Here is a 56,984-nt window from a genome sequence, read left to right as displayed (position 1 = left end):
GAAACCGCGCTGTGCGTGGTGGTCGCCGCCAAGGGGTATCCGGGCGCTTATGAAAAGGGCACCGAGATCCGCGATCTGGACAAGGCCTCTGCCGATCCTGCGGTGGAGGTGTTTCATGCGGGCACCAAGGCCGACGGCGGCCATATTCTCGCCAATGGCGGTCGCGTCCTGGGGGTCACCGCGCTGGGCGGCACGGTGGCTGAGGCGCAGGCCAAAGCCTATGAGGCGGTGGACAGGATCGACTGGCCGGATGGCTTTTGCCGACGCGATATCGGCTGGCGGGCGGTTGCGCGCGAGCAAGGTGAGGGCTGAGCCGCCCTTTTGACCTCTCAATTCTCTTTGCAAAGGCCGGGGCTTGCTCCGGCCTTTGTCTGTTCGGGTCCTGCTATCGCCGTTAGGTGAATTGTCGGGGACTATCAAATCCCTCATCCTTGCGCAAAAATCGCCAGAGGATGATGGCCGTGCCGAACCTTCCCGAGCTTTTTCCCGGATTCGAGACCCGCATGGTGGAGGGCGATGGCGCCACACTCCATGTTCGCATCGGTGGTGAGGGGCCACCCCTCGTGCTGCTGCACGGATATCCGCAATGCGGCGTCATGTGGCACAAGGTGGTGCCGGACCTGTCGAAACACTTCACCTGCATCATTCCGGATCTGCGCGGTTACGGTCAAAGCTCCATTCCCGCTTCGCAGGCCGGTCAGGGCTATTCCAAGCGCGCCATGGGGCAGGACATTGCCGCGATGATGACGCGGCTCGGCCACGAGAGCTTTGCGCTTGTCGGCCACGACCGGGGCGCGCGCGTCGCCTATCGCATGGGGCTCGATCATGGGGACCGGCTCACCCGTATCGCCGTGCTCGATATCCTGCCGACGCTGGAATACTGGCGGCAGATGGATTGGCGCTACGGGCTGAAGATCTACCACTGGCTGTTCCTTGCCCAGCCCTATCCGCTGCCGGAAAACCTCATTTCGGGCGCGAGCACCTACTATCTGCAGCACACATTGGCGAGCTGGACGGCGGCGCGCAATCTCTCCGTCTTCGATGCACGGGCGCTGGAACATTACCGGACCTTCTTTGCCGACCCCGCACGCATCCACGCGCTTTGCGAGGATTATCGCGCGGGCGCGGGGCTCGATATGGATCAGGACGCGGCCGACCGGGAAGCCGGGCGCACTATCGACGTGCCCTTGCTCGCCCTTTGGGGCGGGCACGGCCTCGCGCCGGGCAGTTCGCCGCTTGATGTGTGGCGCGAATGGGCCCCGGGTGCGCAGGGGCAGGCCATCAATGCCGGACACTTCGTGGCGGAGGAGAACCCTGAGGAGACCGCAGAGGCGTTGCTCGCCTTCCTGAGGCGCTGAAACAGCTGAGATTCCCGTATTTTGCGGCAGCAGACGCTTGCGCGCCCGTCCCGTCATATCCAAGTCAAAGGGATAGGGCATGGCAAAGGCCTTCGTCGCACAAGAACCCGCCCTCGTTTGGCGTTTCAGGGAGTTTCGGACATGGCTTCACCGCGGATCGGCTTGGCATTGGGCGGTGGCGGTGCGCGAGGGCTTGCGCATATCCCTGTTCTGGAAGCCCTTGATGAGATGGGAGTGAAGCCTGTTGCCGTGGCAGGGGCATCCATCGGGTCCATCATGGGCGGGGCCTATTGCAGCGGCTTGTCCGGCGCGGAAATCCGCGAGGTCGCCACATCCACCTTCCGAAAGCGAAGCGATGCGCTTGCCCGCGTATGGAAACTGCGTCCGGCGCGTTTCGTCGACTGGTTCGCCGGCGGCGGGTTCGCCCAGTTCAACGCCTTGCGGGTGCTTGAGGTTTTCGTCGGTTCCAAACTCCCGCGGGAGTTTGCCGACCTGAAGATCCCGCTGACCGTGGTTGCCGCCGATTTCTACGATTGCAAGGAAGTGGCGATCCGTTCCGGAGACCTGCACCAGGCGATTGCCGCCTCCATCGCGATCCCCGTTGTCTTCAAGCCGGTCGCCTTCGAGAACCGTGTCATGGTGGATGGGGGCGTGGTCAATCCGCTGCCCTTCGATCTTCTGCCCAATGATCTTGATGTTGTAATCGCGGTGGACGTGGTCGGAGCGCCAGTGCCGCGCAAGGGCCGCACGATACCCTCCGCCGCGGACAGCGTGTTCGGTGCGACCCAGATCCTGATGCACACCATTACGAGCCAGAAACTCAAAACCTCGCCTCCCGACATTCTGATCCGGCCCGATCTGGACTCCTTCCGTGTTCTCAATTTTCTGAAGGCCGAAGAGATCCTGCGCGCCTGCGAACCGGTGAAGGAGGAGTTGCGCTCCAAGCTGGAGCCGCTTCTGGCCGGGATCGGCTGACGACTATCTGACCCGGAGAAACGAAAAAGCCCGCTCGGAGCGCGAGCGGGCTTTTGTGTTCGATGTCGGAGAGCCGGACGGATCAGCGCCGTGCGATGATCTCGCTCTCGCATCCATGCACCGGCATCATGCCGGCAAAGCCCGGCTTGCGCCGAACAAGAAAACGGGGACGGCGATCACGCAGCACAGAAGATCGCCGCCGAGGACCCGGTCTGCCGACCGCGACCCGATTGGGAGCCCCGGCAACCTCGCTCACTGCGCCATCGGCGTCGATCATGAGAAGCGGCAGCCCCAGACGGCGGGCCCAGCCCTGCCAGTCGGCCACCACGTTCTCAAGTCCTGCGCCTTCGTGCAGCACCAGCGAGAACGACGGGTCGGGGTGGACAAGTTCCAGCGTCACTTCCATCGCGTCGTCGGTTTCCGCCGGGTGGCTGATCCGCGCTGCGACGCCGAGATAGTCCCGAAGCTTGAGATAAACCTGATTGCGCCGTCCGTTCAGGCGGCGGGTTACGATGACGGTGCCACGATCAAGGTGGACATCCGCGCCCGCCAGACCACCTTCGCTGCCGCAAAGTCCGACAGGGAAGGTGGTTGGCAGCGTCATGGGGTCCAGACGCGCACACGTCTCCTGTTGCACGGGTCGTACCCCGTGTTTTGCTGTTTGACGCCTCAATTTCGCTCTCCCGTGACCGGCAATGTTTTTTCTTGTCCGGTCGCCTTGTTTGACGTGAACCAACATACGGGCGGCGGGTTGGAAGCTGCTTAAGAAGCTTGGTTAAATTTTCCTGATTTCAAAGAGGGTTAGGGAATGGTGAGCGAGCCGGTAAGGCTTCGTTTACACGCTGCCGGACAAGCCTCCGCTTGCCCATGGGGATGAGGCGGCATAGACAGGACGCGGATAGGATTATGCGTTGCGGCGATGGGACGTCCTGTTGTGCTTCTGGTATGGGGGCACCATCTGGGAAACGCCGGCCGCTAGGACGCAAGGCGATGCACCCGGCATTGTGGACGGACCGTGCGCAGGCCCCGGGTGGGCGAAAGGACGAGAATGGCACTCACGATCGATCAACGGGACCTTGAGGAACGCGCCGCAAGGTTGGTGGATGCGGCCCGCAAGGCAGGCGCTGATGCCGCCGATGCGGTAGCGATGGCTGGTCAGTCGCTCTCTACGTCCGTGCGTGAAGGCAAGGTAGAAGAGACCGGGCGTTCGGAATCCGATGGCTTCACGCTGCGCGTCTTTGTGGGGCGGCGGGTCGCCAGTGTCTCCGCCAATGCGCTCGATGATATTGATGGCCTCTGCGAGCGGGCCGTCGCCATGGCGCGCGTCGCTCCGGAAGACCCTTTCGCGGGGCTTGCCGGGCAAAGCGAGCTCGCCCGCGATTTTCCCTCGCTCGACCTGCTCGATACGTATGACGTGAACGCCGATGAACTGCGCGACGCTGCGCTCGCCGCCGAGGCCGCCGGACTGGCTGTGGCGGGGGTCAGCAAGAGCGGAGGCGCATCGGCCTCGGGCGGCGTCGGCGGTATCGTGCTGGCGACGAGCAACGGCTTTTCCGGCTCCTACCTCGTGTCGCGTCATTCGCTCTCCATGACGGCGGTGGCCGGAGAGGGCACCGGCATGGAGCGCGACTATGATTTCGATTTCCGCACCCACAAGGCGGATCTCGATGATCCCGCCGATATCGGACGTCGCGCGGGCGAACGCGCTGTGCGCCGGCTCAAGCCGCAAAAGGTCGATACGTGTAAGACGGGGATCGTTTTTGAGCCGCGGGCGGCGCGCTCGCTGGTCGGGCATTTTGCAGGTGCGGTAAACGGCGCATCGGTGGCGCGAAAGACGAGCTTTTTGCGCGACCTGATGGGAAAGCCCGTTTTTGCTCCCGGCATTTCCATTGTTGATGATCCGTTGAAACCGCGTTCCGCCGGTTCGCGACCTTTCGATGGCGAGGGCCGTGCGGTGGCCCCTCTCACCATGGTGGAAGATGGCGTCCTGAAAGCCTGGTTCCTCGACGGTCCCACCGCGCGCGAACTTGGCCTTGAGAGCAACGCCCGCGCTGCACGGTCCGGCTCGGGAACGTCCCCGGCCTCCACCAACCTTGCGCTTTCACCCGGGGATATCTCGCCGGAAGACCTCATACGGGAAATCGGCACGGGCCTTTATGTGACCGATCTCATCGGTCACGGCGTGAACCCGGTGACCGGCGATTACAGCCGAGGCGTTTCCGGCTTCTGGATCGAGAATGGCGAGCTGACTTATCCCGTCAGCGAGGTCACGATCGCGGGCAACCTGAGGGACATGTTCGCAAGGTTGCGCCCCGCCGATGATCCGGATCTGCGTTTCTCGACCATCGCTCCGACGGTAGCCATCGAAGGATTGACCCTTGCTGGACGATGATGATGCCGGCGGTGGCGCGGACGATCTCAGGCTGATTGCGGAGGCCGCTCAGGAAGCCGGTCGCATCGCCATGGGCTTTTTTCGCCGCGATCCGAAGGTGTGGAACAAGGAAAACAACTCTCCGGTTACCGAAGCCGACATGGCGCTGGATACGTTTCTGGGAAACGAACTGCGCCAGGCGCGGCCAGATTATGGCTGGCTGTCGGAAGAAACGACCGATGACAAGGTGCGCCTGAACCGCGAGAGGCTGTTTATCGTTGATCCCATCGACGGCACCCGTGCGTTCATTCATGGCCAGGAAGACTGGTCGGTGAGCGTGGCGGTCGTGGAGGCCGGACGCCCGGTTGCTGCCGCGCTTTATGTTCCGGTGCCCGGTGAACTCTATCTGGCAACGGCAGGAGGTGGCGCTGAGCTCAATGGCAGTGCGATCTCGGTCAGCCAGCGCAGCGAGCTGGCGGGGGCTCATGTGGCGGGACCGCGCTCCTTGCGCGGTCAGAAGGCGCTTATGGCGGCCGGGCTGGAGCAGGATGTGCATATCCGTTCCCTGGCGCTCCGGATCGCGCTGGTTGCAGCGGGACGGCGCGATGGGGCCATCGCGACCCGCCATGCCAATGACTGGGACCTTGCGGCAGCCGATCTTTTGGTGCAGGAAGCGGGCGGCCAACTGACGGATCTCGACGGACGGAAGCTTCGTTACAATCGACCGGATGTCCGTCATCCGGTTCTTGTCGCGACATCCTCGACCTTGCGGGCTTCCCTCAGCGAGATCGTGCGCAGCGTTCTCGATTAGAGACCTGGCGCTGACGGCCTTGGGTCGGCAGCGCCAGGTGCGAGCTTGGCTTGCGCAAGATGCCATTTCGGCAGAACCGACCCCACGTGGAGCATGACATGAGCGAACAGGAAAAGCCCACTCAGCTGCTGCATCTCGTTTTCGGCGGCGAGCTTACGGAAATCGACAAGGTGGAATTCCGGGATCTCGACAAGCTCGATATTGTTGGCATCTATCCCAACTACGCCAAGGCATATGACGCCTGGAAGTCCAAGGCGCAGGCCAGCGTGGACAATGCCCATATGCGCTATTTCATTGTTCACATGCACAAGCTTCTGGAGCCCGAAGCCGGGAATTGATGCTCGCAACGGTTGTGATGCGGCGACGCGGCGCTTGCCCGCAAGGGCGGAGCACTGTATTGCCGCTGCCGCACCCTTTTTCCGGCAGGTCTTTGTGTGCGGCGTGCTGGTCACTCCCGCTTGCTTTGCCAATTTGTGTTTGGGCTTTTGGAGAGGTTTCGTCCCTTTGTCACGTCGTTTGTCTGCCCATTCGCATGATGCGCTTTGCGCCGCTTGCTGTTTTGTGACCGAGACGGTGGATCGCGCATGCTGAAAAAGCTCGGACGCAACCCGGCCATCCTGCGTTTTGTCGGACGGATGATGGCGCGCTACCTCACCCTCGTGAGCAAGACCTCGTCCCTCGTCGTGGAGCCGGCCGACATCTATGAGACGGTGAAGCCCGGCGAACCGCTCATCATCGCCATGTGGCATGGGCAGCATTTCATGGTGCCGTTTGCCCGTCCCGACGGCTGGGATACCCGCGTGATGATCTCGCGCTCCGCCGATGGAGAGGTGAATGCGGTCGCCGCCGCCAAACTCGGTATCGGTCTGATCCGTGCCTCCGGATCGCAAAAGAAGCGGCAGGTCAGAAAGCGCGGCGGCATGCGCGGTTTTTTCGAATCGCTGGCAGCCCTTGAAGAAGGCGCCATCGTTGCCCTGACGGCGGATGTGCCCAAAGGCCCGGCCCGCGTTGCCGGCATTGGCATTGTCCAGCTTGCCCGCCATTCCGGCGCACCCATCCGCCCCGTCGCCTTCGCTACCAGTCGTCACATCGATCTGGACAGCTGGGACAAGGCGAGCGTGAACCTGCCCTTTTCCCGCGCGTCCTTCGTCGTTGGCGATCCCATCGTCGTGCCGAAGGATGCCGATGATGAAACCCTTGAGGCCTTGCGTCTTGATGTGGAGAACGGGCTCAATCGGGTGACGGAGCGCGCTTACAAACTGACGGAAAAGGCCAATGGCTGAAGCCGGGAGCGATACGGGCGGTGGCATGCTGGCAGCCTACAGGCTGGTCGGCCGCCTTGCCTTGCCGGCCCTGAAGCTTCTTCATGCCCGCCGCGTCCGCCGGGGGAAGGAAGATCCGGCGCGTCGTGGCGAACGGTTCGGCCAGGCCGGTCTTGCGCCGGAACCGGGTCCCCGCGTCTGGGTGCATGCGGCCAGTGTGGGGGAAACGAACGCCGTCCTACCGCTTATTGAATGGATCGTGGCGCGCGGCTTCAAGGTGGTGCTGACCACCGGCACCGTCACCTCCTCGCGCATTGCCGCGGAGCGCCTGCCTGAAGGGGCCGTCCACCAGTTCGCGCCCTTTGACGTTGCGCCCCTGATCGCGCGTTTTCTCGACAGCTGGAAACCGGAATTCGCCATCATGGTGGAATCGGAAATCTGGCCAGCGACCTTTGCCGAACTTCACGCGCGCAACATTCCGGTCGTCATCGTCAACGGGCGCATGTCGGAAGGTTCCCATCGCGGCTGGTCGCGTTTCGGGCGCAGCGCACGCCGGGTGTTCGGGTGTGTCACCATGTGTCTGGCACAATCTCAGGCCGATGCGGAGCGCTATGCCGACCTGGGCATCGTCGATGTGCGCGCGACCGGCAACCTGAAATTCGACGTGCCGCCGCTGCCCTTTGATGCGCACGCGCTCGACACCCTTCGTGAGCAGATTGGCCCGCGTCGGGTCTGGATCGCAGCCAGCACCCATCCGGGTGAGGAGGAATTGCTGGCGCGCGTCCACAAGGGCTTGCGCGAAACGTTTCCCGACCTTCTGCTGATTTCCGTCCCGCGCCACCCCGAACGCGGGCCGGACGTGGTCGATATCTTTGCGACTGCCGGGCTCGATGCGAGCCTGCGGTCGCGCGGCGAGCCCATCCAGCGGCGTTGCGATGTCTATGTGGCGGATACGATTGGAGAGCTCGGGCTTTTCTATCGTCTTGCACCCATTGCCTTCATTGGAGGTTCATTGGTCCCTCATGGCGGGCAGAACCCGATCGAACCGGCGCAGATTGGCTGCGCGATCCTTTCAGGCGCGCGGGTCCGCAATTTTTCAGGCATATATCGATCGCTGACCGAGGCGGGCGCCGCGCGCGTGGTGAAAGATGCGGAAGCCTTGCAGGCTGAGATTTTGAGCCTGCTCGGCAACCACCAGGCGGTAACGAACCTGTCGAGTGCGGCGAAAGTCTGCGCGGATTCCGGGCAGGGCGCGCTGGATGCGGTAAAAGGGGTGCTCGAAGGAGCATTTGGCAAGTTGCTGGATTGAGCAGGCAGAGCGGAGGGGAACCTCCCGTTCGCTTTGGTTCGCCGCAGAGGTTTTGCCTGGTGGCGAGAGGATGAGGACTGGATGTGCGGCAGGCACCCGATTTCTGGTGGCAGCAAGGCAAGGGGCTGAAAGCGCTGGCGCTATCGCCCGTTTCCTTCATCTACGGACGCATTGCGGGCAGGCGGATGCGAAAGCCGTCGCAGGGGCGCGTCGATGTTCCGGTCATCGTCGTGGGAAATTTCGTGGCGGGAGGGGCTGGCAAGACACCCACCACCATCGCACTTGCCAGAATGTTGCAAGATGAGGATTTCAATCCCGTCATCCTGACCCGCGGCTATGGCGGCAGTCTTGAGGGGCCCGTCGAGGTCGATCCCGATACGCATCTGGCTTCGCAGGTCGGGGACGAGGCGCTCTTGCTGGCCGAGGCTGCAACAACCATCGTCTCAAGCGACCGCGTCAGCGGAGCAAGAGCGGCAGTGGAAGCGGGCGCGGATGTCATCCTGCTGGATGACGGCTTTCAAAACCCTTCTCTCCACCGCGATTTCTCGCTGGTAGTTGCGGAAGGCGCCGTGGGCGTCGGCAACGGTATGACCATCCCCTCGGGGCCGTTACGCGCACCATTGCGCGATCAGCTCATCAAGGCGAATGCGCTTCTCGTCATCGGCGAGGGGGAAGCGGGAAACAGGCTCGTGCGGCAGGCCGCGCGTCGCGGTCTGCCGGTTCTGCGCGCGGATCTCAAGCCACGCCCCAACCCGGATGTGAGCGGTGAACGCGTTCTTGCTTTTGCCGGGATCGGTCGCCCGCAGAAATTTTTCGACACGCTCGCTGCGATGGGAGCGGAGATCGAGGAACGCCGCGCCTTTCCGGACCATCACGTCATCACCGTTGCCGAGGCACAGGACATCCTCACCTGCGCGGAAGCGAAGGGGCTGGTTCCGGTCACCACCACCAAGGACATGCGGCGCATTGAGGGCAGCGAGCATGAACTCTTGCGCTGGCTGGCAGGTTCGGCACGGGTCGTGACCGTGGATCTCGTCTTCCGGGAAGAGCGGCGGATGCTGGATCTGTTGAACCGCACCATCCATAACCGCAGCTTCCGGTGAAATCTCCGCGCGTCGGGCCGTCCTATTCGGGGCGCATATGGCTCATGGCTGCAGCTGCGTCCACATAGGCTTCCTGACGCTCCGCGCTCCAGTACTTCAATTCGTCGAGCGGGATCTGCTGGCCAGTGACCGCGCAGCGCACATGATTGCCCGGCGCAAGGATCTGGAAATCGCCGTCGAGATAACGGATGCGGGCTTCGCCGCCGAGGCGCGGGGATTCGTAGCGGTTCATAGAGTTCTTGCCTGTTGCAGCGCGTCGTCCCGGCCGGGCCATGCGGGCGGGTGGGCGAGACGGGGGTCGCATTCGGTTCATGGGTGGAGCAGCCTCAGCCATCCTCACGCGTCATGATCGCGTCAGGCGCAGCTTGTACTCCTTTTCACCGCGAAGATAGTTGTCGAAACACGTCTTTTCCAGCGCAAAGGACGCCTTTTAAGACGTCTTGGCGAGATCCCCGGGGTCAAGCAGTCTCGCTCTGCTTCTTTTCGGTGCGCGGGGTGCGAGCATGAAGTATGTCCGTGCCGGCGAAAAGACCGCCCGTCAACTGCATCTGCATCCGCTCGAAGTCGCGTCTGCGGACATCCTCTTCGATATCCGCAATCCTCTCATACGGAATTGCAAGCGCCGCCAGTGCCGCCCGTCCGAAGACAATGCCCGATTCGAAGGTTTCGCGGATGTGGAAATCCACCCCCTCGCGGGTCAGGTCCAGAGCATGCGCACGGTCAGTCGCCCGGCAATAGATGCGGGCTGAGGGAAAGTTCTCCCTTATACAACCGATGGCCCGATGCATGACTTCGTCATTTTCCACGCAAAGCGCGATGACGGCCGCTTCCCCCGCGCCTGCCGAGCGCAGCACGTCGGCGCGCGTGATGTCCCCGTAATAGACCTTGTAGCCGAGCTTGCGCGCGTAGTTGATGCGCTTGGCGTCGCGGTCCATCGCGGTGATGGCGATACCTTCCGCCGCCAGCATCTGGGCGGCCACCATGCCGAAACGTCCGAAGCCGCAGATCAGCACGTTGGTGCTGGCTTCTCCGAAACTCTCCACGATCTCGGGCGCCACGCCATGGGCACGCAGGCTTGTGGCGATCCGGTCATAGATGGCACAGACGAAAGGTGTGAGCATCATCGACAGGATGACCACCGCGATCAGCGTGGATTTCTCATCCTCGTTCATCAGCCCGTGGGCGAAGGCTGCGGAGAACAGGACGAAGCCAAATTCTCCGCCTTGTGGCAGGGTTGTGGCAATGCGCAGGGCGTCCGTGTTGGAGGCGCCGAAAAGCCGGGAAAGCGCCCAAAGAAGCGCGCCCTTGATGCTCATCACCGAGAGGACGCCGAGGAGGATCAGCGGCCATGCGTCGATCACCACGTCGAGCGCGAACGTCATGCCGACGGCCATGAAGAACAGGCCCATCAGCAGCGAGCGGAAGGGTTCGATATCGGCTTCAAGCGTATGACGGAACGAAGAATCGGCCAGCATGACACCGGCGATAAAGGCGCCGAGAGCCATGGACAGACCCACCAGATGAAGCAGCATCGCGCTGCCCAGCGCCACCAGGAGCGCCGCGATAAGCATCACTTCGCGCGCGCCGGAGCGGGTCAGGAACGAAAACAGCGGATTGAGGGCGTAGCGGCCAACGAGCAGGACCACGATGATCGCGCTGACCGCGATGAAGGCCTCCACCCATAACGGCGAGACCGGCTCGCCCGAGACGGGCGCCAGCAACGTGACGCTCGCCAGAAGAGGCACGATGGCAATGTCCTGAAGCAGGAGAATGGCGAAGGCGCGCTGGCCGTAGCTTGTCTTGAGCTGACCGCGTTCCTGCAAGAGCTGAAGGGCGAAGGCTGTCGACGACAGGGCGATGCCGAAGCCGGCCACGAAGGCCATACGCCAGCTATCGCTCACCAGCAGGACAAGGGCTGTCAGGGCAAGGCCGGTAATCAGCACCTGCGCCGTGCCAAGTCCAAATATGTCCCGGCGCAATTGCCACAGACGGCCGGGATTGAGTTCCAGTCCGATCAGGAAGAGAAGCAGAACGACGCCCAGCTCCGCGACCCGCAGGATCGTTTCGGGATCCGAGATGAGCGCCACCCCGTGTGGGCCGATCAGCATTCCCGCGCCCAGATAGCCCAGCACCGCGCCCAGCCCCACACGCTTTGCCAGCGGTACGGCCACCACGGCCGTGCCCAGCAAGGCGACAGCTTCTATGAGAAAGGGGGGCGTGACATCGGAAGCCATGCTTTATCCTGGTTCATTCCAAGCGTAGGGGTGACGCTAGGTAGGATAGAGCATCGATGGTAAACGGATAGGGAAAAAAACGAGGTTCTTTCCCCCATCAAGTCGTCATGTGCGGCTTTTCGGTCGGCTCTGACGATCAGGCCGCTGTGCCACCGACGGTCAGCGCGTTGATGCGCAGCGTCGGTTGGCCGACCCCTACCGGGACACCCTGTCCCTGTTTGCCGCAGGTGCCGATGCCCGGATCGAGCTTCATGTCGTTGCCCACCATGGGGACACGGGTCAGAGCGTCCGGGCCGTTGCCGATCAGCATAGCTCCCTTGACGGGCGCACCGATCTTGCCGTTCTCGATCTTGTAGGCCTCGGTGCAGGAAAAGACGAATTTGCCGGAGGTGATGTCCACCTGTCCGCCGCCGAAGGAGACGGCATAGATACCGTCCTTGACCGAAGAGAGGATCTCTTCGGGATCAAAATCGCCCGCGCGCATGATGGTGTTGGTCATGCGCGGCATCGGGATATGGGCAAAGGACTGTCGGCGCCCGTTTCCGGTTGGCTTCATGCCCATGAGCCGGGCGTTCTGGCGGTCCTGCATGTAGCCCACGAGAATGCCGTCCTCGATCAGTATGGTCTCGCTGGTGGGGGTGCCTTCATCGTCGAAATTGAGCGAACCGCGCCGGTTCGCGATCGTGCCGTCATCCACGACGGTGACGCCCGGCGACGCAACGCGCTCACCCAGGAGACCTGCGAAAGCAGACGTCTTTTTGCGATTGAAGTCGCCCTCAAGCCCATGCCCGACAGCTTCATGAAGCAGAATGCCCGGCCAGCCTGCGCCCAGAACCACATCCATGGTGCCGGCGGGGGCCGGGATGGCTTCAAGGTTCACCAGAGCCTGTCGCAGGGCTTCGTCGGCGGCGTGCATCCAGCTGCCTTCAGCAATGAATTCGCCATAGGCCTGGCGCCCGCCAATGCCGTAGGAACCGCTTTCCTGCCTGTCGCCCTGACCCACGACAACTGACACGTTGAAACGGACGAGAGGGCGGATGTCCTGAACCCGATAGCTGTCGGCGCGCAGGATATCGACCACCTGCCACGAACCCGCCAGAGAAACCGTTACCTGCCGAACGCGCGGGTCCTTTGCCCGCGCATAGGCGTCAACACGCTGCAGAAGCTGGACCTTTTCCTCAAAGCCCGGCGTCTCGAGCGGATTGTCGGTGCCATAAAGCGCCGCGTTGGTGCGGGCAGGGGCGGCCGCGTAGGTGCCCTGGTGGCCATCCTTCACGGTCTTGACGGCATCCGCAGCGCGCTGGAGCGCCGCTTCGGAAATCTCGCCGGAATGAGCATAGCCCGCAGCCTCTCCCGCCACAACGCGCAGGCCAAAGCCCTGTGTCGTGTCGAAGGTCGCAGACTTCAACCGGCCATTGTCCCAGACCAGACCCTCTGACTGCGCGTATTCGAGGAACAGTTCACTGTCATCCGCGCCCTCGATCGTCTCGCTCAAGACCTTGAGGGCCGAGCTCAGGCCCACGCCGGAACTCTCGAGCAGATCGATGGAGGTTTTCATGGTTGTGTCTCTGGTCAGGTGAATGTGGCCGGGGCAGATGGTATCGCACCCGAAAAGCTCTCGCGCGGCGAAAACCGCGATGACCCCAACGGTAATGAGGATGCGATACGCCCGCAATGCGTCGCGCGCAAGCGCGCGTGTTCTACAAGCGCACGGGTCCTAATTGAGCGCGTCGTAGCCTTGCGTGAACCCGTTGAGCGAGATCGGGATGCCGATCCCTTCCTCGGGCGTCTGGAAAATGATGAAGGTGGCAAGCTTGCCGGAGCGCATCTTGGAGAGCAGTTCGTCCTGCAAGATCACTTCCGCGATGCAGCCATTGGGTAGGCAGCGCACGAAACCGGCGCGCCCGATATCCGCACCATCCACCTTGAGGCCAAGCCCGAAGGGCAGCAATACGCCGAGCGGAGCCAGTACGCGCAGGATCTTGGCTTCCTTGTCGGCCGTCTTCAGCACGATCACCGAAAGGCCCACATTCTCGCGGTCCTCGGCGGTAACGTTCTGGATCAGAGCGCATTGCTCGGACTGCGAGCCGGGAGGTGTGTCGCAACGGATCTGCCAGTCGCCATGAACGGCCTGAACAGCGCCCTGCGCCATGGCCGGAGCGGCGAGCCCCTGAAGCATCGCAGCCGCTGCGATGAGACCGGCAAGTCCCGCGCGGACGCCTTTTCCGGTCCGGTTGCGGGGCGTGCGCATGGACAAGTCGAACACGTGAACCTCCGATTCGAATCATAAAGTCATTGCGGTACGTCAATGGCCTGCGAATCACGGCGGCCTGAAGCGTTCCGACGCCTGCGACATTGCCCGAGATGGGTGTCTCGTTCCAGTCCCCTGTCGTGCTGCCCCTCCGCCATGGCGGAAATGAGGCCGCCGCCGTTTCCTCTCCCATCCGCTCCACGGCGGAACTCTGCAAAAGCGCGCAAGGGGCGAAGCCATTGGGGCTTGGGGCAAAGGATGCGCCGTCGGTAGAAGTCAAGCATTCAAAACCACGCATTGTTCGCTTGGGGGCGGTGCGACAATATGCTAGAGGTGCGGCAAAAGGACGCCCGCCTGCGCGTATGCCTATGGGAGTTCCACGATTTTGAGTAGTATCCGCGGCTCCAAGAAGAGCGTGATGCTATGGACGAATTGTCGTGTCGGAGGCCATGGCGTAACGTAGGGTTTTGTCCTTTGCTGAATAGAGTTGAGTAGAATTGAACCGGTAAACATCGGCCGAGGGGGCCGAGGCCTGAGGAGGGGCGCCGGGTAACCTGATCGGGTTTTCTGGTCGGGGTGCCGGACTTTCTGAAATGGCACCGAGATGAAAGGGAGCGCATCAAGGTGATGAATCCGCTTAAGCGTATCTGGGTGGGGGCGCGGGTCGGCGACGCAGCATTGGCCGCCCTTGGGGCGCTGGTCGCGTTGGGGCTGTCCGCGGCAGGTGTTGCAGCCGCCGAGCCGGAGCCGTGGGCGATTAACCTGCAGCCGGCTTCTTCGGAGGTCATGCAGGACATTCACGCTTTTTCCAACTTCACCTTGTGGATCATCGTGCCCATCGTGATCCTGGTGTCGGTCCTTCTGTTGGTCGTGATGTTGCGCTTCAATGCCCGCGCCAATCCGACGCCGTCCAGGACGTCGCACAACACACTGATCGAAGTGATCTGGACCGTCGTCCCGATCCTGATTCTGGTGATGATTTCCGTGCCGTCGCTGCGTCTTCTCTACAAGCAATTGACGGTGCCGACCGCGGATCTGACCGTGAAAGCGACCGGTTACCAGTGGGCCTGGGGCTACGAGTACACCGACGATGCCTATGAGGGGATCGCCTTCGACGCCTTCATGCTGAGTGACGAAGCGCGCGCCGAGCGCATCGCTGCCGGGGCGAGTGAAGCCTCCGTACCGCGGCTGCTGGCGACCGACTATGATGTGGTCGTCCCCGTCGGCAAGGTCGTTCGCGTTCAGGTCACCTCCACCGACGTGATCCATTCTTTCGCGCTTCCGGCTTTCGGAATGAAGGTCGACGCCATTCCCGGACGTCTGAACGAGACCTGGTTCAGGGCCGACACGACTGGTGTCTTCTACGGCCAGTGTTCGGAGCTGTGCGGCAAGGACCACGCCTTCATGCCCATTGTCATCCGTGTGGTCACCGAAGAGCAGTTCGCTGCCTGGGCAGATGCCGCGAAGGATGATGTGGATGCGGCGAACGCGCTTCTGGCGAGCCTGAAGGCGGGCGAAGAGGCCGAAAAGACGGTTGCGCGCAACGAAACGGATGATGCGGGCTTCGCCATCCGATGAGCGGGCATGCCCGCGCGAAGCGGTTCGCGCGGGCGACAGGATTTTGAGAATTGGAACAGACGGTCGGAAAGACGGGCCGATAGGCCCTGACAGTTCGGGTAACGAGGGTGAGACCCTGCGAACCTGAGCGGTCCCGACCGGACATCTTACCGGTTGCGCGCTGGAGCGGCGCTGGCAACCGGAGGCGAAAGGCTAAGGGGAGAAAGACAAGATGGCGGGTTCCGAGGCCCATGCAGCACACGACCATCCGCATGGATGGCGTCGTTACGTCTATTCGACGAACCACAAGGACATCGGCACGATGTACCTGATCTTCGCCATCATGGCGGGGGTCGTCGGCGGCTTTCTCTCGGTGATGATGCGCTGGGAGCTGGCCGAACCGGGCATTCAGATCTTCCACGGCTTTGCCCAGATGATCTATGGCGTGGACGCGGACTCCTCCGTCGATGCCGGCAAGAGCATGTACAATGCCTTCACCACGGCGCATGGCCTGATCATGATCTTCTTCATGGTGATGCCCGCGCTGATCGGCGGTTTCGCCAACTGGTTCGTGCCCATCATGATCGGTGCGCCGGATATGGCGTTCCCGCGCATGAACAACATTTCCTTCTGGCTGTTGCCGCCGGCATTCCTGCTGCTGCTGCTGTCCATGTTCGCGCCTTCCGCGCCTGGCGCCTGGGGCGTGGGCGGCGGTTGGACGATCTATCCGCCGTTCTCCACCAGCGGTCAGCCCGGTCCGGCCATGGACATGGCGATCCTGTCGCTGCACATCTCCGGCGCGTCGTCGATCCTGGGTGCGATCAACTTCATCACCACGATCTTCAACATGCGCGCGCCGGGCATGACGCTGCACAAGATGCCGCTGTTTGCCTGGTCGGTTCTGGTCACCGCGTTCCTGCTGCTGTTGTCGCTCCCGGTTCTGGCCGGCGGCATCACCATGCTGCTGACCGACCGCAACTTCGGCACGACCTTCTTCAACCCGGCCGGCGGCGGTGATCCGATCCTGTTCCAGCACCTGTTCTGGTTCTTCGGTCACCCGGAAGTTTACATCCTGATCCTGCCGGCCTTCGGCATCATCAGCCACATCATTTCCACCTTCTCGCGCAAGCCGATCTTTGGCTATCTCGGCATGGCCTACGCCATGGTCGCCATCGGCGTGGTCGGCTTCATCGTGTGGGCACACCACATGTACACGGTCGGTCTGGACGTCGATACGCAGGCCTATTTCGTGTTTGCCACCATGGTGATCGCGGTGCCGACGGGCGTGAAGATCTTCTCGTGGATCGCTACCATGTGGGGCGGTTCCATCACCTTCCGTGCGCCGATGCTGTGGGCGCTGGGCTTCATCTTCCTGTTCACCATCGGTGGTGTGACGGGTGTGCAGCTCGCCAATGCCGGTCTCGACCGGTCGCTTCACGACACCTATTTCGTGGTGGCTCACTTCCACTACGTGCTGTCGCTGGGGGCGGTCTTCGCCATTTTCGGCGGCTGGTACTACTGGTTCCCGAAAATGTTCGGCTACATGTACAACGAGACGCTGGCCAAGGTGCATTTCTGGATCACCTTCGTCGGCGTGAACCTCGTGTTCTTCCCGCAGCACTTCCTGGGTGCCAACGGCATGCCGCGTCGTTACATCGACTATCCGGACGCCTTCGCCCATTGGAACTGGATCTCCTCTATGGGCTCCTACATTTCCGCTGTGGGTGTGCTGGTGTTCCTGGTCTGCGTGTTCGAGGCCTTCGCCAAGAAGCGCGTGGCCGGCGATAATCCCTGGGGCGTGGGGGCCACGACGCTGGAATGGACGTTGTCCTCTCCGCCGCCGTTCCACCAGTTCGAAACGCTGCCGCGCATCAAATAAGCGGCGCAAGCAGCGACCCCTTGATGGGGCAAGAAACCCGGCCCGACGTCGCTATCGCCGACGCCGGGCCGCAAGTGACAGAGCCGCCAAGGCCGTTTGAATAGGGAATATGCGCATGTCGCTTGTCGAGCGTCACGACACGACGAATATTGGAGCCACCTGGGACGGCGGCACGGGAACGGTCAGCGATTATTTCGCCCTCCTGAAACCCCGTGTCATGTCGCTGGTGATCTTCACCGCCTTTGTCGGCATCGTGCTGGCGCCGGGCGGGCTGCATCCTGTCCTCGCCGGAACAGCGCTCCTGTGCATCGCCGTCGGCGCGGGCGCATCCGGTGCGCTCAACATGTGGTTCGACGCCGATATCGATCGGGTGATGTCGCGCACCGCCAACCGACCGGTCCCCGCCGGGCGCATCACCCGCGAGGAGGCCTTCGGCTTCGGCATGATGCTGGCCTGCGGCTCCGTGCTGGTTCTGGGGCTTCTGGTCAATCTGCTGTCGGCGGCCCTGCTGGCCTTCACGATCTTCTTCTATGTCGTCGTCTACACCATGTGGCTGAAGCGTTCGACGCCGCAGAACATCGTCATCGGCGGCGCTTCCGGTGCGCTTCCGCCGGTGATCGGCTGGGCGGCGGTCACCGGCGAGGTCTCGGTTGAAAGCCTCACACTCTTCATGCTGATCTTCATGTGGACCCCGCCGCATTTCTGGGCGTTGTCGCTGTTCAAGTCAGCCGACTATCAGGCCGCGGGCATTCCGATGCTGCCGGTTGTGCGCGGCGAACAGACGACGCGCAATCACATTCTCGCCTATTCGATCCTGCTGGCCCCCATCGGGCTTGCTCCGACAATTCTCGGCTTTGCAGGGCCGATTTACGGCGTCATCGCTGCCGCTCTCGGCATCGCTTTCGTTGCGCTCGCCGTTCAGGTCTGGCGGCTGCGCACCGGGCCGCTGGCAACACGCGCCGCCGTTCGCCTGTTTCTCTTTTCCATCTTCTATCTGTTCGCCCTTTTTGCCCTCCTGCCTGCAGAGCGCCTGATCGTGATGGCGCTTTCGGCAGCGGGGCTGGGCACAGCCGGTCTGGGAGGCTGATCATATGACGGACCGCACCGAAACGTCCGATTCCGGTATCAGGCTCACGCCCGAGCAGGTGCAGCGTCGCCGTACGCGTTCCATCGCTATCGGCGTGTCGCTCGCAGCCCTCGTGGTCCTTTTCTACGTGGTGACCATGGCCAAGATGGGCCTCAACCTGGAAAGCGCAGGGGGCTGAGACGTCATGAGCGAGAGGGACACCGGGAGTGACAGGAGCGAGGCGAACCGGACGGGCGGTAGCCACGAGACTGCGCGCGCCACGAAAGCCGCGCGCAGCAACCGCACACTCGCGATCGCCTGTGTCGCCTTTGTCGGGTGCATGGTGGGCGCCGCCTACGCCTCCGTTCCGCTCTACCAGCTGTTTTGCGCCGTGACCGGCTACGGCGGCACGACCCAGCGCGCTCAGTCCGCGCCGGTCGAACCGATCGAGCGCCGTATAAAGGTGCGTTTCGACGGCAATGTCGCCTCCAATCTGCCCTGGACCTTCAAGCCGGAAGGTCGCCAGGTGGAGCTGAACATGGGCGAGGTCGGGACCGAGAAATACAGGGTCGCCAACCTGTCGGGCGCACCGAATGCGGGCACCGCGACCTTCAACGTCACGCCGTTCGAAGCGGGCGCCTATTTCAACAAGCTGGATTGCTTCTGCTTCACCGAGCAGGCCCTTGCCGCAGGCGAGGAGCGCGAGATGCAGGTGGTGTTTTTCGTCGATCCGGCGATGGATGACGATCCGAACCTGAAGCATATCGATACGATCACGCTGTCCTACACGTTCTTTCGCGATGAGGCGGCCGAACAACCGGTCGCCGCAGCGCCTGATACCAATGCCAAGAATTCCGGAAATCTCTGACAACGCGGCGCTTTGAACTGCGCCCGTGCATTTGGGTACCCTGGGGGAGAAGATATGGCCGAGGCCCATACCAAGAACCACGATTATCATCTCGTTGAACCGAGCCCCTGGCCGTTCACCGCCTCCGTCGGCGCCTTCATCATGGCGATCGGAGCCATCGGCCTGATGCGCTGGCTGAAGGACGATACGTTCCACGTCCTCGGGCTCAACGTGACCGGCTGGGGCGTTTTCGCCATCGGCCTCGCCGTGATCCTCTACACCATGTATGCGTGGTGGCGGGACACGATCCGCGAGGGGCATCAAGGTCATCATACCCGGGTCGTCGGGCTGCACCTGCGCTACGGCATGATCATGTTCATCGCCTCGGAGGTGATGTTCTTCGTGGCGTGGTTCTGGGCCTATTTCGATGCGTCCCTGTTTACCGGCGAGGCGATCCAGTTCGCGCGTGTGGAAGCCACAGGTGGCACATGGCCCCCGCAAGGCATTGCCACTTTTGATCCCTGGCATCTGCCGCTGCTCAACACGCTGATCCTGCTTCTGTCGGGAACGACCGTCACGTGGGCGCATCACGCGCTGCTGCACGATGATCGCCAGGGCCTCAAGTGGGGCCTCACCTTCACGGTCATTCTCGGCGTGATCTTCTCGCTCTGCCAGGCTTACGAGTACTCGCATGCCACCTTCACCTTCGCCGACAACATCTATGGCGCGACCTTCTTCATGGCGACCGGCTTCCACGGCTTCCATGTCATCGTCGGCACTATCTTCCTGGCGGTGATCCTCGGGCGTGCGGCCACGGGTGACTTCACGCCGAAGAGCCATTTCGGCTTCGAGGCGGCGGCCTGGTACTGGCACTTCGTCGACGTCGTCTGGCTGTTCCTGTTTGTCTCCATCTATGTCTGGGGCGCAGGCTCGACCGCCGGGCACTAGCGATTTGACGCGTCTGGTTGCACTTGTCCTGCTCGTCTTTGTGGCCGCGGCGGCTCCGGCTGCCGCGGACGCAGGTCAGGTGCGCCAGATAGAGATCCGCAAGAGCGCGCGATTGATGAGGCTTCTCGCCGCCAATGGCGACGAGATCAGGCGTTACACGGTCGCGCTTGGCGGAAGCCCAATCGGCCACAAGCAGCGGGAAGGTGATGAGCGTACGCCGGAAGGCACTTACGTGATTGACTGGCGAAACCCGAAAAGCGCCTATCATCTCTCATTGCACATTTCATATCCCTCCGCCGCCGATCGCGCCCGCGCCCGCAACAGGGGAGATGATCCTGGCGGGATGATCATGATCCACGGCCTTCGGCGTGGAATGGGCTGGATCGGCTCGCTCCACACCTCCCTTGACTGGACGAATGGCTGCATCGCGGTGACGAATGCCGAGATTGAAGAGATCTGGTCGCTCGTCGAGAACGGTGCCACCGTTCACATCCTGCCCTGAAGGTGCGGGGCTATTTCCGAAGAGGAATGACCATGAGCGAGCCCCAAAACCTCCGCTATCCGCCGCTTCCTCCGACGCAAAGCGGCCTTCGCGGCCGCTGTCCGCGCTGTGGTCAGGGCAAGCTCTTTGACGGGTTTCTGACGACAGCCAAGAGCTGCGAGCGCTGCGGTCTCGATTTCGAGTTCATCGATAGTGGCGACGGCCCGGCGGTCTTCATCATCCTGTTTGTCGGTTTTCTGGTGGCTGCAGGTGTCTTCGCGGTGGAAATGACCTTCATGCCGCCCATATGGGTGCACCTGCTCCTGTGGGGCCCGATTACGCTGGGTCTGTCACTGGGCTTTCTTCGGCCCCTGAAAGGGTTGATGATCGCCCAGCAATATTGCCGAAGTGCAGGAGAAGGCCGACTTGGCGAATAGAAACGAGCGAAGGAAGCTCGGCGCGGGCTTCATCGTGCCAGGGGTTCTTCTGGTCGCGATCTTGGGCATTCTCGTCTCACTCGGGAACTGGCAGATGCGCCGCCTGTCGTGGAAGCTCGATCTCATCGACAAGGTCGATTCCCGCTTGAACGCAGAGCCCACCGATCCGCCTGGTCCCGATAACTGGGCCAATATCGATGCCGATGCGATCGCCTATCGACAGGTCCGGATGAGCGGTCGCTATCTTCCCGGCGAATTCCACGTCTTCACATCCTTGTCTGATCCGAAGGGCAGATATGGCGGGCCCGGCTACTGGGTGATGACCCCGTTCAGGACGTCTGGTGGCTGGATCGTCTTTGTCAATCGAGGGTTTGTTCCGCAGGATCTGAAAGCCGCCTCAAGCCGACCGGGAAGCGAGGCGCCGCAAGGCGATCTGACACTTGTCGGCACGGTTCGGCAGGCGGAACCGGAAGGGACCGGCCCGTCCTTTGAGGCAGAGCCGGAAAAGAACATCTGGTATCGCCGCGATCCGGCGCAGCTGGCGCTCGCTGGCGGTCTGGCGCCCGTCGATGTCGCGCCCTACACCGTCGATCTGAATGCGGGCTCGGGGTCCCCAAGCGGGCTTCCCCAAGCGGGCGAGACGAAGGTCTCCTTCAAGAACCCGCATCTTGGCTACGCGATGACCTGGTATGGGCTTGCCCTGTCCGCAATCGGGGTCTTCGCCGTCTATCTCATGGGCGCGCATCGGCGTCGGAAGGCCGGAGATCGCACCATGTTCTCCGCCTGAAGAGCATTCGGGCGGCACTCTCCGCCCGAACGCTCCCAATCTCAGGCGGCGTTTACAGCTGCTCCAGAACGCCCGCTGCGCTCGAAACCTGTGCCTGACCGGGGGAGTCCTCAATATTGAGGCTCGTGACCTTGCCGTCTTCCACGATCATCGAATAGCGCTTCGACCGGATGCCCAGCCCGCCCGCGCTGGCATCGAGCTCAAGCCCGAGCGCTTTAGCGAAATCGGCGCTGCCATCGGCGAGGAAGGTCATCTTGCCCTTCGCGCCTGTCGCCTTGGCCCAGGCGTCCATGACGAAAACGTCGTTGACCGAGGTCACGGCAACCGTATCCACGCCCTTGCTGTGGAAGACGGTCAGGTTGTCGATGAAGCCGGGCAGATGATTGTTGTGGCAGGTCGGCGTGAAGGCCCCGGGTACGGCAAAAAGGACGACCTTCTTGCCCGCGAAAACCTCGTTCGTGGTCGTTTCGCCCGGCCCGTCCTCTGTCATGACCTTGAAGGTTGCATCCGGCAATTTGTCGCCGATCTGGATCGTCATGTAACTGTCTCCCTGAATTGAAACGTGCAGGCCACGTGGGGGATGAGCCCACCGATCAGCAGACCGGCCGAGAAAAGCACCTCACGTAGCCACGGCACAGGAGATAGGGCTCAGCGGGGCTGCCGTCGAGGCAGACCTCGCGATGTTTTTCAAGGAACGTCAATGGCCCAGGTCTGATCCGCCGCCTTGTCGCCGTTCACAAGTGTCAGACGCAGCAAGGCCTTGCCATCCGCGCTTGCCAATCCGTCGAGCGAGAGCGAAAAAAACGCCCGATCCCCATCCTGCGTTTCAAGCGTGGGAACGCTGAGATAGGAGCCTTCGGGCCCTTCCACGAACAGGTCGAACGGAGCGTCGGGGTCTGAGAGCTGGGCGGTCATCTTCAGGACCGGAGCCGCGCCCCCCTCGACACTGACCCGGGAGACGGAAAGCGGATCGCCCGGCTGCGCCAATTGGGGCAATTTCGCAAGGGCTGCGCGTATTGAGGCCGCCTGAGGGGCATCTGCGGGCGCGCCGGGCGTCAATTCCACCTGAAGCTGCGTCATGACGGGGACGCACACCTGTTTGCACAACCCCATCGTCACGTTGGCGGTCAGGGAGACGGGGGCCTCGGCGCTTTGCGGGTGCACGAGTATCGGCAGCACCGTGGGGCCCTCATAACCGATGGTTACCGAATAGGGATCGACATGGCGCGCGGGGGCTGGAAATGCCATCTGCGCGGTGGCGAGGTTTTCCGAGCCTGCAAAATCGGCTTGCGTGCCGAGGCCGCTGTCGCCGGGAAAGCGCCAATAGGTCTTCCAGCCGGGATCGGGCCGGATTTCCAGCCCGGCCAGAAGCGATCCGTCCTCGTTTGCAGACCCGCCAGCGGTGATCAGACGGATTTTCCCGCCCATCGCTTCGTGCCAAGGTGAGGATCCGGCCTCCGCCGGGCTCGCGAGCGCCAAGGCTGCGGAAAGTGCAGCGAGGCATCCGCACAAGCGCAGACTGTTCCCGAAGAGGGCGATGATCGACATTGGCGACATGAGTGCTCTTGGTTTTCGCGCAAGGGGACAGGGTTCTTGCACGGGAGGACGGGGGCATCTCTTGCGTTGCAAACTAAAGGATCGGTCTTGTTCCTCCAAGACACGCTTCGCCTGCCCGCACTCATAATCATGTGAGGCTGGTGCGAGGAGATAGCCGCCTGACACCGTTAACAAAAGCGGTACTTGCGGCTAAACTCGAACTTCAGGTTGTGGTGAGTGAGGATGATGCAGATGGCGTTTGAGAAGGATACGAGCGAAAGCGCGGGCACCTATCTCGACGGTCAGCTTCTGATCGCAATGCCAACCATGGCGGACGAACGGTTCGAACGTTCGGTGATCTACATGTGCGCCCATTCCGCCGAAGGTGCGATGGGACTGATTCTGAACAAGCTGGTGGATAGCCTTTCCCTCCCCGAATTGCTCTCACAACTTGGGATCATCGAGGAGGATGATGCGATCCGACTGCCCCACGCGCTCGATGCCATGCCGGTTCACAGGGGGGGGCCGGTGGAGACGGGGCGGGGGTTTGTGCTGCATTCCTCCGACTACTTTGCGGAGAACTCCACATTGGCCATAGAGAAAGGCATCTGCCTGACGGCCACACTGGAAATCCTCAAGGCCATGGCGGAAGGGCGCGGCCCGGCCAACGCCATGCTGGCGCTTGGCTATGCGGGTTGGAGCGCGGGCCAGCTTGAAAGCGAGATCCAGGCCAATGGTTGGCTGACATGCCCCGCCGATGAGGCCCTGGTCTTCGGGCGTGATCTGGACAGGAAATATCTCGATGCACTGGGACGTCTCGGCATTTCGCCGGGCATGCTGTCCTGCGATGCGGGGCATGCCTGAGCGAAACTCGCGTCGATAGTCCTGAAAACAGCGCGCAACCTCAGGGCCCGGCCCCCTGTTCGAAGCGTTTCGACAAATTCGGTTTTCGTGTGGCCCCGTGTGATTTAGGCTCTCGCGCAATGGACTGTCTGCTCCCGCGGCGCATTCCGGCGAACGAGAAGCTCGCCGCGTAAGCGGGATTCGGATATGTAGACCCACGAGTCAGGCTCGACGAATAAACTGAAAACCGGACAGGGACACCGGGATCGGATCCCTCGTCGGGGAAGGAAGCCACTTGAAATATGTCAGCACGCGCGGCAACGCGCCCGAACTGGAATTCGCCGATGTTCTGTTGAGTGGACTGGCGCGCGACGGCGGCCTTTATGTTCCCGCTGAATGGCCCAACCTGAACACCGCCACCATCGCAGGCTTTGCCGGGCGCCCCTATCACGAGGTCGCGCTGGAGGTGATTCGTCCCTTCGTCGGATCGTGCATCCCCGATGATGTGCTGGCGCCGATGCTGCGCGACACATACGCCGACTTCCGGCACCCGGCGGTGACCCCGCTTGTTCAGCTCGCTCCCAACCGGTTCGTTCTTGAGCTTTTTCACGGCCCCACGCTCGCCTTCAAGGATGTGGCGATGCAGTTGCTCGGCCGCTTGATGGATCATGTGCTGGCCGAGCGCGACCAGCGCGCCACCATCGTAGGGGCGACCTCGGGCGATACGGGCGGAGCGGCGATCGAGGCTTTCCGCGGTCGTGAACGCACTGACATCTTCATCCTCTTCCCGAACGGGCGCGTTTCCGATGTCCAACGCCGTCAGATGACCACGGCGACGGAATCAAACGTCCACGCGCTGGCGCTGGAAGGTAATTTCGACGATTGCCAGGGCATGCTGAAAGGCATGTTCAACCATTTCGCCTTCCGCGACCGGATTGGCCTTGCGGGCGTCAACTCCATCAACTGGGCCCGCATCGTGGCGCAGGTGGTGTATTACTTCGTTGCGGGTGTCGCTCTTGGCGCCCCCCATCGTCCGGTATCCTTCACCGTGCCGACGGGCAATTTCGGCGATATCTTCGCCGGCTACGTGGCAAAGCAGATGGGGCTGCCCATCGAGCGCCTCGTTGTGGCGACCAATATCAATGACATTCTCGCGCGCACACTGGAAACTGGTCGTTACGAGATGCGCGGCGTCACTGTCACCACCTCGCCGTCGATGGATATTCAGGTCTCCTCCAATTTCGAGCGTCTGTTGTTTGACGCGGGCGGGCGCGACGCGGCGCAGGTCCGGAGCCAGATGGGTGGTCTCGCTCAGAGTGGGGCCTTTGAACTGGACGCGAAATCCCTGGCTGCTATCCGAAAACTCTTCGCCGCAGGGCGCGCTGACGAAGCGGCGGTCTCCGCTACGATTTCCAGCACCTGGCGTGAGGCAGGCTATCTGGCCGATCCGCACACCTCTGTCGGCCTGCATGTGGCGGAAATGCTGGCGGGCGAAGGAGATCCGGCGACGCCGATGATCGTTCTTTCCACCGCGCATCCGGCCAAGTTCCCGCAGGCTGTCGAGGCGGCCAGCGGCGTTTCGCCGGGGCTGCCAGTGTGGTTGTCCGACCTGATGGAGCGTGAGGAGCGGTTCGAGGTCGTGCCCAACGATATCTTTGCGGTCGAAAAACTGGTTCAGGCGCGCGCCCGCGCCGCAACGGCGGAGGCCTGATCCATGGATGTGCGCATTAGTCGTCTCGCCAATGGCCTCACGGTCGTTACCGATCACATGGCGCATCTTGAGACGGCCGCGCTCGGCGTTTGGGTGCGTGTGGGCTCTCGCAACGAGACCGAGAGCCAGCATGGCCTGACCCATCTGCTGGAACACATGGCTTTCAAGGGCACGCATCGGCGTTCCGCCCGCGCGATTGCGGAGGAAATCGAGGCGGTGGGCGGCGAGTTGAACGCCTCTACCAGCGTGGAAAACACCGCCTACTATGTGCGGGTCCTGGCCGATGACGTTCCGCTTGCGGTCGATCTGCTGGCCGATATTCTCGGCAATTCGCTTCTTGATCCTGTGGAGCTGAAGCGTGAGCAGCATGTGATCCTGCAGGAAATAGGCGGTGTGCAGGATTCGCCGGAGGACTGCGCCTTCGACCAGATGCAGGAAACCGCATGGTCGGGACAGCCGCTGGGGCGCACGATCCTCGGTACGCCGCAGACGGTGAGTTCCTTCACTTCCGAAGGCATTCGTGAATATCTCGATACCCACTACCGTGCGGGCAACATGGTTCTGGCTGCCGCAGGCAAGGTCGATCACGATGCCATCGTGAAGCTGGCCGAGACATGTTTTGCCGACTTTCCCGCCGGTCCGGGCGGTGGTTTCGAGCCTGCGATCTATGCTGGGGGCGAAAGCCGACAGACGCGCGATCTCATGGAAGCGCAGCTGCTGCTGGGGTTTGAGGGCAAGCCCTACAAGCATCCCGACTATTACACCATCCAGATCCTTGCCGGCGTTCTGGGCGGCGGCATGTCCTCAAGGCTCTTCCAGGAAGTGCGCGAGGCCCGCGGTCTTTGCTATGCCGTCTATGCCTTCCACTGGTCCTTCACGGATACGGGTCTCTTCGGCATCCATGCAGCCGCCGGTGAGGAGGATCTCGACGAGCTGATGCCGGTGCTGCTGGGTGAATTGGCCCGCATCGGCGAACATGTGAGCGAGACGGAAGTGGAGCGCGCGCGCGCCCAGATCCGTGCCTCGCTGATGATGTCGATGGAAAGTCCGGTCGCGCGCGCAGGTCAGATCGCGCGCCAGATCATGGTCTATGGTCACTGCCTGGAGCCCGCGCAGATCCTGGAGCGCATCAATGCGGTGAGCGCAGAGGATGTCCGGCGCGTGGCGGCGCAGACGTTCAGCGGCTCTGCTCCGACGATCTCTGCTGTGGGTCCGGTTTCGCGGCTGATGGACGCTGCCTCGATTGCGCAGCGTCTGGGGGCGGCGCGATCGGGAGCTGCGCAGACGGGCGCGGAAAACGGGCAGAGTGGGCGCTTCGCCGGTATCGGCACCGGCAAGCCGCTCTGATCGGCAGGAACGAAGGGGAAGGGCGATGGCGTTACTGGGCTCGATCGGATACGGCGAACCGAGCCCGGTTTTGCAAAGCGAGCGTCTGATCCTGAGAATGCCGACCATGGCCGACCACGCCGGTTGGGCGGCCTTGCGCGAACAGTCCTATTTCTTTCTGAAACAGTGGGAGCCAACCTGGCCCGCCGACGATCTGACAAGAGCGGCATTCCGTCGCCGTCTGCGCCGCTACATGCGCGAAGTGCGCAACGATACGGGCTATCCCTTCTTCCTGTTCCGCCGCGATAACGGCGAGGTCCTGGGCGGATTGACGCTGTCCAACGTGCGACGGGGCGTCACGCAGTCCTGTTCGATGGGCTATTGGATCGGCGCCCCCCATGCCCGTCAGGGCTATATGAGCGAGGCGGTCGAATGCGCGATGAGTTTCGCCTTTTCCCGCCTTGGCCTGCACCGTGTGGAGGCAGCCTGCCTTCCCCATAATGAGGCCTCAATCACTCTGTTACGTCGTGCGGGCTTTTCGCATGAGGGGCTGGCGCGCGCTTATCTGCGCATTGATGCGCAGTGGCGCGATCATCTTCTTTTCGCAAGGTTGGCAGACGATCCGGAGCCCGCACGCCGAACGCATGGCCGACGGGTGGTCTCTCTGGAAGGCGTTAAACATAACTTGTGAAGGCGCTGGCGGTTCGTTACTCCTTGCCGCCATGCCTGCTTATCGAGTGGAGTCTTATGTGCGACGTCTGTGTCTCGTCCTGATTGCGGTTTTCCTGCTTGCCCTGTCCGGATGGGCCCTGCCTGCGCGCGCGGTTGAGGCCATATCGGTGCCCGCCACCGCGGATGCCGTCGATCTGACCCATTCGGTTGAGCGCTATGAAAACCATGGCAACGCCATCCAGGTTTCCACCGCGCCGGGCGCGGACGGCATCGTACGTCGCATTGAGGTGACTTCGCGCGACGGTCAGAACACGGACTGGATCGTCTTCGCGCTTTCCAACCCCTCCGACGAGCAGATCGATCGGCTTCTGGTCGCCCCTTTCTACCGTTTGGTCGGCTCCGGCATTCTGTGGCCCGATCTCGGTTCCTCGCGCATCGCGTCGCTTTCGCCCAGCCAGGGCATCATTCCGGAGCGCATCAACAGCCCGGACGCCGACGTCTATCAGATCACCCTCGATCCCGGCGCGGTCGTCACTTTTGTTGCCGAACTCCACACGTCCAAAGTGCCTCAGCTCTATCTGTGGCAGCCGGAGGCCTACAAGGACAGCGTCAACGCCTACACCCTCTACAAGGGCATCGTTCTGGGCATATCCGGCCTTCTGGCGCTGTTTCTCACCATCATCGTGGTGATCAAGGGAACGATCATGTTTCCCGCCACCGCCGCGCTTGCCTGGACGGTGCTGGGCTATCTGTGCATCGATTTCGGTTTCTGGAACCGGGTCTTTGGCCTGAGCGCCGGCGGCGAGCAGCTCTATCGCGCGGGCGGCGAGGTGCTTTTGGCCGCGAGCCTCATCGTGTTCCTCTACGGCTATCTGAATCTCAATCGCTGGCACATCCATTACAGTCACGTGGCGATCACCGCGCTTGTGCTGTTGCTGGGGCTTTTCAGCATTGCGATCTGGGATCCTGCCATTGCCGCAGGCATTGCGCGCCTCTCGCTCGCCGTTATTGGTCTTCTGGGATTTGGTGTCGTTCTCGTCCTGGCCTTTCAGGGCTATGATCGCGCGATCATGCTCATTCCGACATGGTTCCTGCTGCTGGTCTGGCTCGTCGGTGCCGCGCTTGCGGCCAATGCCGCACTGGCCAACGATCTCGTCCAGCCGGCCATAGACGGCGGCATGGTTCTGGTGGTGCTGCTGATCGGCTTTACCGTCATGCAGCACGCCTTTGCCGGGGCGGCTCTCCTTCAGGGTTCCATTGGCGATGTGGAACGCCGCGCGCTCGCATTGACCGGGTCCGGCGACATGATGTGGGACTGGGACGTCGACCGCGATCATATCCACACCGCCGGCGAGCTGGAGATCCTGCTGTCGCTGAAGCCCGGAACGCTGGAAGGACCGGCGCGCGAGTGGCTTGACGTGATCCATCCCAGCGACCGCGACCGCTTCCGCGCGACATTGGATGCCATCATCGACCAGCGCCGCGGTCGGATCGCGCAAGTGTTCCGTCTGCGTTCCGAAGACGGACATTTCCGCTGGTTCCTGCTGCGTGCGCGCCCGCTTCTGGGTTCTGACGGCGAGGTCGTGCGTTGCGTCGGCACGTTGCATGACGTGACAGAGCAGAAGACCTTCGAGGAGCGCCTGTTGCATGATGCCGTCATCGACAATCTGACGGGCCTGCCCAATCGTCAGATTTTCCTTGATCGGTTCAACGCCGCAATGGCGCGCTACAAGGTGGATGGGACGGTGCGTCCCACCGCGATCGTGCTCGATATTGACGGCTTCAAGCAGGTCAACACGAACCAGAGCATTTCGGTGGGCGATTCCATTCTGCTCACCATGGCGCGCCGGCTGGCCCGTCAGATCAAACCGCAGGACGCGCTGTGCCGTCTGGCGGGCGACCAGTTCGGTATCGTTCTTCTGTCGGAACAGCAGCCCGATCGCATCGCCGCCTTTGGCGAGGCGCTGCGCCGAACCGTGCGCGCGCCCTTCACCTTCGGCGAACATGAAATCTACCTGACCGGCTCCATCGGCCTGGCCATCGGCGACGGTGCCAACACCTCGGCGAGCGAAGTCGTCCACGATGCGGAAATCGCCATGTATCAGGCCAAGATGCTGGGTGGCGATCGCATGGAGGCCTATCGTCCGACACTCAAGACGGTGACCGGCGACCGGGTCGTTCTCGAAAACGATCTGAAGTCCGCCATTGCCAATGAAGAGCTGCGCATTCTCTACCAGCCAATCATACGGCTCGCCGACCGCACCATCGCCGGATTCGAGGCGTTGGTGCGATGGCAACATCCCAAGCAGGGATGGCTTGGCCCGCATGATTTCATTCCGCTGGCCGAGGAATCCGGCCTGATCAATGATCTCGGTCTCTATGTGCTGGAACGCGCTGCCCGCCAACTCTCCTACTGGCAGCAGCAGGGACAGGACAATTATCGTCTCTTCACCAGCGTGAATGTCTCCTCGCGCCAGCTTCTGCGTCACGATCTCATCAACGACGTGAAGGCGGTGATGTCACGCTCTGCGTTGACGCCGGGCACGTTGAAACTGGAGATCACGGAATCGCTGGTGATGGAAAATCCGGAATACTCGGCCAGGGTCCTGGAGCGTCTGCGCTCCTTCGGCGCCGGGCTGTCGCTGGATGACTTCGGAACCGGTTATTCCTCGCTCAGCTACCTGCAGCGCTTCCCCTTCGACACGATCAAGGTCGACCAGTCCTTTGTGCGCAACGACCACAAGAACCATAATGGCGGCGCGCGTCCTGTGATCCTGCGCTCCATCGTGACGCTGGCGCATGACCTCGGCATGGACGTGGTGGCGGAAGGGGCTGAGACGGAATCGGACGCGCTGGAACTGCTGCAACTAGGTTGCGAATATGCACAGGGCTTCTTGTATGGTCAGCCCATGCCCGCCGAGGACGCGAGCAAAATGCTCTCCAACCAGTTGGCGCGCATGCAGAATTAGCAGACCCAGTCTCTAAGGAACGATCACGCTCAGCGATCGCTCGCCCTGTGTGATGGCAAGCGGCGTCGTTCCGAAGGGATCTCCGTCGATCTGTGCGGCGACCGGCTTTGCGGCCCGGATCGTTGCGTCGCAAACAGGGCGCACGATCACATCCCGGCAGGCCTCCATGCGCCCGCGCAACAAGGCGACGGATGCGCGGATGAGCGCCGGCACACGGTCGCTTGTCACGGCAACCAGATAAAGCCCGGGGCTGCTGACATCCGCTTCGCGGCACACCACGAAAGGCCCGCCATAATGGGCAGCCTTGGTGATGACCGCGAGGCGACAGGTGATCTCCTCGCCGTCCGCCTCCACCACAAGGTCGTTGTGGCGCTGAGCGAAAGCCTGTCTGAGGGCGGTAACCACATAGGCGAGCTTTCCCAGACGCCGTTTCAATGCCAGCGGCACCGCATGCACGACGCGCGCATCGAACCCGGCCGAAACCATGAGCAGGAATGGGCGGCCGTCGGCCAATCCGTAGTGCAACGCCTTGATCCGCCGTCTCAACACCATGTCGGCGATTTCAGTCGGTTTGGACGGAAGCGAAAGCTCCTGCGCCAGCACGTTGGCTGTGCCGCAAGGGATGACCGCGATGGCAGGTGGCGCAAGGATCGATTGAAAGCCCGTCAGCGCCTCATTGATGGACCCGTCGCCACCCGCGATCATCACCACGTCGAAGGCAAGCTGCGGATCGGAACAGATCTCGCCGATCTCTCCGGCATGCGTCGTCAGGCGCAGCTCCACATCACGTCCGGCTTCGCGCAGGCGTTGCGCGATGAGGTCGAGCCCCTTGGGGTTGAAGCCGCCCGCGGTGGGATTGGCGATAATGAGGACACGCCTGCCTTTCTGAGGGAGGCCGCCCGCGTCATGCAGTTCGGCGGGAGCGCCAAAGGGGCTGTTTTCGCCGCCGTCTGCCATCATCGAGGCTCGTCGTCGAAATCCGCCGGGCGTCCGCGTCGCGCCTTGAACGGAGCCATGCCGCCGCGCGCGAGTTCGTCGGCGCGCTCATTGTCCGGGTGGCCAGCATGGCCTTTCAGCCAGTGCCAGTCGATATCGTGGCGTTTGCGGGCCTCCTCCAGCGCCTGCCAGAGATCGGCGTTCTTCACCGGCTTCTTGGCCGCGGTGCGCCAGCCGTTCTTTTTCCAGTTGAAGAGCCACTTGGTGATGCCGTCGCGGACATAGACGGAATCGGTGAAGAGATCGATGGTGCAGGGCCGCTTCAACGCATTCAGCGCTTCAATCGCGGCCATCAGCTCCATGCGGTTGTTGGTGGTCTGGGCTTCGCCGCCCTTCAGTTCGCGCTCGTGTTCGCCGAAACGCAGTATCGCGCCCCAGCCACCCGGACCGGGATTCCCCGAGCACGCGCCATCTGTGTAGATCTGGACACGCTCGCTCATCGGGTCATATCCCGCGTGGTGAGGCCGTAGTCTCGGGCGCCCTCCACGCCGCAGTGGAAGCGCAGCTTCTTTACATATTCCATAGGATCCTTCGGGGTGACGAGCGCGTTATCCGGCACGGTCAGCCAGTCATGCAGACGGGTCAGCAGAAAGCGCAGCGCGGAGCCGCGCGCCAGCAGCGGGAGGGCGTCATATTCCGCATCGGTGAAGGGGCGCACGCTTGTGTATCCCTTCAGGAGGGCGCGCGCTTTGGTGACGTTGAAAGATTCGTCCGCCTCAAAGCACCACGCATTCATGCAGGTCGCCACGTCATAGGCGAAGAAATCCGTGCAGGCAAAATAGAAGTCGATGATCCCCGACAGCTCCTTGCCGAGAAAGAAGACGTTGTCGGTGAAGAGATCGGCATGAATCTCGCCAACCGGCAGGTCGCTCGGCCAGTTCTCTTCCAGCCGCGCCAGCTCCCGCTCGATCTCGGCTGCAAGCCCGCCACAGACCTCGTCCGCGCGCGCGCGTGAAAGATCGAACAGCGGACGCCAGTTGTCGACAGTGAGCGAATTCTTGCGGTGCATTGTGAAGTCGGCGCCCGCACGGTGCAATTCGGCCAGGGCCACGCCGAGCGCATGACAATGGTCTGGCTTCGGGCGGCGGATCGACATGCCTTCCAGAAAGGTGACGATGGCCGCGGGCCGTCCGGCAAGGGTGCCCAGCGTTTCGCCCTGTCGGTTGGCGATCGGCGTTGGACAGGAAATGCCCGCGCCCGCCAGATGCTCCATCAGGCCGATGAAATAGGGAAGCTCGTCCGGGTTCACGCGCTTTTCGTAAAGCGTGAGGATGTAATAGCCCGCCTCGGCATGGAGCAGGAAATTGGAATTCTCCACGCCTTCTGCGATGCCCTTGAAGGCGAGAACGGCGCCAATGTCATAAAGGGCGACGAAGGCGGCGAGCTCCTCGTCGGAAACATCCGTGTAGACGGCCATGGGATCAAATCACTCGGCGGCGGTGTTGCGCAATTCGCGCGGAAGATTGAAGGAGATCGTTTCCTCAGCCGTACGGACCGTTTCCACGGTCACCTCGTAGCGGGTGGCAAAGGCCTCGATGATTTCCTCCACCAGAACCTCCGGCGCCGAGGCCCCGGCGGTGACGGCGAGAGTGGAAATATCTGGAAAGCGTGACCAGTCGATGTCAGCGGCACGCTGGACGAGGATCGAATGGGGACATCCGGCCCGTTCCGCCACTTCGCGCAAGCGCTGCGAATTGGACGAATTGGGCGCGCCAACCACGATCATCGCATCGGCGCGTTCGGCCACCGCCTTGACCGCCTCCTGACGGTTGGTCGTCGCGTAACAGATGTCGTCCTTGTGCGGGGCGACGATATCGGGAAAGCGCTCGCGCAGGATCGCAACGATGGAGCTGGTGTCATCGACCGACAGGGTCGTCTGGGTGATCCAGGCCAGATTGTCCGGATTGTCCGGCTGGAAGTTGCGGGCGTCATCTTCCGTCTCGATGAGCTTGACCGTACCTTCCGGCAGCTGGCCCATCGTTCCGATCACTTCCGGATGTCCGGCATGTCCGATCAGAATGATCTCGCGGCCACGCTTGTGGTGGATCATCGCTTCTTTGTGAACCTTGGAAACGAGCGGGCAGGTGGCGTCGAGGAAAAACATCTGGCGCGCGGTGGCATCCGCAGGCACGGATTTCGGCACCCCATGGGCGGAGAAGATGACCGGGCGGTCGCCCGCCGGGATCTCGTCCAGTTCCTCGACAAAAACGGCGCCCTTGGCGCGCAGGCCTTCCACGACAAACTTGTTGTGCACAATCTCGTGGCGCACATAGACTGGCGGGCCATATTTCTCCAGAGCCAGCTCCACGATCTGGATTGCCCGGTCGACGCCCGCACAAAAGCCGCGCGGAGCGCAGAGCAGCACCGTCAGCTTCGGCTTGATCGCGTCACGTTCGCTCATGAAAGGTTCCTCAACGGTCCTGGAAAGGGCAATAGAGGAACGGGCCCCCTCTCTGTCAAGGGCTGCGGTGTTCATGCAGGCGCGCGTCGCGAGGCCATGCACGAGGCTTTGCGATTGTCATATTGTCTGGAAGTGTCGCCAAATTCGCCAGCCCCTGATATAGAGGCAGGCTTGAAGGTGCGGCAGGGCTATTTGAGAACCCGCCGCAAGCGTCTGGGTTCTTTCGGCGAGTAAACATGATGCGATTGACGATCTCGGGACGGATGGTTGGGGCGCTTTCAGGCGCGCTGTGCCTTGGCGCGTTGGCCGGTTGCGGCTCTTTCGGCGTGAGCGACAAGGCGGAAAGCGTCGGAAAGACCTTCGTCTCTGGCGGCGGCACGACGGAATCGCCCATTGATCCGAGCATCTTTGCCTCGCAGGCCTATTGTCCGCCCATCGAGGTGCGCGCAGACACCTACATTCTCAAGGCCTACGCCCGTGGCAAGCAGGATGACCCGGACGGGCTGCAATATCAGGCCACGATCCGCAAATATGCGCGTGAGTGCAATCGCGTTGGCGACAACGAGATGACGATCAAGGTCGGTGTGTCCGGTCGCGTCGTGGCAGGGCCGGCGCCAACACGCGGTCCGGTCGTTCTGCCCCTGCGCATTGCAGTGACCAGTGACGACAACAAGGTTCTGGCGTCCCAGCTCGTGCCGGTCGAGATCGGCCTTGCGGAAGCCGGCGGGTCTGCCGCCTGGACGCGTGTTGTCGAAGATGTCCGTGTGCCGATCGAAGGCGCGAGCCGCGTCTATGTCGGTTTCGACAATGGGTCGAAGCGCTGATCCTGCTTCAGGGGGGCGGACAGGAGTGCAAGAGGTGACTGCGAGGTGCGTGGGGAGATTGACTTGCCGCGCACTCGTCTGGATTATGGCTAGCCGCTGACTGATGGTCGCGAGTCGGCGCTACACTGAAAATGGCCAAGCGGGAGAGATCGGAACTTATGTTCCGCCGCCGAAGGAGCAACCGCCCCGGAAACTCTCAGGCAAAAGGACCGCAAGGCAAGCGACACTCTGGAAAGCGGCCGCGCAAGAAGCGTGACGGCACACCGAAGGAGTAATCGCAAGGCCGCCCTTGAGGTGGCCTTGTGGGAAATCTCTCAGGTACTCGGACAGAGGGGGCGCGAATGGATGAGATCCATATCGCCCCCGTGACTCTGAAAACCGAGGTGAGCCTATGGCCGATCCCGCCGCGAGCGGACCGTTGCTTGAAACGCCCCTGCATTCCCTTCATGTGGAGCTTGGCGCCCGCATGGTGCCTTTTGCCGGCTACGACATGCCGGTTCAGTATGAAGGCATCATCGCCGAGCATACCTGGACCCGGGAAAACGCCGGTCTTTTCGATGTTTCCCACATGGGGCAGGCCTGGCTTGTCGGCCCGGACCATGAAACCACGGCGCGCGCTCTTCAGGCGATCGTTCCCTCCGCCATCACCACGCTCGGTGAAGGACGCATCCGTTATACGGTGCTGCTGAATGCACAAGGCGGCATCGTGGACGACCTGATGGTCACTCGCCCGGTCGAACCCGGTTCGGATGGTCGCCTCTTCCTCGTTGTCAATGCCGCGCGCAAGGATGTCGATTTCCCGATGATCGAGGCGGCGTTGCCCGACGGCGTGCGCCTTGAGATCCTGGAAGATCGCGCGCTCATAGCCCTTCAGGGGCCGAAGGCTGCCGCGGTCCTGGCAAAGCACGTCGCCGGTGCCGACGAGATGGGGTTCATGACCTCCGCGGATGGTGAGTTCGACGGCGTCGAGGTCAAAGTCTCGCGCTCCGGTTATACCGGTGAGGACGGCTACGAGATTTCCATTCCCTCGGTTTCGGCAGACGCTGTGGTGCGGGCACTGCTTGCCCATGATGAGGTAAAGCCGATCGGCCTTGGCGCGCGCGACAGCCTGCGTCTGGAAGCGGGGCTTTGCCTTTATGGCCACGATATCGACGAGACCACCTCCCCGGTGGAAGGCGATATTTCCTTCGTTTTGCAAAAGAGCCGCCGCGAGGCCGCCGATTTCCCAGGTGCTCAGCGCATCCTGAAGGAATTTGGGGAAGGCCCGGCCCGCAAGCGCGTCGGGTTCCGTCTCGAAGGACGTGCGCCTGCGCGCGAGGGAGCGGATGTGCTTTCCGTCAATGGCGAGGAGATCGGCGTTCTGACGTCGGGTGGATTTGCCCCCAGTGTCGGCGCTCCGATCGCAATGGGGACCATCGATGCCGCGCATGCGGGCGAGGGAACGCCCGTCAAGATTCTGGTGCGTGGACGTGAACTGGAGGCGCATGTCGCTTCCATGCCCTTCGTTCCGCACCGCTACTACCGTAAACCAGCCTGATAATGGCACCTCCCAGGGACTGACAAGATGACCACCTATTACTCCAAGGATCACGAATGGGTTGCCGTGGACGGCGATGTCGCGACCATTGGCATCACCGATTACGCGCAGAGCCAGCTCGGCGATGTCGTTTTCGTCGAACTGCCGGACGTCGGAAAGACGCTCGCGCAGGGGGACGAAGCGGCTGTCGTGGAATCGGTGAAGGCCGCCAGCGAGGTCTACGCCCCGATCTCCGGCGATGTGGCCGAAGCCAACGGCGCGCTGGTCGATGAGCCTGCAAAGGTCAACGAGGATCCGGAAGGCTCCGCTTGGTTCATCAAGATGAAGGTCGCGAACCCGGCCGAACTTGAGGAGCTGATGGACGAAGCCGCCTACAAGGCCTTCGTCGAGTCGCTTTGACGCCATCGTTCCGCGCCTTCCCGGCGCGCCGATGCAGTCTTCCGGTTTCCGCGATTTGGGGCATGCGGCAAAGGCCCGGCGCACACGGCTTCGTGTCCGGTCCCAGCCGTTTCCCCGATTGCTGTTGCCGCGTCCCTTTCGGGGGCGCGGGCCGGAAGCGGCGTTTGCCATAGCTTGAGACCAGATCGGATCTGAACCCATGCGCTATCTCCCCCTGAGCGATCAGGATCGCGCCGACATGCTGGCCCGTATCGGCATCGGCTCGATCGACGAGCTGTTCGCCGACATTCCAGAGGCCGCGCGCCTCACCGAGCCGATGGACCTGCCGCGCCGCAAGAGCGAGCTTGAGGTGGAACGTCACCTTTCGCGCCTCGCCGCGCAAAACGTGCCGGCTTCCTCCGTGCCGTTCTTCATTGGCGGCGGCGCCTACAAGCACCATGTGCCCTCCACGGTGGATCACCTGATCCAGCGGTCCGAGTTCCTGACCTCCTACACGCCCTATCAGCCCGAAATCACGCAAGGCACGTTGCAGGCGCTGTTTGAGTTCCAGACCCAGATCGCCAACATCACCGCCATGGATGTGGCCAATGCCTCCATGTATGACGGGTCCACGGCGGCTGCCGAAGCCGTGCTGATGGCGCACCGGGTGACCCGGCGCAACAAGGCGGTGATTTCCGGCGGCCTGCACCCGCATTATCGCGCAGTCATCCGCACCACCTCCGAGTTGGCCGATGACACGTTCGACATCCTGCCCGCCGACCCGACCGGCACCGAGGATATCCTCTCGCGCATCGACAACGAGACCTCCTGCGTCGTCGTCCAGTCACCGTCCTTCTACGGCCAGTTGATCGACCTGAAGCCGATCGCGGAAAAGGCCCATGAATGCGGTGCGCTGCTGATCGCGGTCTTCACCGAGGTCGTCTCGCTCGGCCTGATCGAGCCTGCGGGCACGCAAGGTGCCGATATCGTGGTGGGCGAGGGCCAGTCTCTCGGCAATCCGCTGACCTTTGGCGGCCCCTATGTCGGCCTCTTCGCCACGCGCCAGAAATACATCCGTCAGATGCCCGGACGCCTGTGCGGCGAGACGGTGGACGCCGATGGCAAGCGCGGCTTCGTGCTCACGCTGTCGACCCGCGAGCAGCATATTCGCCGCGAAAAGGCGACCTCGAACATCTGCACCAATGCCGGGCTCTGCCAGCTTGCCTTTACCATCCACATGACGCTGCTGGGTGAGACGGGCTTTGAACAGCTGGCGCTCGCCAACCATGCCTCCGCCGTGAAGCTCGCCGGGTTGCTGGAAGGCATCGACGGGGTGGAGCTGCTCAACGAGACGTTCTTCAACGAATTTACGCTTCGCCTGACGGGCAAGGATGCGGAGATGATCGTCGACAGCCTTGCCGACAAGGGCATCATGGCCGGTGTTCCGGTCAAGCGTATTGATCCGGTTTCCAAGGGCGTGGACGACTTGCTGGTTGTCGCGGCCACCGAAATCAACACCGACGAGGACCGCGCTGCATACGCTGCCGCGCTGAAGGAGGTGCTGGCATGAGCATGAACAACCAAGGCCGCCCCTCCACGCCAAACGCGCCTGGCGCCGTGGCCGAACACAAGACGTTCACCGGCAACCAGGCACTTCAGATCGAGGAACCGTTGCTCTTCGAGATCGGGCGCAATGATGTCACCGGTGTCGATATCGACGTGCCGCTCGACTTCAAGCCGCGTCTGGGTGGGCATCGCCGCACGGCGGCCATCGACTTGCCCGGTCTCTCCGAGCCGGAAGCCATGCGCCATTACGTGCGTCTGTCGCAGAAGAACTATGCCATCGACATGGGGCTTTATCCGCTGGGCTCGTGCACGATGAAGCACAATCCGCGCCTCAACGAAAAGATGGCCCGGTTGCCCGGCTTTGCCGATGTCCATCCGTTGCAGCCGCTTTCCACGGTCAAGGGCGCGGTGGAATTGATCGCGCAGCTCGGTCGCTGGTTGCTGGTCACCACGGGCATGGCCTCCGTCGCCATGAGCCCGAAGGCCGGCGCGCATGGCGAGCTGTGCGGCATGATGGCGATCAAGGCGGCGCTCAAGGCGCGCGGCGAAAACCGCTCCAAGGTGCTGGTGCCGGAAAGCGCCCACGGCACCAACCCGGCGACCGCCGCGCTTCTGGGCTACAAGGTCGTGACCATTCCGGCTCGCGAGGACGGCACGGTCGATCCGGCTTCCGTTCGCGCATTGCTGGATGATCAGGTCGCCGCGATCATGCTGACCAACCCGAATACCTGCGGGTTGTTCGAGCGCGACATCAAGGAGATCGCCGACGCCGTGCATGAGGTGGGCGCCTATTTCTACTGCGACGGCGCGAACTTCAACGCCATTGTCGGCAAGGCCAAGCCCGGCGAGCTTGGCGTCGATGCCATGCATATCAACCTGCACAAGACCTTCTCCACCCCGCATGGCGGTGGTGGTCCGGGTGCCGGTCCGGTGGTGCTGTCAGACAAGCTTGCCCCGTTTGCGCCGGTTCCCTATGTGCGCTTTGAGGGCGACACGGCCGAGTTCATCGAGACCCGCGCCGAGGCCAAGGAACATGGCGACACGCCATTCGGGCGCATGACTGCGTTCCACGGCCAGATGGGCATGTTCATCCGCGCGCTCTCCTTCATGCTGAGCCACGGCTGTGATGGCCTGAAGCAGGCGTCTGAGGATGCGGTGCTGAACGCCAATTACATCCGCGTCGGCCTGCAGGACCTGATGAGCCTGCCCTTCGGCGAACGCGCCTACATGCACGAAGTGCTCTTCGACGACACGTTCCTGAAGGACACGGGCGTGACCACGCTCGATTTCGCCAAGGCGATGATCGATGAGGGCTATCATCCGATGACCATGTATTTCCCGCTGGTCGTCCACGGGGCCCTTCTGATCGAGCCGACGGAATCGGAAAGCCTGGCGAGCCTGGATCTGTTCATCGCCACGCTGCGCGATCTGGTCATGGCGGCCAAGAGCGGCGAGAGCGACCGCTTCACCGGAGCGCCCTGGCACAGTCCGCGCCGTCGTCTCGATGAGACGGCTGCCGCACGCAAACCGGTCCTCAAATGGACCCGCCCGGCTCCCGCAGAAGCCGCCGAGTAAGGCCAGGCACATCGCGAAAATGAAAACGCCGGCCCTGTGGCCGGCGTTTTTGCACCTTGAGGCGGGAAAAGCGCCTATTCGGGGCACTCGTTGGGCTGCAAATCCATGTTCCATTCCTCAACCGGCATGGCACTCAGGGATTTGATGGTCGTCTTGGTCCCGTCGATCACCGCATTGCCTGTCAGCAGGTTCACGTCGCAGTTGCCTGTAAGCTTGGGGTCGAGCGTATCCCATGTGTCGAGCGTGTAACCGGCGACCAGAAAGCGGTTGTCGCGATAGGCGATGGTCAGCGTTTTCCGCCAGCGCCCGCGCCCAATGGATTCATTGCCGGAGATGAGTTTGAGCGATCCGCTCGCGGAGACCTCAAGCCGGGGGCGCTGGCCGAACATCGCGCCCCGCCACACGATGTCGCTCGCGTGAGCCGCCAGATGACGGCCTTCTGTGTCTTCGGTGTAGAGATAGAGGTCTGCCCCATCCTCCACATCGACCAGAACCGCGCGATAGGCGAAGGCATCGCCTTTCAAGGGGCCGGTAGCGAAGCCCGCGACAGATGATGCGGAGATCAACTCAGCTGCCTGGCCAGGCAGGGCGGCAGAAAACGCGAGGGGGGCGGAAAGCAACGTCGCCTTGAAGGCCTTGGACAATGTAAAGGGCATGAACCGATGATCCCGAAAATGCGGCAGACGAGCGAAGGGCGATGCGAAAGGTGAAAAGAGGGCTGAGAGTGCGCCGATTTTCGCATTCGCACAAGCCGGGGTGATCCCGAGGTCAAACGAAAAACGCCCCCTCGCAATCGACTGCGAGGGGGCGTCGGTGTTCGCGGGGATGCGAACGGCCACCATGCCTGTTACTCATTACCGTGGCATGCTGGATCTGATTTCTTCGCGCAGCGTATCTATTGGCTCCAGGACACTTCCACGGCGGAAGTGCCAGTAAGTCCAACCATTGCAGGCTTCCGCCGATTGAACGAGCGCACCCACCTTGTGGATGGACCCTTCAAAGGCACCGCAGACAAGCGAGCCGTCGGCGCGCACCATCGCCCGGTTCTTGCCGCGCGAGCAGGTCAGCTCCGAGCCGGGCTTCAGAAGACCCGCTTCCAGAAGCGTTCCAAAGGGAATGCGTTTTTGCGCGCGCTTGCCCTTGGTCGTCTCCAGAACCAGTCCTTCTCCCGGCTCAATCGCCGCGATGCGCTTGGTTGCCGCCTCGATATAGGAGCGTTGCCGCTCCACACCGACGAAGTGGCGACCGAGCTTCTTGGCCACCGCCCCTGTCGTGCCTGTTCCGAAGAACGGATCGAGCACCACGTCACCGGGGTTGGTGGACGATAGCAGCACACGATAGAGCAACGATTCCGGCTTCTGGGTCGGGTGGACCTTGTCGCCGTTCTCGTCCTTCAACCGTTCCCCGCCATTGCACAGCGGCAGGTGCCAGTCCGAGCGCATCTGGAGGTCGTCATTGAACGACTTCAGAGCCTCGTAATTAAAGGTGTAGCCCTTGGCATCCTTGGATGGGGTGGCCCAGATCATCGTCTCATGGGCATTGGTGAACCGCTTGCCCCGGAAGTTGGGCATCGGGTTCGACTTCAGCCACACGACGTCGTTCAGGAGCCAGAAGCCCAAATCCTGCATCTTCGCGCCGACGCGGAAGATGTTGTGATAGGAGCCGATCACCCAAAGTGTGCCGGTCGGTTTCAGGACGCGTTTGACCGCCAGAAGCCATGCGCGGGTGAATGCGTCATAAGCTTCGAAGCTCTCGAACTGGTCCCAGGCATCGTCGCAGGCATCCACCCGCGACTGATCAGGCCGATGAAGTTCGCCACCAAGCTGCAGATTGTAGGGCGGATCTGCAAAGACGACGTCGACCGAATGCTTCGGCAGCCTCTCCAGCGCGGCGATGCAATCACCGACGAGGATGGTGTCGAGCCAAGCCGGCTTAAGGTCGGAACCCGTGCCGGGGAGAGAGGGGTAGCGGGGCGCCGTCGCCGACGCCCCTGAACGCAGTACACTCATTGCGACGCAAAACCTTACGCAATTACGAGTGTCATGGTTACCGGATTAGGTAAATCGAGCGTTAATGGTGAATCGAAAAATTTTAGTTGAATCAATAGTTTGCTAATAAGGATTAAACTCTCTTACTAAAACACTAAGGCCCTGTCACACATCCGGGCATAGTCCTTTACAAAGCCTTTCAATCGTCCACCGAGAGAGCGAGAAGTCGGCTCACCTGCATCATCGGGCGACCGGATTCACGCACCCATCCGTTAAAGGCTGCCTGAACGGCAGTCTGGGCAGGGCGCGAATAGACGGCGCGTTCGATGACTTTTTCGCGTGCGAGCGCAGCAAGCACGGACGAACTCAGAACGAAGCCGTCGCGACGCATGAAGCGCAGGGCAAGCTGGGCGGTCGTGCCGCCAAGGAGGCTGCCATTGCGCTTGAGCAGATCGGTCAGGCCCATCTGGTCGGCCACGGGCCAGCGGGCCAGGAGGTTGGCTGCAGAGCCGTTCTCCTCGGCGAGCCTGGTGAACATGACCGCATTGTCGCGCACCGACAGGATTTTGGCCGAATTGCGCACCAGCTTCTTGTCCGCGAGCAGGCGGTCGAGGTCGTCATCAGACATCCGCGCGCAGCGACGCGGGTCGAAATTCCAGAAGAGGTCCTCGAAATGCGGCCATTTCGCCTCGATGGCCTTCCAGGAGAAGCCCGCCTGGAAGACGCAGCGCGTGAAGGCCGCCAGCCATCGGTCGTCCGGCATTTCGGCCAGCTCGTCGGCGCTGAGCGGCTGGAAGTCGGCAAGGATCGCCTCCACAGCGTTTGATCCGCCGTGCAGTTTTGCCGCCATTTCGAAGATCTCGTCGAAGCTGTGCATGATGCACCCCAATTGAGATATCAGTCTACCGCATGTGGTCGTGGTGCTTGACCGCGCCATCTTGCCGCCCGAACCTTGTGTCACGAGATCGTTGGCCCAAAGGCTTGGTCCGCTATCCCAAAAGCCTGAGCCCAAGAGACGGAGTGTCGAACGTGAACGAACGTTGGAGTTCGCCCTCAGATGCCGTTGGTTGCGAGATCGAGCAGCCTCCGCATTTGGCTTTTGAATCATTTCGCGACGCCGCCGCAGCGGTCGAACGCCTGCAGCAGATATTTGTCAGAAACACGACCTTTCTGCGAGAGCGCTTTTCAAGGCTTGCCAAAGGCGATGTCCCGGCAGCGCGCGTCAGGGCCTGTTACCCACAGGTGCGTATCACCACGACCAGTCACGCCCGGCTGGATCAACGCCTCTCCTACGGTTTCGTTGCCGGCCCCGGCCATCACGCGACGACCATCACGCGGCCAGATCTTTTTTCCTCCTACCTGGAACAGCAACTCGATCTGCTGATCAGGAATCACGACGTACCGGTGGAGGTCGGGGTGTCGGAGACGCCGATCCCGCTGCACTTCGCCTTTTTCGATGGAACCAACGTGGACGGCGCTGCGATCAGTGAACTCGACCGCCCTCTTGCCGACATTTTCGATGTGCCGGATCTGGCGATCATGGACGATGCGATCGCCAATGGCACGTATGAAGTCCCACCTGGCGGATTGCATCCTCTCGCCCCCTTCACCGCACCGCGCGTGGATTATTCCCTCCAGCGTCTTCAGCACTATTCCGCCACCGCCGCGGAGCATTTCCAGAATTATGTGCTTTTCACCAACTATCAGTTCTACGTGGACGAGTTCTGCAAGACGGCACGGCTGCTTCTGGAGGACGAGACCAGCCCCTACACGAGCTTTGTGGAGCCGGGCAACCGGATCTTCCGGCGCGGCGAGGGGAATGCGGGCGTGGCTGCCCCCCTTGCTCCCCTGCCGCAAATGCCTGCCTACCACCTGAAAGCACCGAATGGCGACGGTATCACCATGGTGAATATCGGCGTCGGGCCTTCCAACGCCAAGACGATCACCGACCATATCGCCGTGCTGCGGCCCCATGCCTGGTTGATGCTGGGGCACTGCGCGGGTCTTCGCAACACCCAGAAGCTTGGAGACTACGTGCTGGCGCATGGCTATGTGCGCGAGGATCATGTGCTCGATGACGACCTGCCCACTTGGGTGCCGATCCCGCCTCTGGCGGAAGTCCAGGTGGCGGTGGAGGAAGCGGTCGCCAGGGTGACGGGACTGGAGGGGTATGACCTGAAGCGCGTCATGCGGACAGGCACGGTCGCCTCCATCGACAACAGAAACTGGGAACTGCGCGATCACCGCGAGCCGGTCCGTCGTTTTTCCCAATCGCGCGCCATCGCGCTCGATATGGAATCCGCGACCATCGCAGCCAATGGTTTCCGCTTCCGGGTGCCCTACGGCACGCTCCTTTGCGTCTCCGACAAGCCCTTGCATGGCGAATTGAAACTGCCGGGCATGGCCACGGAATTCTACAAGCGCCAGGTCGCCCAGCATCTGGAAATCGGGCTTCGCGCCATGGAGACGCTTCGGGCCATGCCGAAGGAGCGATTGCATTCGCGCAAGTTGCGCAGTTTCGCGGAAACCCCGTTCCAGTAGCCCGCTCCGGCAAGCAGGTTGAGGGCGCCTCTTGCGCAAACGAGGAGCCCTCATGTCCTGTCGGGTTTCGGGCGACCAAAAATGCAGGACTTCATGTGTAGGCTAATGGATTGAAAACAGTGCAGATACATGATCCATGGCGGCTGCCGGTTGTGGTAATAGGTAGTTGTACGGGTTGGTCGTCGGGATGCCGCAACGTTACAAGTTAAGCGTTATACTGGATGCGAAATTTGTCTATTGCGGGAAACTCATGTTGTGTCAGGAGATTTAGGGCGCCGCGATGATGCCGTTTCAGGTATTTCTTTTGCCGGGGTACTTATCACTGCCGCAGTTTTTTATTTGTCGGTGGCAATCCCTCTGATCGCGATTGTCGCAGGGCTTCACATTGTGGATGCATATTTTGAGCATCGGCAATGGGCGGCACGGCAATTGGCCTCCGTTCGGGTGGCCAGCGAGTCGCTGCTCGTGCCTGTCTATCAGGCGGTGAGTGACCTGTCTCTCATGGTGGATGTTGCCTCTGAGCTGGTCAATGAGCCGGATGGGTTGGACGAATTGACCCGTGAGTTCGTTCGGTTTTCACGACACCGGGCCGTTTACGATCAGATCCGTTTTATAAATACGCAAGGCATGGAGCGCATTCGCGTTCAGCATCGCAATGGTGCGACTTCGGTTGTGCCGTCCACCCAACTGCATTCCGAGGCGGGGCGTGAGTTCTTCACCAGCACAATGGCACTGGAGCGTGATGACGTTTATGTCTCTTCCTTCGATCTGAATGGCGAAACCAACAGGGGCGAGCATCGGCCGCGTCCCACGATACGGCTGGTCCAGCCAGTGGTCGATCCTTCCGGTACTCGGCGCGGGATTCTCGTTTTCAATCTGGACGGCGAAAAAGTGCTGGAAGTGCTGGTGCGCCGCGATCGAAACTCGGATTTGCGGTACTGGCTGGTCAATCCTTCTGGATGTTGGCTGTTCAGTGATGATCCGACCCATGCCTGGAGCCAGCAACATGGGCATTGCAAGAGCATCGCCGAGGTGGCCGGGCTTTCCGAGGCGCTTGAAAACCCCGCAGGGGGGCTGATCAATACGCCCAAGGGGCAATTCGCCTTCAAAAGGGTCTTCCTGGGCAGACGGAACATTACAGGCACCGTGGACAATGTCCTGAGTGAGGATCCCTATTGGATTGCCCTCACGGTCGTGAAGTCGGATTTGCTCAACTCAAATTCACGTGCCCGGCTGGAGGTCATGATCGTGATTGGGGCGATCGTGCTGGCCGCTCTGGTTCCTGCCTCCTTCTATTGGGGACGTTGGCGTCGGCGGGCCGAGCGCGCAAAATGGCGTGAGCGGCTCTATGCACAGGTCATCGAGCAGTCAGAGGAATTGGTCTACGTCACGTCTCCGGATGCCACGATCGTCTACGCAAATCCGGCTGTGACCAGGCTGACCGGCTATCAGCGTGAGGAATTGATTGGCAACAAGCCGAGCATTTTTCAGTCCGGTCGTCAGAGCGCAATGTTCTATGCCTCCTTGTGGAAGAGACTGAGGGCAGCAAAACCGGTTCAGGCCGTGTTCGTAAATCGGCGCAAGGATGGGACGGTCTTCTATGAGAGCAAGACCATTTCGCCGTTGTTGAACGACCGGGGCGAGGCCACGCATCTGGTTTCAATCGGTCGCGATATCACCGCCGAGCAGGAACGTCAGGAACGCGAGATGCGGCTGGCGGACCAGTTGTCGCTTCAGCTCTCCCACCATTTCAACAACCTCCTGTCGCCAATCGTCAATTATGCGGAAATGGCAGCCGACACGGCGGAGGAAAACGAGCAGGCCGGTATTCGCGCCGATATCGAGAAGGTTCTCTCAGGCGCCAATCGCATCCGCGACGTTCTGGTGAAGATCTCCGCGATGTCGCTTAGCTCGCGGTTGTCGCAGGGCGTTCAAGTGGTGGGCCGTGTGGTGCGCAGCATTCTCAAGATCGAGCGCTCTGCGCTGCCGGACAACGTGCATCTTTCCCTCGAACTCGAAGACGGCATGGATCATGTCGGCGTCGAGTTCGACGATCTGGCGTTGATCCTGAGCGAGCTTATCGGCAACGCGCGCGATGCAATCGAGGACGAAGGAACAATATCCCTCAGTGCGGGTCTCGTGACATACAATGGCGCTCAGGCCTGTTCTACCTGCGGCGAGCCCTTGAGCGGCGATTTCATCGAAATCACCGTCAGCGATACGGGACGTGGCATGTCCGCCTCCGAGCTGAGCCATGCCTTCGATCCGTTTTTCTCAACCAAGGCATCGTCACGGCTGGTTGGCGAGACGCTTGGCATCGGCTTGTCGCGGGTTCGCAGTCGGGTCCATGCGGCGGGCGGACATATCAAGATCTACAGTCAACAGGGGAAGGGCACGAGCGTACATGTGCTGTGTCCGGTGCGCGAGATCGTCGCGAAGAGCGGGGACGGCGACGCCGATGAACACGCCGACGAAGACAATGGTTCTTTGGGCGTAGCCGCCTCCTGAGACAGGCATGAGGGCGGGGCTCAAGCCTCGCCGAGCCCCGCCGCAACGGCCTTTTTCATAACGGTTGGAAGCGCTTCGCCGCCAAGCTCGTCGGGCGTTGACCACCAGTGTCCATCGGGGGCGGGAACGTTTCCGTCGGCATGGGCACGCCAGACCGTCATCTCCAGATGAAAGTGCGTGAACGTGTGACGCACCGGGGCAAGGCATTTTCGCCAGTCGAGCACCAACGGGGCAAGCGACAGGTCGTCGGTCGCCGCATCCGGTGCCCACACGCTTGTCGGAGGTTCGCTCATGCCGCCCAACAGGCCTTTCCTGGGCCGTTGGCGCAGAAGAACCGCGCCATCGGCGCGAACCGCGACGAAGGCCATGCCTCGCCGCGTGGGCTTGGCCGCCTTGGCGGCCTTGCGCGGAAAGGTCTCCGCGGTCCCAGACGCGTGCGCGCGGCAGGACTCGTTCCAGGGGCACAGGGTGCAGGCGGGTTGTCGCGGCGAGCACAGGGTCGCGCCCAGATCCATCATCGCCTGGGCAAAGTCTCCAGGTCGTGTCTTCGGGGTCAGGTCCGCGGTGCGTTCCCGGATCTCCGCCTTAGCCTGCGGCAGAGGCGTTTCGATGGCGTGGATCCGGCTGATCACGCGCTCAACATTGCCGTCGACAACGCTCGCCGGGCGATCGAATGCGATCGCGGCGATGGCGGCGGCGGTATAGGGACCGATGCCTGGCAGGGCGCGCAGGCCCTCTTCGGTTTCGGGAAAACGCCCGCCATGTTCCTGCGCCACCATGTCGGCGCAGGCCTTCAGATTGCGCGCCCGCGAATAGTAGCCAAGCCCTGCCCAAGCCTTCAGAACGTCACTCTCGTCTGCCTGCGCCAAGGCCATGACATCCGGCCACTTTTGCGTGAAAGCCTGGAAGTATGCCTTGACGGCTGCAACCGTCGTCTGCTGAAGCATGATCTCCGAAAGCCAGACCCGATAGGGGTCAGGCTTGACGCCTTGGGCACGGTCTTCTGGCGAGACCCGCCATGGCAGCGTACGGGCATGGCGGTCATACCACTGGAGCAGGGTGTCGGCCTGAGGGGCGGGGAATCGTCGGGTCATGAGCGAAACAGGACCTCACTCGCAGGTGAAAGACAAGCCGGAAAGCGGCATGCCCAGGCAGTGCCCGACATGAGGTTTGCCACCTGACCGCCGCACTCCGGGGGTAGACCGCCAGGGGTATTCCGGTTCGGGCTACGGATCCCTCGGTCGCTGTCCGTTCTGGCGTGACACGCCGCGGCGGAGTAGACAGGGACGACAAAACGTATCGGTTGGATGCAACTGCCGAAGTGAGTGGGCGAGCATTTGGAATGAGCGGAAAAGATCGTGCTTCCGGTTCAAGCGACTATGACCGGCATGCCCGGCAGTCGCAGGGCAGCGCGTCGCGTGGGCGACGTCGCTCCGCCAAGCCGCTTGCCGACCTCATTGGTGGTGTTCTGGAGCCTGCCTGCCGCAAGCGCGGCTTCGCGACAGCGGACCTGATCTCCCTTTGGCCGGATATTGTCGGCGATCGGTACGGCAGGACCACGCAGCCGGAGGCCCTGCACTGGCCGAGGCGACGCGACGGGGGCAGTGATGCCGTCCCGGAACCTGCGACACTGGTGATCCGCTGCGATGGTCCCAGTGCCCTTTTCCTGCAGCATGAGCTGCCCCAAATGATCCAGCGGATAAACATGTTCTTCGGTTGGGCTGCGGTTGGCCGGATCAAGATCGTCCAGAGGCCGCTCAAAAGGCAGCCTGAGCGCGCGATCCCGAAGCAGCGGGCCCTGAGCGATCTGGAGGAGGCGGAGTTGAAACGTCAGCTGGAGGATGTGCCGGACACACCCTTGCGCGCGGCGCTCGACAAGCTCGGCCGCTCCATCAAGGCACGGCGCGCGAAATGAGCGCGCTCGGGCTGTTCATGGTCAGTTCAACTTCGGGCTGGCACATCTTGAAACGACATTGACAGGGGCGGCCGGAGACCACCGTCGGCCCGTGCAATAATCCAGAGAAACGATCAGTTGAGGATGACACCCGTGAAAGTGACCGCTGTGAACCTGTCCAGAAGGCAGATCCTTCAAGGTGTAGCCGCCATTGGCGCAGGCGCCATGCTGGCCCCGCTCCTGCCGATGCCGGCTTTTGCGGAGAGCTTTTCTCCCATGGAGCTGCAAAAGCAGGGTCTTCTGGAAGACATGTTCATCGGCAGTCCCGACGCTCCGGTAACGATCATCGAATATGCGTCGCTCACATGCAGTCATTGCGCGACCTTCGCAACCGAGAGCTTTCCGTATCTGAAGAAAGAATATATCGATACGGGTAAGGTGTATTACACAATGCGGGAGTTCCCGCTTGACAATCTTGCTTTCGCGGCAAGTATGCTTTCAAGGTGCGCTCCAAAGGAGCAGTATTATGACATTCTGCATCTGTTTTTTGAGCAGCAGCGCAAATGGGCCTTCACACAGGACCCGCTGGGCAATCTGAAAGCCATGGCGAAGCAGATTGGCTACAACGACAAGACATTCGAGGAGTGCTTGTCGAATCAGAGTATTCTTGATGGCGTGAACGAGTCACGGGAACGGGCGAACAAGGAATTCGGTGTGAATTCGACGCCCACCTTTTTCATCAATGGGGAAAAGCACCCCGGGGCGCTGACGGTTGAACAGCTCGACGAAATCATCAAGCCGCTGCTCTGACCTGCTTGCGGGCCGCATCGCGCGCAAGCAACTGCGCTCGCGCGGGGTGCGGCCATGAAGTTCAACAAATTGCGTCTGCTCGGTTTCAAGTCCTTCGTGGAGCCGATGGAGTTTGTGATCGAGGACGGCCTGACGGGCGTTGTCGGTCCCAATGGATGCGGCAAGTCCAATCTTGTCGAGGCCCTGCGCTGGGTCATGGGCGAGAACTCCTACAAGAACATGCGCGCGTCCGGCATGGACGACGTGATCTTCTCCGGCAGCCTGAACAGGCCCGCGCGCAACACCGCCGAAGTCACGCTTTACCTCGACAATTCCGCCCGCACCGCACCGCAGGGCTTCAACGATGCGGATCTGCTGGAAGTCAGTCGCCGCATCGAGCGCGAGGCAGGCTCGGTCTACCGCATCAATGCCCGCGACGTGCGTGCCCGCGACGTCCAGCTACTGTTCGCTGACGCCTCCACGGGCGCGCGCTCCAATGCGTTGGTCGGCCAGGGGCGGATCGGCGAGCTGATCGCGGCAAAGCCGACCCAGCGCCGACGTATCCTGGAAGAGGCGGCTGGTATTTCCGGCCTGCATTCGCGTCGTCACGAGGCGGAGTTGCGCCTGCGCGCTGCCGAACAGAATCTGGAACGGCTTGAGGACGTGCTCGTCCAGATCGATAGTCAGCTCGAAGGCTTGAAGCGGCAGGCCCGGCAGGCGTCGCGCTATCGCAATCTGTCCGGGGACATCCGCAAGGCGGAGGCCACGATCCTCTATCTGCGCTGGATGGAAACCGGAGAGGCGCTAAAGGCCGCGGAAGGCGAACTGGCGAAGGTTCTGGCCGCGGTCAATGAGGCCGCGGCTGCGCAAGGCGAAGCTGCCAAGGAACAGGCGATCGCCGCACACACTGTTCCGGGCTTGCGAGACGAGGCCGCCCGTGCGGGGGCTGCCCTGCAGAGGCTTGTTCTGGCCCGCAACGAACTGGACGCCGAAGAACGCCGGGTGCGCGAGCGCCTGCGAGATCTCGACCATCGCCGCGCGCAGCTCTCTCAGGATATCGAGCGCGAAGAAGGCATGGGAACGGAGAATGCCGAGCTCCTGGCGGCGCTCGACGAGGAGGAGCAGGCGCTTCTGACGGAAAACGAGATGGCAAGCGAGCGATCGCAGACTGCCATTGAACAGGTCGCCGCTGCGGAGGAGGCTCTTCTCAAGAGTGAAGGTGAGCTCTCCCGCAAGACCGAGGAAAACGCCGCGTTTGTCGCTCGTCGGGCGCAGGCGGAGCGGACATTGAGCGAAATCCGCGCGCGGTTGGATCGGTTCAAGGCACAGGCGTCCGACGTTGCGCGCGATCTGGCGGCGTTGCGCGCTGAAATCGCGGCGAAAAGCGATGCCGAGGAAGAGCGCGTGGCGCTTGAAATCGCCGAAGCCGCTCTTGAGGAGGCGACCATGCGCGCGGAGGCGAGCGAAATCGCCACCTCCGACGCACGTTCATCAGAGGCCGCCGCACGTGAACCGCTCGCCGGTGCCGAGCGCCGTCTGGGCGCCGATGAGGCCGAAGCCCGCGCCCTATCCAGAATGCTCAATGCAGGAGGGGAGGGGGAATGGGAGCCGATCATCGATGCGATCGAGGTTTCTCCTGGCTTTGAGGCGGCGCTCGGCGCGGCCTTGGGCGAAGACCTCGATGCTCCGCTCGATCCTGCAGCCCCCGTGCGTTGGAGCGAGATTTCCGACCCATCCGCCGATCCGACCCTGCCCGATGGGGTGGAGGCGCTTTCCGCCCACGTGGCCGCGCCAGCAGCGCTTTCCCGGCGTCTGGCGCAGATTGGCCTGATTGCGCGCGCCGATGCGGAGCGGCTGCTGCCCTTGCTGAAACCCGGTCAGCGTCTGGTTTCTCGCGAAGGGGATCTGTGGCGATGGGACGGGTTCATCGCGACCGCCGAGGCGCCCACGGCTGCCGCCCAGCGCCTCGAACAGCGAAACAGGCTCGTCGAACTGGAAGCGCGTATCGAGGAGCTTTCGGGCGAAGTGGCGGCCCGTCAGGCGGATCTGGAACGCCAGCGAAGCGCCGTCGCAGCCGCAGTGGAGGCTGAGCAGGCCGCGCGTGGTGTGGTGCGCGAAAGCCAGGCGCGGCTCGATCGGGCGCGCGCGGCGCTTGCCGCGGCGGAACGTGATCTTTCCGCACTTACCATGCACCGAACCGCGCTGGAGGATGCCGAGGCGCGCCTTTCCGGTGAGTTGGAAGATGCGCAAGCCGCGCTCGCTGAGGCGGAGGAGATCGCGTCAGAGCTTGCCGATGCCTCCGGCCTGGAAGCGGAAATCGCCCAGTTGCGCGCCGTGGTGGCCACGGATCGCGCCGCGGTCGCGGAGGCGCGGGCTCTGGCCAGCGGCCTTGATCGCGAGAATGAGATGCGCCAGCGCCGTCTGGAAGGGATTGGCCGTGAACGGCGTTCCTGGCGCGAGCGGGCAGCCAATGCCGAACGACAACTGGCGATCCTGCGTGAGCGACTGGAGGCGGCAGAGGCCGAGATCGAGGATCTGACCGAGCGTCCTGTCGACATAGAGGAGAAACGACGCGGTCTTTTCTCCGAGATCGCGCGGGCCGAAGAAGCACGCAGTGCGGCCGACGATGCGCTGGTAAAGGCGGAGCGTATGCTGGGCGATGCGGACCGAACGGCCCGCGAGGCCCTGGAGGCCTTGTCGGTGGCCCGTGAAGGCAAGGTGAGGGCCGAGGAGCGGGTGGAGTCCGCGCGTGCACGAGCGGCTGACGTGGCAGAGCGCATCGAAGAGGCTCTGGAGGTGTCCCCGCAGGAAGTTCCCGCCATCGCCGAGTTGCGTGAAGGCGCCCCTCTGCCCGATATCCACGCCATCGAGACGCGACTGGAACGCCTGAAAGCCGAGCGCGAACGTCTGGGCGGCGTGAACCTGCGCGCCGAGCAGGAAGTGGAAGAGGTTTCCACGCAGCGCGATTCTCTGGTTTCCGACCGTGATGATCTGATCGAGGCGATCCGCCGGCTGCGCACGGGCATTGCGAATCTCAACCGGGAGGCGCGTGAACGCCTTCTGTCTGCCTTCGAAGTGGTCAACGAGCATTTTCAGCGCCTCTTCACGCATCTGTTCGGCGGTGGAACGGCGGAATTGCAGCTTATCGATTCGGATGATCCGCTGGATGCGGGACTTGAAATTGTCGCACGTCCGCCCGGCAAAAAGCCGCAGACCATGACACTCCTGTCCGGCGGCGAGCAAGCCTTGACCGCCATGGCCCTTATCTTCGCGGTTTTCCTCACGAATCCAGCCCCGATCTGCGTTCTCGACGAGGTCGACGCCCCGCTGGATGATGCGAATGTGGAACGCTATTGCGATTTGCTGGAAGAAATGGCGCGCCTCACTCAGACCCGTTTCGTCGTCATCACCCACAATCCGATCACCATGTCGCGGATGAACCGGCTCTTCGGCGTAACCATGGCCGAAAGAGGCGTTTCTCAGCTGGTTTCTGTGGATTTGGAGATGGCTGAACGCTTCCTGGAGGCCGTCTAGATCGCAGGCAACGGCCCGCTTGGGGGCTACGAAAGTCGTGTGGATGACCGTAACCCCTTCATTTTTGGAATAAATCCCAAATAAAACAGACGGTTAGATGGTCCGTAAGCCTTCTTGACAGGTTTGGGGGTGCCGACTATGGTGCGCGCGACTTTTCAGGGGGGCGGAACGCAGTGTTTTCCTGCATCCGGGGGTGCAAATGTGATGGCCGAAGAACACAGGCCCGAGGATGACGCACAGCCGGAAAATGCAGGGGGGCAGGCGGGGCCGCAATCTGGCAAGGGTGGTTTGGACGCGCGTCTGGACCAGCTGAACCGCTCGCTGGCCGAGCGCAATGAACGCGAAGAGGCGGAACAGAAACGCCTTACACGCTCCGGCAGCGCTTCCGGCTTTGCGGCGGCGATGAAGATGTCGAGCGAGTTGATTGCGGGCGTTGGCGTTGGCGCGTTGATCGGCTGGCTCTTGGACAAGTGGTTGGGAACTGCCCCGTGGGCAATGGCCGCGTTTCTGCTTCTCGGCTTTGCGGCCGGAATCCTGAACATGCTGCGTTCCGTGGGAAAGATCTCGGATCCGGCTGATGAATTCAGGCGCAAGGACGGTGGATCCGACTAGCGATCTATGGTCTAAGGCGTCACGTATCGAACCGATGGCACCTCCCGGGCGAACGTCCGGTTGGGGCTTAATGTTGAACGAAGAGCCGCTTCGGCGGCATGAGAACAGATTCAAGAGGCCGACACGGTGTCGAACGATCCGCTTCATCAGTTTAAAGTCGTCAATCTGTTCCCTGTCGAAATCGGCGGTGTCGATTTTTCCTTCACGAATGCGTCGCTGTTCATGGTCGGCACCGTTGCGGTGACTACGGCTTGGCTCATGCTGGCCACGAAGGGGCGGGGGCTGGTTCCCAGCCGCGGTCAGTCCGTGGCGGAGATGTTCTATGAGTTCATCGCGAACATGCTGCGAGGATCGACAGGATCGGAAGGGATGCGCTTCTTCCCATTCGTGTTCTCGATTTTCATGTTCGTCCTTGGGGCGAACATCATGGGCATGTTCCCGTATTTCTTCACGGTAACAGCGCAGATCATCGTGACATTCTCACTGTCGATGCTCGTGATCCTGACGGTCGTGGGCTACGGTCTGAAGCGCCACGGTCTGCGCTTCCTGAAGCTTTTCGTGCCGTCCGGTGTGCCTATCGTGCTGCTGGTTCTCGTGACGCCGATCGAGGTCATCTCCTTCCTCTCGCGTCCGATCAGCCTCTCCGTTCGACTTTTTGCAAACATGCTTGGCGGCCATATCACGCTGAAGGTCTTCGCCGGCTTTGTGGTGAGCCTCGGAAGCCTCGGCTTCGCCGGTGTCCTCGGTTCCGTCATGCCGCTTGTCATGACGGTGGGCATCACGGCTCTGGAATTCCTGGTCGCTTTCCTGCAGGCCTATGTGTTTGCGGTTCTGACCTGCATGTACCTGAACGACGCTCTGCACCCGAGCCACTAGGCCGGGTCGCGGGGCAAGCCCTTTAAGAACCCTCAACAGATCCAGCAGATCTCGTATCCATTCAAGGAGCACTTATCATGGAAGCTGAAGCTGCAAAGTACATCGGTGCCGGTATCGCGTGTCTCGGCATGGGCGGTGTTGGCATCGGCCTCGGTAACATCTTCTCCAGCTACCTTACCGGTGCGCTGCGCAACCCCTCCGCATCTGACGGCCAGTTCGGTCGCCTGATCCTCGGCTTCGCCGCGACCGAAGCCATGGGCATCTTCTCGCTGCTCATCGCGCTGCTCATCCTCTTCGGCTGATATCAGCAAGGGTTGCCGACAGTCTTGTCGGCAACTGAACAAATCCGTGCCCGATCGAAGGGCGCGGGATGGTGCGGTGCTCGACTATCATCGTGGCGCGTGACGAAGGCAGGCCCCTCACGGGGTGGCTTCTCACGCGTCAGGATGGCAATCGTGGCATCTGGCGTGGCATCTGGAGGCGCCTTTGGCTCAGGCTCAAGAGACCCATACGAACGAGACGTCCGCGGCCAGCGGCGCGACGACGGCGCACACCGAGGTGCCGCACGACGGCGGACATGAGGGCGTGTCTTTCCCGCCGTTCGACAGCTCGACTTTTCCCTCCCAGATGCTCTGGCTGGCGATCACTTTCGGCCTCTTCTACTACATGATGTCGAAAATGGTGCTGCCGCGCATCGGGGGCATCCTGGAAGACCGCAGGGATCGCATCGCGAGCGATCTGGGCGAAGCAAACCGGCTGAAGCAGGAAACCGAAGCGGCCATCGCCGATTACGAGCAGGCTCTGGCCGAAGCTCGCAAGAAGGCGCAGGGCATCGCTCAGGCGAACCGCGACAAGCTGGCCGAAGAATCCAAGGCCAAGCGTGAAGCGATTGAGGAAGAACTCAACGCCAAGCTTGCTGCCGCTGAAGAGCGGATTGCCGGCATCAAGTCGGCCGTGCTCGCGGATGTCGGCGAAATCGCAAGCGAGACCACCAACGCTGTCGTTGAGAGCTTGCTTGGCAAGGCGCCCACCAAGGCCGAGACGTCGAAGGCCGTTTCGGCCGCGATGAAGTGAGGAGATCCTGACCATGGATGCAACATTCTGGGCCACGGTAGCTCTCGTTCTCTTCTTCGCTTTGATCGTCTGGCTGAAGGTTCCCGGCAAGATGAGCTCGGCGCTTGATGACCGCGCTGAGGGCATCCGCAACGAGCTGGACGAAGCGCGTCGTTTGCGCGAGGAAGCTCAGGCGCTTCTGGCCGAATACCAGCGCAAGCACCGCGAGGCTGAAGAAGAGGCGGAAGGCATCGTGGCCGAAGCCCGTCGCGAAGCCGAGCTTCTGACCAAGCAGACCGAAGAAGCTCTCAACGAGCTGGTTGAGCGTCGTACGGCACTCGCCGAAACGAAGATTTCGCTGGCCGAAAATCAGGCCATGGCCGAGGTCAGGGCGATGGCTGCCGACGTTGCGATCGCCGCCGCGACCGAGATCCTGTCGAAGAAGGTGTCCGGCAAGGTGGCTGACAAGCTTATCGCCGACAGCATCGACGATGTGTCTACCCGGCTGAACTGATTGGCCGAAGGGCCTGCCAGGCAAGATAGCTGACAAACGAATTGAAGAGGCCGCGACCTTCGGGTCCGCGGCCTTTTTGTTGTCCGGTGCCCGCCAAAACCGCTGATCCAGCAAGCATGGGTAACTCCGCCACCTGGATCCCGGTTCCGCATTCGCGATCTGGTGACCGCTCACGCGCCCTTTTCCAGAAGGCTCCTGACGGGTGCAAAGGAACGCCGGTGGTGGTGTGTCGGGCCCATTTCGGCCAGCGCCGCCTGGTGCTGGGGCGTTCCGTAACCCTTGTGGGCGGCAAAGCCATAACCGGGGCATTCCCGATCGAGCAGGACCATCATCCGGTCACGCGTGACCTTCGCGACAATGGAGGCCGCTGCAACCGACACGGACAAAGCGTCACCCTTGATGAGGGCTTCGGCGGGACAGATCAGGTCCGCAGGCACGTCGCGCCCATCTATGAGGGCGGCAGCGGGCCTCTCGGGCAGCGCGCCAAGCGCCGCGCGCATGGCCCAAAGGGTGGCCGCGCGAATGTTCATCGCGTCGATGCGTTCCGGTGAGGCCAAGACGATCGACACCTGGCATTTTGTCAGGATATCGGCGTAGATCGCTTCTCGCCGCGCCTCTGACAGCTTTTTGGAATCGTTGAGCCCCTCCGGCAGATCCTTCGGGTC

General features: G+C 62.1%; 54 protein-coding genes and 1 riboswitch (2 of these 55 running past the window's edge). Of the genes, 38 read left to right on the top strand and 16 right to left on the bottom strand.

From position 1 onward, the window contains the following. The 3 genes from purD to ABGM93_RS10440 form a co-directional block, all read left to right on the top strand. Positions 1–312 carry the 3' portion of a phosphoribosylamine--glycine ligase gene (gene purD, locus ABGM93_RS10450; protein ID WP_321499184.1) on the top strand. Its footprint begins 972 nt before the window's first position, so only the last 312 of its 1,284 coding nucleotides appear in the window; its start codon lies beyond the left edge, outside the window; the stop codon is at positions 310–312. Positions 313–455: 143 nt separating this feature from the next. Beyond that, the gene (locus ABGM93_RS10445; RefSeq protein ID WP_321505835.1) at positions 456–1,358 is read left to right on the top strand and encodes an alpha/beta hydrolase; all 903 of its coding nucleotides are present in this window, start codon (positions 456–458) and stop codon (positions 1,356–1,358) included. Between the two features lie 141 nt (positions 1,359–1,499). Continuing rightward, complete coding sequence (locus tag ABGM93_RS10440) at positions 1,500–2,333, top strand: patatin-like phospholipase family protein (RefSeq protein WP_321499183.1); 834 nt, start codon at positions 1,500–1,502, stop codon at positions 2,331–2,333. 82 nt (positions 2,334–2,415) lie between these two features. On the opposite strand, the gene ABGM93_RS10435 is transcribed toward ABGM93_RS10440, so the two are convergent. Next, complete coding sequence (locus tag ABGM93_RS10435; protein ID WP_321499181.1) at positions 2,416–2,970, bottom strand: DUF6101 family protein; 555 nt, start codon at positions 2,968–2,970, stop codon at positions 2,416–2,418. A 411-nt stretch (positions 2,971–3,381) separates the two neighbouring features. Between ABGM93_RS10435 and ABGM93_RS10430 the strand changes: the two genes are divergently transcribed. The 6 genes from ABGM93_RS10430 to lpxK all read left to right on the top strand — a co-directional run bounded on the left by ABGM93_RS10430 (position 3,382) and on the right by lpxK (position 9,189). After that, positions 3,382–4,725 carry a TldD/PmbA family protein gene (locus ABGM93_RS10430; protein ID WP_321499179.1) on the top strand — a complete coding sequence of 448 codons (1,344 nt, stop codon included), beginning with the start codon at positions 3,382–3,384 and terminating at the stop codon, positions 4,723–4,725. Then, entirely contained in the window at positions 4,712–5,515 is an 804-nt protein-coding gene (locus tag ABGM93_RS10425; protein ID WP_321499178.1) for a 3'(2'),5'-bisphosphate nucleotidase CysQ, read from the top strand. Before ABGM93_RS10430 ends, ABGM93_RS10425 begins: the two co-directional genes overlap by 14 nt. A 98-nt stretch (positions 5,516–5,613) precedes the next feature. After that, entirely contained in the window at positions 5,614–5,853 is a 240-nt protein-coding gene (locus ABGM93_RS10420) for a DUF4170 domain-containing protein (RefSeq protein ID WP_321499177.1), read from the top strand. A gap of 246 nt (positions 5,854–6,099) precedes the next feature. Continuing rightward, complete coding sequence (locus ABGM93_RS10415) at positions 6,100–6,798, top strand: lysophospholipid acyltransferase family protein (RefSeq protein ID WP_321499176.1); 699 nt, start codon at positions 6,100–6,102, stop codon at positions 6,796–6,798. Further along, entirely contained in the window at positions 6,791–8,086 is a 1,296-nt protein-coding gene (locus ABGM93_RS10410; protein ID WP_321499175.1) for a 3-deoxy-D-manno-octulosonic acid transferase, read from the top strand. Before ABGM93_RS10415 ends, ABGM93_RS10410 begins: the two co-directional genes overlap by 8 nt. Before the next feature lie 83 nt (positions 8,087–8,169). Then, positions 8,170–9,189, top strand: a complete 1,020-nt coding sequence (gene lpxK, locus ABGM93_RS10405) for a tetraacyldisaccharide 4'-kinase (protein WP_321499174.1) — start codon at positions 8,170–8,172, stop codon at positions 9,187–9,189. Between the two features lie 22 nt (positions 9,190–9,211). On the opposite strand, the gene ABGM93_RS10400 is transcribed toward lpxK, so the two are convergent. The 4 genes from ABGM93_RS10400 to ABGM93_RS10385 form a co-directional block, all read right to left on the bottom strand. Further along, positions 9,212–9,421, bottom strand: coding sequence for a DUF2093 domain-containing protein (locus ABGM93_RS10400; RefSeq protein ID WP_321499173.1), 210 nt, complete (start codon positions 9,419–9,421; stop codon positions 9,212–9,214). Between the two features lie 226 nt (positions 9,422–9,647). Further along, a complete protein-coding gene (locus tag ABGM93_RS10395) occupies positions 9,648–11,423 on the bottom strand; it encodes a monovalent cation:proton antiporter-2 (CPA2) family protein (protein WP_321499172.1) in 1,776 nt (591 codons plus the stop codon). Between the two features lie 136 nt (positions 11,424–11,559). Further along, entirely contained in the window at positions 11,560–12,981 is a 1,422-nt protein-coding gene (gene tldD / locus ABGM93_RS10390; protein ID WP_321499171.1) for a metalloprotease TldD, read from the bottom strand. Positions 12,982–13,140: 159 nt separating this feature from the next. Beyond that, entirely contained in the window at positions 13,141–13,674 is a 534-nt protein-coding gene (locus ABGM93_RS10385) for an invasion associated locus B family protein (protein WP_321505833.1), read from the bottom strand. Positions 13,675–14,301: 627 nt separating this feature from the next. Here ABGM93_RS10385 and coxB point away from each other — a divergent pair. The 9 genes from coxB to ABGM93_RS10340 all read left to right on the top strand — a co-directional run bounded on the left by coxB (position 14,302) and on the right by ABGM93_RS10340 (position 21,676). Continuing rightward, a complete protein-coding gene (gene coxB / locus ABGM93_RS10380; RefSeq protein ID WP_321505830.1) occupies positions 14,302–15,252 on the top strand; it encodes a cytochrome c oxidase subunit II in 951 nt (316 codons plus the stop codon). A gap of 211 nt (positions 15,253–15,463) precedes the next feature. Next, entirely contained in the window at positions 15,464–17,110 is a 1,647-nt protein-coding gene (gene ctaD, locus ABGM93_RS10375; protein ID WP_321499170.1) for a cytochrome c oxidase subunit I, read from the top strand. Between the two features lie 115 nt (positions 17,111–17,225). Next, positions 17,226–18,197: a heme o synthase gene (gene cyoE, locus ABGM93_RS10370; RefSeq protein ID WP_321499169.1), complete on the top strand. Its 972-nt coding sequence runs from the start codon at positions 17,226–17,228 to the stop codon at positions 18,195–18,197. 4 nt (positions 18,198–18,201) lie between these two features. Next, the gene (locus ABGM93_RS10365) at positions 18,202–18,375 is read left to right on the top strand and encodes a hypothetical protein (RefSeq protein WP_321499168.1); all 174 of its coding nucleotides are present in this window, start codon (positions 18,202–18,204) and stop codon (positions 18,373–18,375) included. 6 nt (positions 18,376–18,381) lie between these two features. Further along, entirely contained in the window at positions 18,382–19,044 is a 663-nt protein-coding gene (locus tag ABGM93_RS10360) for a cytochrome c oxidase assembly protein (RefSeq protein WP_321499167.1), read from the top strand. Between the two features lie 54 nt (positions 19,045–19,098). Next, the gene (locus ABGM93_RS10355) at positions 19,099–19,971 is read left to right on the top strand and encodes a cytochrome c oxidase subunit 3 (RefSeq protein WP_321499166.1); all 873 of its coding nucleotides are present in this window, start codon (positions 19,099–19,101) and stop codon (positions 19,969–19,971) included. 4 nt (positions 19,972–19,975) lie between these two features. Beyond that, positions 19,976–20,473, top strand: a complete 498-nt coding sequence (locus ABGM93_RS10350; protein ID WP_321499165.1) for a L,D-transpeptidase family protein — start codon at positions 19,976–19,978, stop codon at positions 20,471–20,473. 32 nt (positions 20,474–20,505) lie between these two features. After that, positions 20,506–20,889, top strand: a complete 384-nt coding sequence (locus tag ABGM93_RS10345; protein WP_321499164.1) for a DUF983 domain-containing protein — start codon at positions 20,506–20,508, stop codon at positions 20,887–20,889. Then, entirely contained in the window at positions 20,879–21,676 is a 798-nt protein-coding gene (locus tag ABGM93_RS10340; RefSeq protein ID WP_321499163.1) for an SURF1 family protein, read from the top strand. The genes ABGM93_RS10345 and ABGM93_RS10340 overlap by 11 nt, the downstream gene beginning before the upstream one ends. 52 nt (positions 21,677–21,728) lie before the next feature. Here the strand turns inward: ABGM93_RS10340 and ABGM93_RS10335 are convergent, their stop codons facing one another. After that, positions 21,729–22,214, bottom strand: a complete 486-nt coding sequence (locus ABGM93_RS10335; RefSeq protein ID WP_321499162.1) for a peroxiredoxin — start codon at positions 22,212–22,214, stop codon at positions 21,729–21,731. A gap of 149 nt (positions 22,215–22,363) precedes the next feature. After that, positions 22,364–23,104 (bottom strand): protein-disulfide reductase DsbD domain-containing protein, encoded by a 741-nt coding sequence (locus tag ABGM93_RS10330; RefSeq protein WP_321499161.1) that lies wholly within the window; start codon positions 23,102–23,104, stop codon positions 22,364–22,366. A gap of 354 nt (positions 23,105–23,458) precedes the next feature. Between ABGM93_RS10330 and ABGM93_RS10325 the strand changes: the two genes are divergently transcribed. The 5 genes from ABGM93_RS10325 (at position 23,459) to ABGM93_RS10305 (ending at position 30,733) form a co-directional block, all read left to right on the top strand. Further along, positions 23,459–24,076 (top strand): YqgE/AlgH family protein, encoded by a 618-nt coding sequence (locus ABGM93_RS10325; protein WP_321505828.1) that lies wholly within the window; start codon positions 23,459–23,461, stop codon positions 24,074–24,076. Between the two features lie 274 nt (positions 24,077–24,350). Further along, entirely contained in the window at positions 24,351–25,766 is a 1,416-nt protein-coding gene (thrC, locus tag ABGM93_RS10320; protein WP_321499160.1) for a threonine synthase, read from the top strand. A 3-nt stretch (positions 25,767–25,769) separates the two neighbouring features. After that, positions 25,770–27,113: a pitrilysin family protein gene (locus tag ABGM93_RS10315; RefSeq protein WP_321499159.1), complete on the top strand. Its 1,344-nt coding sequence runs from the start codon at positions 25,770–25,772 to the stop codon at positions 27,111–27,113. Between the two features lie 25 nt (positions 27,114–27,138). Further along, positions 27,139–27,783, top strand: coding sequence for a GNAT family protein (locus tag ABGM93_RS10310; protein WP_321499158.1), 645 nt, complete (start codon positions 27,139–27,141; stop codon positions 27,781–27,783). Positions 27,784–27,814: 31 nt separating this feature from the next. After that, positions 27,815–30,733 (top strand): EAL domain-containing protein, encoded by a 2,919-nt coding sequence (locus ABGM93_RS10305; RefSeq protein WP_321499157.1) that lies wholly within the window; start codon positions 27,815–27,817, stop codon positions 30,731–30,733. Between the two features lie 12 nt (positions 30,734–30,745). Here the strand turns inward: ABGM93_RS10305 and ABGM93_RS10300 are convergent, their stop codons facing one another. From ABGM93_RS10300 to ispH, 4 genes are read right to left on the bottom strand one after another with little or no spacing between them, the layout of a single operon-like run. Continuing rightward, complete coding sequence (locus ABGM93_RS10300; RefSeq protein WP_321499156.1) at positions 30,746–31,693, bottom strand: YegS/Rv2252/BmrU family lipid kinase; 948 nt, start codon at positions 31,691–31,693, stop codon at positions 30,746–30,748. Continuing rightward, a complete protein-coding gene (gene rnhA / locus ABGM93_RS10295; RefSeq protein WP_321499155.1) occupies positions 31,690–32,169 on the bottom strand; it encodes a ribonuclease HI in 480 nt (159 codons plus the stop codon). Before rnhA ends, ABGM93_RS10300 begins: the two co-directional genes overlap by 4 nt. Beyond that, entirely contained in the window at positions 32,166–33,146 is a 981-nt protein-coding gene (locus ABGM93_RS10290) for a homoserine kinase (RefSeq protein WP_321499154.1), read from the bottom strand. Before ABGM93_RS10290 ends, rnhA begins: the two co-directional genes overlap by 4 nt. Before the next feature lie 9 nt (positions 33,147–33,155). After that, complete coding sequence (gene ispH, locus ABGM93_RS10285) at positions 33,156–34,130, bottom strand: 4-hydroxy-3-methylbut-2-enyl diphosphate reductase (RefSeq protein ID WP_321499153.1); 975 nt, start codon at positions 34,128–34,130, stop codon at positions 33,156–33,158. A 236-nt stretch (positions 34,131–34,366) separates the two neighbouring features. On the opposite strand from ispH, the gene ABGM93_RS10280 reads away from it, so the two are divergent. From ABGM93_RS10280 to gcvPB, 5 genes are all read left to right on the top strand, one after another. Then, on the top strand, positions 34,367–34,954 hold the full coding sequence (locus tag ABGM93_RS10280) for a hypothetical protein (protein ID WP_321499152.1): 588 nt from the start codon (positions 34,367–34,369) through the stop codon (positions 34,952–34,954). 130 nt (positions 34,955–35,084) lie between these two features. Further along, positions 35,085–35,176, top strand: a riboswitch (glycine riboswitch). Between the two features lie 169 nt (positions 35,177–35,345). Further along, positions 35,346–36,491: a glycine cleavage system aminomethyltransferase GcvT gene (gcvT, locus tag ABGM93_RS10275; RefSeq protein WP_321499151.1), complete on the top strand. Its 1,146-nt coding sequence runs from the start codon at positions 35,346–35,348 to the stop codon at positions 36,489–36,491. Positions 36,492–36,518: 27 nt separating this feature from the next. Continuing rightward, positions 36,519–36,890 carry a glycine cleavage system protein GcvH gene (gene gcvH, locus ABGM93_RS10270; RefSeq protein ID WP_319772903.1) on the top strand — a complete coding sequence of 124 codons (372 nt, stop codon included), beginning with the start codon at positions 36,519–36,521 and terminating at the stop codon, positions 36,888–36,890. A 199-nt stretch (positions 36,891–37,089) separates the two neighbouring features. Further along, the gene (gcvPA, locus tag ABGM93_RS10265) at positions 37,090–38,439 is read left to right on the top strand and encodes an aminomethyl-transferring glycine dehydrogenase subunit GcvPA (protein ID WP_321499150.1); all 1,350 of its coding nucleotides are present in this window, start codon (positions 37,090–37,092) and stop codon (positions 38,437–38,439) included. Next, positions 38,436–40,010, top strand: coding sequence for an aminomethyl-transferring glycine dehydrogenase subunit GcvPB (gcvPB, locus tag ABGM93_RS10260; protein ID WP_321499149.1), 1,575 nt, complete (start codon positions 38,436–38,438; stop codon positions 40,008–40,010). Before gcvPA ends, gcvPB begins: the two co-directional genes overlap by 4 nt. Before the next feature lie 74 nt (positions 40,011–40,084). Here the strand turns inward: gcvPB and ABGM93_RS10255 are convergent, their stop codons facing one another. From ABGM93_RS10255 to ABGM93_RS10245, 3 genes are all read right to left on the bottom strand, one after another. Then, the gene (locus ABGM93_RS10255; protein WP_321499148.1) at positions 40,085–40,666 is read right to left on the bottom strand and encodes a hypothetical protein; all 582 of its coding nucleotides are present in this window, start codon (positions 40,664–40,666) and stop codon (positions 40,085–40,087) included. A gap of 198 nt (positions 40,667–40,864) precedes the next feature. Next, complete coding sequence (locus tag ABGM93_RS10250) at positions 40,865–42,019, bottom strand: site-specific DNA-methyltransferase (protein ID WP_321499147.1); 1,155 nt, start codon at positions 42,017–42,019, stop codon at positions 40,865–40,867. 178 nt (positions 42,020–42,197) lie between these two features. Continuing rightward, positions 42,198–42,875 carry a DNA-3-methyladenine glycosylase I gene (locus tag ABGM93_RS10245; protein ID WP_321499146.1) on the bottom strand — a complete coding sequence of 226 codons (678 nt, stop codon included), beginning with the start codon at positions 42,873–42,875 and terminating at the stop codon, positions 42,198–42,200. Between the two features lie 197 nt (positions 42,876–43,072). Here ABGM93_RS10245 and ABGM93_RS10240 point away from each other — a divergent pair, with 197 nt between their 5' ends. Next, on the top strand, positions 43,073–44,539 hold the full coding sequence (locus ABGM93_RS10240; RefSeq protein WP_321505826.1) for an AMP nucleosidase: 1,467 nt from the start codon (positions 43,073–43,075) through the stop codon (positions 44,537–44,539). A gap of 255 nt (positions 44,540–44,794) precedes the next feature. Then, positions 44,795–47,047 carry a PAS domain S-box protein gene (locus tag ABGM93_RS10235; RefSeq protein WP_321499145.1) on the top strand — a complete coding sequence of 751 codons (2,253 nt, stop codon included), beginning with the start codon at positions 44,795–44,797 and terminating at the stop codon, positions 47,045–47,047. 20 nt (positions 47,048–47,067) lie between these two features. Here the strand turns inward: ABGM93_RS10235 and mutY are convergent, their stop codons facing one another. Then, positions 47,068–48,141, bottom strand: coding sequence for an A/G-specific adenine glycosylase (gene mutY, locus ABGM93_RS10230; RefSeq protein WP_321499144.1), 1,074 nt, complete (start codon positions 48,139–48,141; stop codon positions 47,068–47,070). A 248-nt stretch (positions 48,142–48,389) separates the two neighbouring features. Between mutY and ABGM93_RS10225 the strand changes: the two genes are divergently transcribed. From ABGM93_RS10225 to ABGM93_RS10190, 8 genes are all read left to right on the top strand, one after another. Beyond that, a complete protein-coding gene (locus tag ABGM93_RS10225; protein WP_321499143.1) occupies positions 48,390–48,962 on the top strand; it encodes a DciA family protein in 573 nt (190 codons plus the stop codon). Positions 48,963–49,085: 123 nt separating this feature from the next. Next, complete coding sequence (locus tag ABGM93_RS10220) at positions 49,086–49,751, top strand: thioredoxin domain-containing protein (protein WP_319772912.1); 666 nt, start codon at positions 49,086–49,088, stop codon at positions 49,749–49,751. Between the two features lie 54 nt (positions 49,752–49,805). Next, positions 49,806–53,264 (top strand): chromosome segregation protein SMC, encoded by a 3,459-nt coding sequence (gene smc / locus ABGM93_RS10215; RefSeq protein ID WP_321499142.1) that lies wholly within the window; start codon positions 49,806–49,808, stop codon positions 53,262–53,264. 204 nt (positions 53,265–53,468) lie between these two features. Then, positions 53,469–53,876, top strand: coding sequence for an AtpZ/AtpI family protein (locus ABGM93_RS10210; RefSeq protein WP_321499141.1), 408 nt, complete (start codon positions 53,469–53,471; stop codon positions 53,874–53,876). Positions 53,877–54,002: 126 nt separating this feature from the next. Next, on the top strand, positions 54,003–54,752 hold the full coding sequence (locus ABGM93_RS10205) for a F0F1 ATP synthase subunit A (protein WP_321499140.1): 750 nt from the start codon (positions 54,003–54,005) through the stop codon (positions 54,750–54,752). A gap of 77 nt (positions 54,753–54,829) precedes the next feature. After that, a complete protein-coding gene (locus ABGM93_RS10200) occupies positions 54,830–55,054 on the top strand; it encodes a F0F1 ATP synthase subunit C (protein ID WP_321499139.1) in 225 nt (74 codons plus the stop codon). Positions 55,055–55,238: 184 nt separating this feature from the next. Then, positions 55,239–55,826 (top strand): F0F1 ATP synthase subunit B, encoded by a 588-nt coding sequence (locus ABGM93_RS10195; RefSeq protein ID WP_321499138.1) that lies wholly within the window; start codon positions 55,239–55,241, stop codon positions 55,824–55,826. A gap of 13 nt (positions 55,827–55,839) precedes the next feature. Continuing rightward, complete coding sequence (locus ABGM93_RS10190; protein ID WP_321499137.1) at positions 55,840–56,319, top strand: F0F1 ATP synthase subunit B; 480 nt, start codon at positions 55,840–55,842, stop codon at positions 56,317–56,319. A 170-nt stretch (positions 56,320–56,489) separates the two neighbouring features. On the opposite strand, the gene ABGM93_RS10185 is transcribed toward ABGM93_RS10190, so the two are convergent. Then, positions 56,490–56,984: the 3' portion of a ribonuclease HII gene (locus ABGM93_RS10185; RefSeq protein ID WP_321499136.1), read on the bottom strand. The gene runs 234 nt beyond the window's last position; 495 of the gene's 729 nt are visible here — the last part of the coding sequence; its start codon lies beyond the right edge, outside the window; it ends in the stop codon at positions 56,490–56,492.

The organism is Breoghania sp. (genome assembly GCF_963674635.1).
Classification (GTDB): Bacteria; Pseudomonadota; Alphaproteobacteria; order Rhizobiales; family Stappiaceae; genus Breoghania.
The sequence above is the reverse complement of the archived record's forward strand: the minus strand, read 5'-3'. Positions and strand labels throughout refer to the sequence as shown.

Coding starts and splice junctions, on each gene's coding strand:
- ABGM93_RS10365 (WP_321499168.1), top strand. CDS start 18,202: ATGACGGACCGCACCGAAACGTCCGATTCCGGTATCAGGCTCACGCCC.
- ABGM93_RS10355 (WP_321499166.1), top strand. CDS start 19,099: ATGGCCGAGGCCCATACCAAGAACCACGATTATCATCTCGTTGAACCG.
- ABGM93_RS10220 (WP_319772912.1), top strand. CDS start 49,086: ATGACACCCGTGAAAGTGACCGCTGTGAACCTGTCCAGAAGGCAGATC.
- ABGM93_RS10440 (WP_321499183.1), top strand. CDS start 1,500: ATGGCTTCACCGCGGATCGGCTTGGCATTGGGCGGTGGCGGTGCGCGA.
- ABGM93_RS10335 (WP_321499162.1), bottom strand. CDS start 22,214: ATGACGATCCAGATCGGCGACAAATTGCCGGATGCAACCTTCAAGGTC.
- ABGM93_RS10410 (WP_321499175.1), top strand. CDS start 6,791: ATGGCTGAAGCCGGGAGCGATACGGGCGGTGGCATGCTGGCAGCCTAC.
- ABGM93_RS10395 (WP_321499172.1), bottom strand. CDS start 11,423: ATGGCTTCCGATGTCACGCCCCCCTTTCTCATAGAAGCTGTCGCCTTG.
- ABGM93_RS10245 (WP_321499146.1), bottom strand. CDS start 42,875: ATGCACAGCTTCGACGAGATCTTCGAAATGGCGGCAAAACTGCACGGC.
- ABGM93_RS10200 (WP_321499139.1), top strand. CDS start 54,830: ATGGAAGCTGAAGCTGCAAAGTACATCGGTGCCGGTATCGCGTGTCTC.
- ABGM93_RS10250 (WP_321499147.1), bottom strand. CDS start 42,019: ATGAGTGTACTGCGTTCAGGGGCGTCGGCGACGGCGCCCCGCTACCCC.
- cyoE (WP_321499169.1), top strand. CDS start 17,226: ATGTCGCTTGTCGAGCGTCACGACACGACGAATATTGGAGCCACCTGG.
- gcvH (WP_319772903.1), top strand. CDS start 36,519: ATGACCACCTATTACTCCAAGGATCACGAATGGGTTGCCGTGGACGGC.
- ABGM93_RS10290 (WP_321499154.1), bottom strand. CDS start 33,146: ATGGCCGTCTACACGGATGTTTCCGACGAGGAGCTCGCCGCCTTCGTC.
- ABGM93_RS10255 (WP_321499148.1), bottom strand. CDS start 40,666: ATGCCCTTTACATTGTCCAAGGCCTTCAAGGCGACGTTGCTTTCCGCC.
- gcvT (WP_321499151.1), top strand. CDS start 35,346: ATGGCCGATCCCGCCGCGAGCGGACCGTTGCTTGAAACGCCCCTGCAT.
- coxB (WP_321505830.1), top strand. CDS start 14,302: ATGAATCCGCTTAAGCGTATCTGGGTGGGGGCGCGGGTCGGCGACGCA.
- ABGM93_RS10300 (WP_321499156.1), bottom strand. CDS start 31,693: ATGATGGCAGACGGCGGCGAAAACAGCCCCTTTGGCGCTCCCGCCGAA.
- ABGM93_RS10210 (WP_321499141.1), top strand. CDS start 53,469: ATGGCCGAAGAACACAGGCCCGAGGATGACGCACAGCCGGAAAATGCA.
- ABGM93_RS10345 (WP_321499164.1), top strand. CDS start 20,506: ATGAGCGAGCCCCAAAACCTCCGCTATCCGCCGCTTCCTCCGACGCAA.
- ABGM93_RS10415 (WP_321499176.1), top strand. CDS start 6,100: ATGCTGAAAAAGCTCGGACGCAACCCGGCCATCCTGCGTTTTGTCGGA.
- tldD (WP_321499171.1), bottom strand. CDS start 12,981: ATGAAAACCTCCATCGATCTGCTCGAGAGTTCCGGCGTGGGCCTGAGC.
- ABGM93_RS10400 (WP_321499173.1), bottom strand. CDS start 9,421: ATGAACCGCTACGAATCCCCGCGCCTCGGCGGCGAAGCCCGCATCCGT.
- gcvPA (WP_321499150.1), top strand. CDS start 37,090: ATGCGCTATCTCCCCCTGAGCGATCAGGATCGCGCCGACATGCTGGCC.
- ABGM93_RS10325 (WP_321505828.1), top strand. CDS start 23,459: ATGCAGATGGCGTTTGAGAAGGATACGAGCGAAAGCGCGGGCACCTAT.
- ABGM93_RS10225 (WP_321499143.1), top strand. CDS start 48,390: ATGAGCGGAAAAGATCGTGCTTCCGGTTCAAGCGACTATGACCGGCAT.
- ispH (WP_321499153.1), bottom strand. CDS start 34,130: ATGAGCGAACGTGACGCGATCAAGCCGAAGCTGACGGTGCTGCTCTGC.
- smc (WP_321499142.1), top strand. CDS start 49,806: ATGAAGTTCAACAAATTGCGTCTGCTCGGTTTCAAGTCCTTCGTGGAG.
- ABGM93_RS10430 (WP_321499179.1), top strand. CDS start 3,382: ATGGCACTCACGATCGATCAACGGGACCTTGAGGAACGCGCCGCAAGG.
- ABGM93_RS10420 (WP_321499177.1), top strand. CDS start 5,614: ATGAGCGAACAGGAAAAGCCCACTCAGCTGCTGCATCTCGTTTTCGGC.
- ABGM93_RS10385 (WP_321505833.1), bottom strand. CDS start 13,674: ATGCGCACGCCCCGCAACCGGACCGGAAAAGGCGTCCGCGCGGGACTT.
- mutY (WP_321499144.1), bottom strand. CDS start 48,141: ATGACCCGACGATTCCCCGCCCCTCAGGCCGACACCCTGCTCCAGTGG.
- ABGM93_RS10445 (WP_321505835.1), top strand. CDS start 456: ATGGCCGTGCCGAACCTTCCCGAGCTTTTTCCCGGATTCGAGACCCGC.
- rnhA (WP_321499155.1), bottom strand. CDS start 32,169: ATGAGCGAGCGTGTCCAGATCTACACAGATGGCGCGTGCTCGGGGAAT.
- ABGM93_RS10190 (WP_321499137.1), top strand. CDS start 55,840: ATGGATGCAACATTCTGGGCCACGGTAGCTCTCGTTCTCTTCTTCGCT.
- gcvPB (WP_321499149.1), top strand. CDS start 38,436: ATGAGCATGAACAACCAAGGCCGCCCCTCCACGCCAAACGCGCCTGGC.
- ABGM93_RS10280 (WP_321499152.1), top strand. CDS start 34,367: ATGATGCGATTGACGATCTCGGGACGGATGGTTGGGGCGCTTTCAGGC.
- ABGM93_RS10315 (WP_321499159.1), top strand. CDS start 25,770: ATGGATGTGCGCATTAGTCGTCTCGCCAATGGCCTCACGGTCGTTACC.
- ABGM93_RS10305 (WP_321499157.1), top strand. CDS start 27,815: ATGCCTGCTTATCGAGTGGAGTCTTATGTGCGACGTCTGTGTCTCGTC.
- ABGM93_RS10330 (WP_321499161.1), bottom strand. CDS start 23,104: ATGGGCGGGAAAATCCGTCTGATCACCGCTGGCGGGTCTGCAAACGAG.
- ABGM93_RS10310 (WP_321499158.1), top strand. CDS start 27,139: ATGGCGTTACTGGGCTCGATCGGATACGGCGAACCGAGCCCGGTTTTG.
- ABGM93_RS10360 (WP_321499167.1), top strand. CDS start 18,382: ATGAGCGAGAGGGACACCGGGAGTGACAGGAGCGAGGCGAACCGGACG.
- ctaD (WP_321499170.1), top strand. CDS start 15,464: ATGGCGGGTTCCGAGGCCCATGCAGCACACGACCATCCGCATGGATGG.